The organism is Frigoribacterium sp. CFBP 8754 (genome assembly GCF_014841815.1).
Classification (GTDB): domain Bacteria; phylum Actinomycetota; class Actinomycetes; order Actinomycetales; family Microbacteriaceae; genus Frigoribacterium; species Frigoribacterium endophyticum.
On sequence record NZ_JACYUO010000001.1, the window covers coordinates 146,326 to 195,069 of the forward strand.

General features: G+C 74.5%; 39 protein-coding genes. 28 read left to right on the plus strand and 11 right to left on the minus strand.

Annotation, left to right across the window (positions count from 1 at the left end; translation table 11 throughout):
* Nucleotides 1-16: 16 nt before the first annotated feature.
* The 6 genes from IFT72_RS00710 to IFT72_RS00735 all read right to left on the minus strand — a co-directional run bounded on the left by IFT72_RS00710 (nt 17) and on the right by IFT72_RS00735 (nt 6,050).
* Entirely contained in the window at nt 17-1,546 is a 1,530-nt protein-coding gene (locus IFT72_RS00710) for a DHA2 family efflux MFS transporter permease subunit (protein WP_185231597.1), read from the minus strand.
* Between the two features lie 103 nt (nt 1,547-1,649).
* Nucleotides 1,650-2,240 (minus strand): PadR family transcriptional regulator, encoded by a 591-nt coding sequence (locus tag IFT72_RS00715; protein WP_197981053.1) that lies wholly within the window; start codon nt 2,238-2,240, stop codon nt 1,650-1,652.
* 34 nt (nt 2,241-2,274) lie between these two features.
* Entirely contained in the window at nt 2,275-2,928 is a 654-nt protein-coding gene (locus IFT72_RS00720; protein ID WP_192045304.1) for an MOSC domain-containing protein, read from the minus strand.
* A gap of 216 nt (nt 2,929-3,144) precedes the next feature.
* Nucleotides 3,145-3,609, minus strand: coding sequence for an acyl-CoA thioesterase (locus tag IFT72_RS00725; protein ID WP_371741195.1), 465 nt, complete (start codon nt 3,607-3,609; stop codon nt 3,145-3,147).
* Between the two features lie 54 nt (nt 3,610-3,663).
* On the minus strand, nt 3,664-4,749 hold the full coding sequence (locus tag IFT72_RS00730; RefSeq protein WP_185231601.1) for a type IV toxin-antitoxin system AbiEi family antitoxin domain-containing protein: 1,086 nt from the start codon (nt 4,747-4,749) through the stop codon (nt 3,664-3,666).
* A 167-nt stretch (nt 4,750-4,916) separates the two neighbouring features.
* The gene (locus IFT72_RS00735; RefSeq protein ID WP_192045305.1) at nt 4,917-6,050 is read right to left on the minus strand and encodes a LacI family DNA-binding transcriptional regulator; all 1,134 of its coding nucleotides are present in this window, start codon (nt 6,048-6,050) and stop codon (nt 4,917-4,919) included.
* 372 nt (nt 6,051-6,422) lie between these two features.
* Here IFT72_RS00735 and IFT72_RS00740 point away from each other — a divergent pair, with 372 nt between their 5' ends.
* The 9 genes from IFT72_RS00740 to IFT72_RS00780 all read left to right on the plus strand — a co-directional run bounded on the left by IFT72_RS00740 (nt 6,423) and on the right by IFT72_RS00780 (nt 16,870).
* Nucleotides 6,423-8,099: a glycoside hydrolase family 13 protein gene (locus tag IFT72_RS00740; RefSeq protein ID WP_192045306.1), complete on the plus strand. Its 1,677-nt coding sequence runs from the start codon at nt 6,423-6,425 to the stop codon at nt 8,097-8,099.
* A gap of 231 nt (nt 8,100-8,330) precedes the next feature.
* Nucleotides 8,331-9,284, plus strand: coding sequence for an NAD(P)-dependent oxidoreductase (locus IFT72_RS00745; RefSeq protein ID WP_192045307.1), 954 nt, complete (start codon nt 8,331-8,333; stop codon nt 9,282-9,284).
* A gap of 146 nt (nt 9,285-9,430) precedes the next feature.
* Nucleotides 9,431-9,865 (plus strand): hypothetical protein, encoded by a 435-nt coding sequence (locus tag IFT72_RS00750; protein WP_192045308.1) that lies wholly within the window; start codon nt 9,431-9,433, stop codon nt 9,863-9,865.
* Nucleotides 9,866-10,029: 164 nt separating this feature from the next.
* Nucleotides 10,030-10,731, plus strand: a complete 702-nt coding sequence (locus tag IFT72_RS00755) for a hypothetical protein (RefSeq protein WP_244634134.1) — start codon at nt 10,030-10,032, stop codon at nt 10,729-10,731.
* A 48-nt stretch (nt 10,732-10,779) separates the two neighbouring features.
* Nucleotides 10,780-11,337, plus strand: a complete 558-nt coding sequence (locus IFT72_RS00760) for an NAD(P)H-dependent oxidoreductase (protein WP_185231610.1) — start codon at nt 10,780-10,782, stop codon at nt 11,335-11,337.
* Between the two features lie 358 nt (nt 11,338-11,695).
* A complete protein-coding gene (locus IFT72_RS00765; protein WP_192045309.1) occupies nt 11,696-13,414 on the plus strand; it encodes an oligosaccharide flippase family protein in 1,719 nt (572 codons plus the stop codon).
* Entirely contained in the window at nt 13,411-15,015 is a 1,605-nt protein-coding gene (locus IFT72_RS00770; RefSeq protein ID WP_192045310.1) for a glycosyltransferase, read from the plus strand. Before IFT72_RS00765 ends, IFT72_RS00770 begins: the two co-directional genes overlap by 4 nt.
* A 20-nt stretch (nt 15,016-15,035) precedes the next feature.
* Nucleotides 15,036-16,139, plus strand: a complete 1,104-nt coding sequence (locus tag IFT72_RS00775) for a glycosyltransferase family 4 protein (RefSeq protein WP_192045311.1) — start codon at nt 15,036-15,038, stop codon at nt 16,137-16,139.
* A gap of 161 nt (nt 16,140-16,300) precedes the next feature.
* Nucleotides 16,301-16,870 carry a manganese efflux pump gene (locus tag IFT72_RS00780; RefSeq protein WP_192045312.1) on the plus strand — a complete coding sequence of 190 codons (570 nt, stop codon included), beginning with the start codon at nt 16,301-16,303 and terminating at the stop codon, nt 16,868-16,870.
* Nucleotides 16,871-17,210: 340 nt separating this feature from the next.
* On the opposite strand, the gene IFT72_RS16295 is transcribed toward IFT72_RS00780, so the two are convergent.
* Complete coding sequence (locus IFT72_RS16295) at nt 17,211-18,191, minus strand: glycoside hydrolase family 16 protein (protein WP_192045313.1); 981 nt, start codon at nt 18,189-18,191, stop codon at nt 17,211-17,213.
* Nucleotides 18,192-18,517: 326 nt separating this feature from the next.
* Here IFT72_RS16295 and IFT72_RS00790 point away from each other — a divergent pair, with 326 nt between their 5' ends.
* A complete protein-coding gene (locus tag IFT72_RS00790) occupies nt 18,518-20,791 on the plus strand; it encodes a hypothetical protein (protein ID WP_192045314.1) in 2,274 nt (757 codons plus the stop codon).
* On the plus strand, nt 20,784-22,742 hold the full coding sequence (locus IFT72_RS00795) for a PIG-L family deacetylase (protein WP_192045315.1): 1,959 nt from the start codon (nt 20,784-20,786) through the stop codon (nt 22,740-22,742). Before IFT72_RS00790 ends, IFT72_RS00795 begins: the two co-directional genes overlap by 8 nt.
* A 132-nt stretch (nt 22,743-22,874) precedes the next feature.
* Here the strand turns inward: IFT72_RS00795 and IFT72_RS00800 are convergent, their stop codons facing one another.
* Nucleotides 22,875-23,231 (minus strand): PRC-barrel domain-containing protein, encoded by a 357-nt coding sequence (locus IFT72_RS00800; protein WP_056052725.1) that lies wholly within the window; start codon nt 23,229-23,231, stop codon nt 22,875-22,877.
* 150 nt (nt 23,232-23,381) lie between these two features.
* On the opposite strand from IFT72_RS00800, the gene IFT72_RS00805 reads away from it, so the two are divergent.
* From IFT72_RS00805 to IFT72_RS00815, 3 genes are all read left to right on the plus strand, one after another.
* Nucleotides 23,382-24,287 (plus strand): gamma-glutamyl-gamma-aminobutyrate hydrolase family protein, encoded by a 906-nt coding sequence (locus IFT72_RS00805; protein WP_197981054.1) that lies wholly within the window; start codon nt 23,382-23,384, stop codon nt 24,285-24,287.
* 197 nt (nt 24,288-24,484) lie between these two features.
* Nucleotides 24,485-25,921 carry an MFS transporter gene (locus IFT72_RS00810; protein WP_192045316.1) on the plus strand — a complete coding sequence of 479 codons (1,437 nt, stop codon included), beginning with the start codon at nt 24,485-24,487 and terminating at the stop codon, nt 25,919-25,921.
* Nucleotides 25,922-26,071: 150 nt separating this feature from the next.
* Nucleotides 26,072-27,457 (plus strand): NtaA/DmoA family FMN-dependent monooxygenase, encoded by a 1,386-nt coding sequence (locus tag IFT72_RS00815; protein WP_371741119.1) that lies wholly within the window; start codon nt 26,072-26,074, stop codon nt 27,455-27,457.
* 65 nt (nt 27,458-27,522) lie between these two features.
* Here IFT72_RS00815 and IFT72_RS00820 read toward each other — a convergent pair whose 3' ends face one another.
* Nucleotides 27,523-27,984, minus strand: coding sequence for a hypothetical protein (locus IFT72_RS00820; protein WP_056052731.1), 462 nt, complete (start codon nt 27,982-27,984; stop codon nt 27,523-27,525).
* A gap of 205 nt (nt 27,985-28,189) precedes the next feature.
* Here IFT72_RS00820 and IFT72_RS00825 point away from each other — a divergent pair, with 205 nt between their 5' ends.
* Together IFT72_RS00825 and IFT72_RS00830 are read left to right on the plus strand one after the other, a co-directional pair.
* Nucleotides 28,190-29,449: a D-arabinono-1,4-lactone oxidase gene (locus tag IFT72_RS00825; protein WP_192045317.1), complete on the plus strand. Its 1,260-nt coding sequence runs from the start codon at nt 28,190-28,192 to the stop codon at nt 29,447-29,449.
* Nucleotides 29,442-30,407: an aldose 1-epimerase family protein gene (locus IFT72_RS00830; RefSeq protein ID WP_371741120.1), complete on the plus strand. Its 966-nt coding sequence runs from the start codon at nt 29,442-29,444 to the stop codon at nt 30,405-30,407. The genes IFT72_RS00825 and IFT72_RS00830 overlap by 8 nt, the downstream gene beginning before the upstream one ends.
* Before the next feature lie 59 nt (nt 30,408-30,466).
* On the opposite strand, the gene IFT72_RS00835 is transcribed toward IFT72_RS00830, so the two are convergent.
* Entirely contained in the window at nt 30,467-30,784 is a 318-nt protein-coding gene (locus IFT72_RS00835) for a hypothetical protein (protein WP_056052739.1), read from the minus strand.
* Nucleotides 30,785-30,985: 201 nt separating this feature from the next.
* Between IFT72_RS00835 and IFT72_RS00840 the strand changes: the two genes are divergently transcribed.
* From IFT72_RS00840 to IFT72_RS00880, 9 genes are all read left to right on the plus strand, one after another.
* On the plus strand, nt 30,986-31,138 hold the full coding sequence (locus tag IFT72_RS00840) for a hypothetical protein (protein ID WP_156369887.1): 153 nt from the start codon (nt 30,986-30,988) through the stop codon (nt 31,136-31,138).
* Between the two features lie 232 nt (nt 31,139-31,370).
* On the plus strand, nt 31,371-32,498 hold the full coding sequence (gene chvE, locus IFT72_RS00845) for a multiple monosaccharide ABC transporter substrate-binding protein (protein ID WP_056052745.1): 1,128 nt from the start codon (nt 31,371-31,373) through the stop codon (nt 32,496-32,498).
* Nucleotides 32,499-32,592: 94 nt separating this feature from the next.
* Nucleotides 32,593-34,143 (plus strand): multiple monosaccharide ABC transporter ATP-binding protein, encoded by a 1,551-nt coding sequence (gene mmsA / locus IFT72_RS00850; protein WP_156369888.1) that lies wholly within the window; start codon nt 32,593-32,595, stop codon nt 34,141-34,143.
* Nucleotides 34,130-35,398, plus strand: a complete 1,269-nt coding sequence (mmsB, locus tag IFT72_RS00855) for a multiple monosaccharide ABC transporter permease (RefSeq protein WP_082514232.1) — start codon at nt 34,130-34,132, stop codon at nt 35,396-35,398. Before mmsA ends, mmsB begins: the two co-directional genes overlap by 14 nt.
* 153 nt (nt 35,399-35,551) lie before the next feature.
* Nucleotides 35,552-36,541, plus strand: a complete 990-nt coding sequence (locus tag IFT72_RS00860; protein WP_371741121.1) for a LacI family DNA-binding transcriptional regulator — start codon at nt 35,552-35,554, stop codon at nt 36,539-36,541.
* 97 nt (nt 36,542-36,638) lie between these two features.
* Nucleotides 36,639-38,396, plus strand: coding sequence for a ribulokinase (gene araB / locus IFT72_RS00865; protein WP_056052751.1), 1,758 nt, complete (start codon nt 36,639-36,641; stop codon nt 38,394-38,396).
* A complete protein-coding gene (locus IFT72_RS00870) occupies nt 38,393-39,103 on the plus strand; it encodes an L-ribulose-5-phosphate 4-epimerase (RefSeq protein WP_056052756.1) in 711 nt (236 codons plus the stop codon). The genes araB and IFT72_RS00870 overlap by 4 nt, the downstream gene beginning before the upstream one ends.
* Nucleotides 39,100-40,638 carry an L-arabinose isomerase gene (gene araA, locus IFT72_RS00875; RefSeq protein WP_185231637.1) on the plus strand — a complete coding sequence of 513 codons (1,539 nt, stop codon included), beginning with the start codon at nt 39,100-39,102 and terminating at the stop codon, nt 40,636-40,638. Before IFT72_RS00870 ends, araA begins: the two co-directional genes overlap by 4 nt.
* Before the next feature lie 108 nt (nt 40,639-40,746).
* Nucleotides 40,747-41,754, plus strand: coding sequence for an LLM class flavin-dependent oxidoreductase (locus IFT72_RS00880; RefSeq protein WP_056052763.1), 1,008 nt, complete (start codon nt 40,747-40,749; stop codon nt 41,752-41,754).
* 84 nt (nt 41,755-41,838) lie between these two features.
* Here IFT72_RS00880 and IFT72_RS00885 read toward each other — a convergent pair whose 3' ends face one another.
* Complete coding sequence (locus IFT72_RS00885) at nt 41,839-43,077, minus strand: mannosyltransferase family protein (RefSeq protein WP_192045318.1); 1,239 nt, start codon at nt 43,075-43,077, stop codon at nt 41,839-41,841.
* A 105-nt stretch (nt 43,078-43,182) separates the two neighbouring features.
* On the opposite strand from IFT72_RS00885, the gene IFT72_RS00890 reads away from it, so the two are divergent.
* The 3 genes from IFT72_RS00890 to IFT72_RS00900 all read left to right on the plus strand — a co-directional run bounded on the left by IFT72_RS00890 (nt 43,183) and on the right by IFT72_RS00900 (nt 48,695).
* Entirely contained in the window at nt 43,183-44,280 is a 1,098-nt protein-coding gene (locus IFT72_RS00890; RefSeq protein WP_192045319.1) for a LuxR C-terminal-related transcriptional regulator, read from the plus strand.
* Between the two features lie 256 nt (nt 44,281-44,536).
* On the plus strand, nt 44,537-47,839 hold the full coding sequence (locus IFT72_RS00895) for a S8 family serine peptidase (RefSeq protein WP_192045320.1): 3,303 nt from the start codon (nt 44,537-44,539) through the stop codon (nt 47,837-47,839).
* 154 nt (nt 47,840-47,993) lie between these two features.
* Entirely contained in the window at nt 47,994-48,695 is a 702-nt protein-coding gene (locus IFT72_RS00900; RefSeq protein WP_307803270.1) for an endonuclease/exonuclease/phosphatase family protein, read from the plus strand.
* Nucleotides 48,696-48,744 lie beyond the last annotated feature (49 nt).

Here is a 48,744-nt window from a genome sequence, read left to right on the forward strand (position 1 = left end):
CCGGTCGAGCGACCCGCTAGCGCGACCCCGCCGGGCTCTTCTCCGCCCGCTCCGCGCCCGCGCCGGCCGGGGGCCGGCCGTGCGACACGCGCCGCGGCAGCGCGAACACGAGCAGGAAGGCGACGACCGCGAACGCCGCGCTCACCCCCATGGCCGCCGCGGCCGCGTCGGTGAAGCCGGTCGCCCGGCCCGCCGCCGTGGCGAGCTCACGCCCGCCGGGCAGCGACCCGAACAGCACGCTGCCGATGATGGCGATGCCCACGGCCGAGCCGATCCGCTGGATGGCCGAGATGACGGCGCTCGCCGAGCCGGCGTCCTGCGGGTCGACGGTCGCGACGATGAACTGCACGTTCGGCGCGATGAAGAACCCGTTGCCGAGCCCCGCGATCAGCAGCGGCGCGAGCAGCAGCCAGTTGGTCAGGTCGGCCGCCTCGGTGGTCATCAGCACGAGCCACATCCAGATGAGGCCGATCGCGACGAGCGCCGTGCCCAGCACCAGCACGTTGCGGCCGAGCTTCTGGGCGATCTGGTTGCTCTGCGACGACGAGATGATGCTGCCGACCGCGAACGGGATGGCGACGGCGCCCGAGGCGAGCGCGCTGTTGCCGAGGCCCGACTGCCAGAGCAGCGAGATCGTGAAGAAGATGCTGGTGAAGGCCGCGAAGTACACGAGGGCGAGCACGACGCCGCCGGTGAAGGAGGGGTGCGCGAACAGCTTCGGGGGCACGAGGGGGGTGCGGCCGCGCTTCGTGTACGCGACCTCCCAGGCGCCGAAGGCGGCGAGCAGCAGCACGCCCGCGGCGATGGTCAGGTAGGTCCAGAGCGGCCAGCCCTCGTCCTGGCCCTGGATGAGGGGGACGAGCAGCGCGACGAACGCGGCCGAGACGAGCACCAGGCCGATCCAGTCGAGGCCCTTGTCGGGGCGGGGCAGCGACTCGTCGCGCTTCGGCAGCAGGATGGCCGCGGCGATCAGCGTCGCGACGCCGAAGGGGAGGTTGACGAAGAAGACGAGGCGCCAGCCGTTCTCGTCGCCGAACGCCTGGATGATGAGCCCGCCGATGATCGGCCCGAGGGCCGACGAGACGCCGATGACGGCGCCCATGATGGCGAAGGCCTTGCCGCGCGACCGGCCGGGGAAGAGCAGCTGGATGAACGCGGTGACGGCCGGCACGAAGATGCCGCCCGCGAGGCCCTGCACGACGCGGAACACGACGAGCTGGACGTCGCTCGTCGCCACGCCGCAGGCGAGGCTGGCGAGCGTGAACAGCAGCACGCCGGTGAAGTAGACCCACTTGTGGCCGATCCGGTCGCCGATGCGGCCGGCCGGGATGAGCGTGAGCCCGAACGCCAGCGCGTAGCCCGAGATGATCCACGACAGGGTCGACTCCGAGGCGTCGAGCGAGGTGCGGATGGTGGGCAGGGCGACGTTCACGATCGTGGTGTCGAGCAGGGCGATGAACATGCCCAGCAGGAGGGCCACGAGGGCGAACCAGGCGTGACGAGGCACGGCGGGTGCGGCGCCGGGGCGGGCGGGTGCGTCGGTCATGGGGGCCTTCCGTGCCGCGGGGGCGGCGGTGAGTATGCCCGGCGCGGAGCGCGCAGCGGGCGGAGCGGGGGCGTCGTGGTCGACGGTGAGGGGGAGTCGCGGGTCAGCCCGACGAGGGCCTGCCGGTCAGTGCGTGCCTGGCCCCCGCCTCCTCGTCCGCGACGATGTCGGGCAGGGCCTCGATCAGCGTGTCGTGCCAGCTGATCTCGGCGCGGAGGCGGTGCTCACGGTGCGAGAGGGCGTGCTTCTCGGCGACGGACAGCCAGGGATCGGCGCGTCGACGGTGGTCGGCGGACTCGGCGAGCAGCCGCTCGAGCTCGGCGCGACGGCGCCGGACGGTGGCGGGCAGCTCGTCGACCCGGTCGGGGTCGACGCGGGTCAGGGCGAGGTCGAAGGGGTCGGGGCGCAGGACGATCTCGTCCTGCGCGTGTCGGCGGGACGCGTCGAGTGCGGCGCGGCCCGCGTCGGTGATGCCGTAGACCAGGCGCTCGGGGAAGGACCCCTCGCGCTCGGTGCGGACCGGGGCGAGCAGCCCCTCGGCGGCCAGCCGCTTGATGGCGCCGTAGAGGCCGCCGACCGAGACGTCCGTCCAGAAGTGCACGTGCTCCTGCTCGGCCTGCAGCCGGAGCTGGTGGCCGTGCATGTCTCCGTGGCGCGCGAACGAGTCGAGCACGAAGAGACGGATGGAGGACACGAGGCGCTACTCTCGCACGACTAGTCGCCCGCGGTCAACTTTTCTGCAGAGACTGCACCGAGTCGCGGTCGACGACCTTGGCGGCGATGCCGCGCACCACGTCGGAGAGCCGCTCGTCGGCGTCGAGGAGCGACCGCGCGGCCTCGGGCGTCAGGCCGGCGAAGCAGTCGCCGATCGTGACGCCGTGGGAGGGGCGCGACACCACGACGATCTGGTCGCCCGCCGCGGCGGGCCCCGACTTCATGACCCGCAGGTAGGCGCCCGGGCGGCCCTCGGCCTGGAAGCGCGCCACCCACCGTGGCTCGCGGAGCCGGCGCTGGAAGGTCGCGCACGGGGTGCGGGGCATGGTGACCTCGAGGAGCAGGCCGTCGCCGACGGCCCAGCGCTCGCCGAGGACGGCCCCCGTCACGTCGAGGCCCGAGGTGCGGAGGTTCTCGCCGAACAGGCCGGGCGTGACCTCGTAGCCGAGCAGGTCGCCGAAGTGGAGCGCGTCCTCGTCGGCGTAGGCGTAGACGGCCTTGTCGGGGCCGCCGTGGTGCTTGCGGCTGGCCTGGACGTCGCCCCAGACGCCGAGCGGCTTGACGGGCACGGGCACGTCGAGGGGGCGCTTGTCGATCGCGGTCACGCCGACGCTGCCGGAGTCGGGCAGGAGGCGGTCGACGCGGCAGACGGCGGTGAGGAGGGGCACGGAGCCATGGTGCCCGAACGCGGCGGAGGCGACAAGCGGTCGGGGCGGAGCGGCCGCCGCGCGCTGGTCGACCGTTCAGGTCGCGGCTGCGTCGCTCACCCGGGCGACGCCCGAGACGCGAGCGTCACCTGAACGCTCGACGCGACGGTGCCACGACGGGACGACGCGACGATGCGACGGCGCACGCGGGCGGGAGCCCGCGAGCGGCCGTGGGCCTCAGCCCTGGCTGTTGAGCGACCCGGTCGGGATCCGGTCGCGGTCGTACGTGATCTCCGCGAAGCCGTGCGCAGCGGGGGCGCCGTCGGGCCCGATGTTGACGAAGACTATCTTGTCGATCGTCAGGATGCTCTGGCGGGTGACCATGTTGCGCACCTCGGCCCGCATGGTCAGCGACGTCCGGCCGAAGGCGGTCGCGCGGAGGCCCATCTCGACGAGGTCGCCCTGTGCGGCGCTCGACACGAAGTTGATCTCGGAGATGTACTTCGTCACGACGCGACCGTTGCCCAGCTGGAGGATCGCGTAGATCGCGGCCTCCTCGTCGATCCAGCGCAGCAGGCTGCCGCCGAACAGGGTGCCGTTCGCGTTGAGGTCCTCGGGGCGGACCCACTTGCGGGTGCGGAAGTTGATCTCGTCGGTCGTCTCCGTGGGCGACGCGAGGGGGTCGGGCGCGCCGGGGGTGATGGCGTCGGTCACGATGGTCTCCTTCGGGTGGGCCGGTCGGCTCGCCCAGAGAGCCTAGGGCGACGCCGCCGTGCGCGCCCGCACCGGGTGCGTCGCGCCGGGTCGCCCCCGTGCCCCGGGTGCCGGGCTCGGAGCGGGACGCCCTGGGCTCGGCGGCCCTCCCGCGCTCGGCGGCCGACCCCGGTGAGCGGCTGCCAGCGGCGACGGGCGCCGGGGCAGGCGCCACGCCCGGCGCCCAGCTCCCCGTGCCGACGGCGGCACGGGGCGCGAGGCGTCCCGGGGCGGGCGGCGACGTCGACCGCCCCGGCGGTGGAGCGCGACGGCTGCCTCGACGGCGTCCAGCACCTGGCGCCAGTCGTACCGCACGACCGCGTAGCTGAGGTGCATCGGGATCCTGCCCGCGACGTAGCCGCGGAGGTCCTTGACCGCGTCGCGGTCGAAGCGCTGGGCGTGCCACCGACGACCGTCGGTCTCGATGCCGAGGACGCCCTCCACGACGAGGTCGGTGCGCTCGCCGAAGCCGTTCGGCACCTGCGAGGTGACGTGGAAGCCCGCCTGACGCAGGCGGACCCGCACCACGCTCTCGAGGATGCTCTCGCTCGACGCGTCGACCCAGTCGACGACGCCGCGGGCGTCCGCGGGCAGCCGGGCGGCGATGTCGCGGAGGTCGCGCGACGTGATGCGCCCTCCGTGCAGCGCCCAGTCCAGGAGCGCCACGGCGATCTCGAAGGACTCCTCGAGCACGGCCCTCACGAGGGCGTCCCGCACGTCGACCATCGCGACTCCACCGCGGCTCCTGACGTCGCCGTCGTCGTAGACCACCCGGCTCGACCTGCGGTGGCGCAGGCGCGAGGCATGGGGAGGGACCGACACCGTGACGAGCGGCGGTCGCTCCCACATCCAGGCCCCCAGCTCGAAGAGGGCGGACCCGCCCGTCAGGCGTCCTCCCACGCTGACCGCCACGACTCGTGCGTCGCCCCGGGGGAGGTTCGTGTACCAGCCGAGCCGGGGGCGGTGCAGGTCGCCCGACCTCACCGCCCGTGTGAGGTCGCGGTCGGTCGCGCCGGCTCGGCGCAGCTGCCGCCGGGTGGCGAACCCGCCGGCGGCCTCGATCACCTCGACGACGTCTGCTGTGTGCATCCGCCCACCCTGGTCGAGCTGCGCGCGACAGCGGCGGCGGGCACCGGGCGCTGGGGACGATCCGCACGCAGCGACGGTGGGGGAGGGAGCGGCGCGCGCCGTTCGGCACCCGGCACCCCGCACCCCGGCTCCTCGGCACCCGGCGGCACCCCGCACCGGTCGACGGATCAGATCGTCGTGGCGCCGGGCGGGCCCCCCGTGCCTCGAGCCGCACGCTCGTCCTGACCGCTCGACGCGTCGCCCCGCCGGCCCTCAGCGGGAGCAGCACGGGTCGTGCGCCCCAGCACCACGGTGGTCGGCAGTTCGTGCACCTCCGGCGGTGCCGTGGTCCGCGGCCCCGTCGCGAGGGCGACCGCCGCCTCCGCCGCGAGCCGGGCCAGCTCGGCGACCGGCTGCGACACGGTCGTCAGCCCGGCGTCCACGGCCCGTCGCTGCCCGTCGAACCCCACGATCGACACGTCGCCGGGCACGTCCACGCCGAGTCGCTCGAGCGACGCCAGCACGCTGAGGGCGAGGTCGTCGTCCTCGGCGAGCACCGCGACCGGCAGCGGACCAGTCAGGAGGCGCGCCGCGGCTTCGTCGCCCAGCCCCGACCCCGCCGCGAGCTCGAGGAGGCTCCGCTCCGACGCGGCGACTCCTGCGGCGTCCAGCTCCGCGGCCCATCCCGCCTCCCGCTCGTGGGCGCTCCAGCGGAAGTCGCGGTCGGGCGCGGCTCGCAGGTAGACGAAGCGCCGGTGGCCGAGGCCGAGCAGCAGCCGTGTGGCCGTCCGGCCGGCGGCGAGGTCGTCGATGCCGACGCTGGGGTGCCCGGCGACGCGCTGGCTGAGGTAGACCACGGGCATGTCGAGGGCGGTCAGCGTCGCCTGTTCGGCGTCCGACAGGGCGAAGGAGGCGACGATCACCGCGTCGGCGTTGCGTCGCGCCGGGAGGGCCGCGAAGAACGCCTCGCGCTCGGTGCGGTCGTGCACCCGGTAGAGGAGGAGGTCGAGGCCCGCGGCGCGGAGCACGTCGTAGATGCCGTCGAGGATGCTGCCGCTGAACCAGTCGGTCAGCGGCGCCCCGATCAGCACGGCGACGCGGCGCACCTTGCCCGTGGCGAGGCTCGAGGCCGTCCGCGAGACGACGAACCCGAGCCGCTCGGCAGCGTCGACCACCGCGCGGCGGGTCTCGCTCCTCACCTTCGGCGACCCCCGCAGGGCGCGCGACACCGTCGCCACCGACACGCCCGCCGCGACGGCCACGTCGTCCATGGTGGGCACCCGCGGGGACTCGGGTGCAGTGCTGCTCGTCTCGTCGGCCATGGTTCCTCCTCGGTCGGTGCAAGCGCTTGCACAGATGATCTCATCTCCGGCGGCAACTGAGGCCCGACCAGGCTCGCTACACCGTCGACTGGATGAAGGTCCGTCTTCTTGCGGGTGGAGCTGCTCGTCTTGACGACGATCCGGGGCCGTTCCTAGGCTGTGCAAGCGCGGTCACCGACGTCCGCGCACGTCGGCGGTCGTGTGCGGCGGCGCGAGCTGCGCGCCGCTCGTCACCCGCCGCCGCGTCGAGCGTTCAGGAGGCACCGGCCGCCGGGCCGCGCACCCCGGGCGGGGTGCCGCCCGCACCTGAGAGCTCGACCCGCACCACCCGCACCACCCACCACGACCACCCCGACCACCCCGAGGAGCCCCATGACCGACACGGACGCCACCCCCACCGAGGTCCCCGTGGCCGACGCCGACTGGTGGCGCCAGGCCACCGTCTACCAGGTGTACCCGCGCAGCTTCGCCGACTCCGACGGCGACGGCCTCGGCGACATCGCCGGCGTGACCTCGCGCGTGCCGTACCTGGCCCAGCTCGGGGTCGACGCGATCTGGCTGAGCCCGTTCTACCCGTCCGAGCTCGCCGACGGCGGCTACGACGTCGCCGACTACCGCGACGTCGACCCGCGGCTCGGCACCCTGGCCGACTTCGACGACATGGTCGCGGCCGCGCACGGAGCCGGCCTCAAGGTCATCGTCGACATCGTGCCGAACCACACGTCCGACCAGCACGTCTGGTTCCGCGAGGCCCTCGCGTCCGAGCCCGGCAGCCCCGCCCGCGCCCGCTACGTCTTCCGCGACGGGCTGGACGGCGGCGCCACCCCGCCGTCGACCTGGCCGTCGAACTTCGGCGGCAGCGCCTGGACGCGGCTCACCCGCCCCGACGGCACCCCCGAGCAGTGGTACCTGCACCTGTTCGCGCCCGAGCAGCCCGACCTCGACTGGAGCAACCCCGAGGTCCGCGACGACTTCAAGGCCACCCTGCGATTCTGGTCCGACCGGGGCGTGGACGGCTTCCGCGTCGACGTCGCGCACGGGCTCGCCAAGGACCTCGTCGAGCCCCTCCGCGACGCCAACCCGAAGGACTTCGGCCTGCCCACCGACGGCAGCGACCCCCTGTACGACCGCGACGAGGTCCACGAGATCTTCCAGGAGTGGCGCGAGGTGCTCGACGAGTACGACCCGCCCCGCACCGCGGTCGCCGAGGCCTGGGTCGCCCGCGAGCGCGTCTCGCTCTACGCGCGGCCGACCGAGCTCGGCCAGGCCTTCAACTTCGAGCTGACCCGGGCCGAGTTCGACCCCGCCGAGTTCCGGACCATCATCGAGTCGAACCTCGAGCTCGCGGCCGAGAGCGGCGCCTCCAGCACCTGGGTCCTGTCGAACCACGACGTGGTGCGCCACGCGACGCGCTACGGCCTGCCGGCGACGACCGACGGCGACGCCTTCCTCCTGTCGGGCGGCACCTCGCCCGAGCTCGACCGCGCCACGGGCCTGCGTCGCGCCCGCGCCGCCTCGATGCTCATGCTCGCCCTGCCCGGCTCGGCCTACGTCTACCAGGGCGAGGAGCTCGGCCTGTTCGAGGTCGCCGACATCCCCGACGACCAGCTGCAGGACCCGGTCTGGATCCGCACCGAGCACGGCCTCAAAGGCCGCGACGGCTGCCGCGTCCCGCTCCCGTGGGACACCTCGTCGCCCGCGTTCGGCTTCGGCACGCACGAGCCGCACCTGCCCCAGCCGGCCTGGTTCGCCGACTCGGCCGTCTCGGTCGAGGAGGGCGACGCCGACTCGACCCTGTCGCTCTACCGTCGTGCCCTGGCGCTCCGTCACCAGCTGCAGCGCGGCGAGGACCTCACCTGGGTCGACGACGACCCCGCGGTCGTGCACTTCGCGCGGCACGACGGCTGGCACTCGGTGACGAACTTCTCGACGGAGGCGGCGGCCCTGCCCGAGGGCGAGGTCCTGCTGTCGAGCGGTCCGGTCGAGACGCCGGCCGGAGGCGCGGCGCAGCTCCCGGGGGAGACCACGGTCTGGCTCCGCGTCCGCTGAGCACCACGACGGCCCCGACGACAACTGTCGTCGGGGCCGTCGTGCGCCCGGGTCCGTCGCCCTCGCCGGGCGCGGCAGGGCCGCGTGGCCCGCTGCCGTGGTGAGAGGAGACGCGGATCGCCGTTGACCCGCGCCCCGTGCCGCCGGAGGCGCGGCCCCCTGCGACGACGGACACTCTGCCACCGCGGGCACCCCCCGGACGGGGTCGTGACCTGATCGATAGATTGACGCATGACCAGCGTCGCGGTGACCGTCCTGCCCGCCGCCTCGACCGGGGCCGACGCCTGGGGCGCCGAGCCCGCCCGGCGGGCCCTCGAGGAGTCGGGGGCCCGGGAGGTGCCGCTCGGCGACGACACCCGGATGATCGTCGTCGCGGGCTCGATCGACCAGGGCGAGCTGCGCCGGGCGATCGACGAGCACCCCGGCGTCGCCGTCGTGCAGCTGCCGAGCGCGGGGGTGGACGTCCACGTCGAGACGATGCGGGCGACCCGGCGGGAGGGGCTCGTCTTCACGAGCGCCAAGGGCGCCTACAGCGCCCCGGTCGCGGAGCACGCGTTGGCCCTGGTGCTGGCGACGCTGCGCTCCCTGCAGATCAGGGCCCGCGCCTCCTCGTGGGAGTCCGAGCAGCGCGGCGTCTCGCTGAACGGGGCGCACGTCGTCATCGTCGGCGCGGGCGGCATCGGCACGGAGCTGCTGCGGCTGCTGCAGCCCTTCGACGTCGGGGTGACGATGGTGGTGCGCACCGCACGCGAGGTGGAGGGAGCGGAGCGCACGGTGACGACCGACCAGCTCGACGACGTGCTGCCCGACGCGGACGTGGTGGTCGTCGCGGCCGCCCTCACCGAGGGGACGACGCGCCTGGTCGGCCGACGACAGCTCGAGCTGATGCGCGACACGGCCGTGCTGGTCAACATCGCCCGGGGAGCGCTCGTCGACACCGACGCGCTCGTGGAGGCGCTCGCCGAGGGCCGGATCGGCGGCGCGGGGCTCGACGTGGTCGACCCGGAGCCGCTGCCGGACGGGCACCCGTTGTGGAGCGAGCCGCGGGCGCTGGTCACGCCGCACCAGGCCAACACGGAGGAGATGACCGCCCCGCTGTTCCAGGCGCGGGTGCGGGCGAACGTCGAGGCGCTCGCGAGCGGCGGCGCCCCGGAGGGGGTCGTCGACGTCGACGCCGGGTACTGAGCGGCGAGGCGCGCAGTCGTCGGCCCGGGCGGCTCGCGTCGAGGGATCAGGAGCGAGGGGCTGATCCGGGGGAGGATCGTCGTGGAGGAGCGTGCCGCTCCTGATCGCTCGACACCTCGACGAGCCGGCCGACAGGGAGGACGCCCGTGCCCCACGACCCCGACGTCGATCTGCTGATCGAGGCGGTCGCGGCCGTGCACCGCGAGCTCGCCGCCCTGCCCGTGGTGCGCGGGCTGCTCGCGACGCGGCTGGTCGACGCCGGCACGTCGCCCGTCAGGGTCGCGGCCCGCGTCGGCGTGCGCCGGGTGGTCGTGCGGTCGTGGCTCGCCGCCTGGGCGGGGTCGACCGAGGGGCAGCGCCGCGACGCGGACGCGTTCCCCGTCGTGCTGACGGCGGGGGAGGAGGTCGAGCAGCTGCGGGAGCTGCAGGGGGCGACGCGACGGCTGACGGCCGAGCGGGCCGGGCTGGCGCTCGCCGCCGTGGAGGACGGCGCGACGGTCGCCGACCTCGCGGGGGCGACGGGCGCGACGGAGGGGCAGGTCGGTCGATGGCTCAGGGGCGAGCCGACGCGCGGGCGCTGAGCCGGGACGGGCCGACGCTGCTTCCTGAACGGTCGACGCCGTGCGGCGGCCGGGCGGCCCGGCGGCGGGGCCCGGGGGCCCGGCGGCCCGACCCGGACGCTGCCGCACCAGGACGAGGCCGCACGCTCAGCAGTCCGCAGCCGCGGCGGCGTACCGTCGCCGCCATGCCCCGCACAGACGACCGCTTCACCGGCCGCATCGCCGGCATCGGCACGACCTCCGGCACGCGCGTCGTGGTCGGCATGTGGCAGAGCTCCCCGCTCGGGCGCTTCAGCGACGTGATGGTGGAGTCGCCCGACGGCCACCGGACGCTGCTGGCCCCGACCGAGGTGATCGCCGAGTACGTGTCGTCGACGTACACGTTCGACGAGGTGCGGGTGGTGCCCGTCGCCGTCCACCGCGTCGACGGCGGCCTGCGGATCACCGCGGGCGACCTCGACGTGCGTCTCACCGTCGGCGGCGTCTCGGCGCTCGGCATGCTGCTCCGGCTCGTCCCGCGGGGGCTGGCCACGCGGCCGGCGTGGCTCCGCCTCGTCGACCCGGTGGCCCGGCTGCTCGTGCGGGGAGCCCGGACGGCCGGCACCGCGGGCGGCGGCCGCCGCGAGTTCTACGGCGTCACCGTGGCCCGCCACGTGACGGCGGCCGAGGTCCGCGACGGCGACCGCCACCTGGGCACCCTGGCGCCCTTGTCGCCGCCGGTGCGCTTCGGCTTCGGCTCGGCTCCGGCTCAGCCCAGCCTCGTCGACGTGGTCAGCACGATCCGCCACGCCCGACCCCGGCCGCCGACCCGGCCGCCGACCCCGGCGACCCGCCGACCACGGCTGCCTCGCCAGCCCGCGGGAATGCCCCCCGCCCCCGCCGGGTAGTACCTCGGTGACGCGTCACCGTCCGCAGCCCCCACCCAAGGAGAACCCATGACCACCGTCCTCGTCCTCGTCGGCAGCCTGCGCTCCGGCTCCACGAACGCCCAGCTCGCCGAGGCCGCCGCGCAGGTCGCGCCCGCCGGTGCGACCCTGACCGTCTTCGACGGCATCGCCCAGCTCCCCTTCTACAACGAGGACGTCGACGTGCCCGGGTCCGTGCCGGAGGCGGCGGTCGCCTTCCGCTCCGCCCTCACCGAGGCGGACGCCCTGCTGGTCGTCACCCCCGAGTACAACGGCACCATCCCCGCGGTTCTCAAGAACGCCATCGACTGGGCCTCGCGCCCCTACGGTGAGAGCGCCCTGGCCGGCAAGCCGACCGCGGTCATCGGCAGCGCGTTCGGTCAGTTCGGCGGCGTCTGGGCCCAGGACGAGGCGCGCAAGTCGCTCGGCATCGCCGGTGCCCGCGTGCTCGACGACGTCACGCTGAGCATCCCCGGCTCGATCGAGCGCTTCGCGGAGGTCCACCCCTCCGACGACGCCGAGGTCGCCCAGCAGCTGACCGCGGTCGTCGCCGCGGTCGTCGCCTCGACGGAGCCCGCCGCGGCCTAGCCCCCCGACGGGCCGGCCCGGGGACGTCCTCGCGGTCGGCCCGCCGTCTCGGCGCCGTCCCCCGGTCGGCCCCGCCGGGGGACACCAGTGCTGACGCCGAGGAGCGGACACCGAGGAGGCGCGGGCTCGGGTCCCCGGCAGGGGCCCCGTCCGGGGCGTTGTGGCTCAGGGGGCCATGGGATAGCGTCGGCTCGTCGCTCGACCCGGACGCCGACCCCTCGTCCTGGCCTCGTGACGCACTCTCACCCCGTGCGTCGACGTCGGGCGCGCCCACCCGAACCCCGACAGGACCCGACCCATGCAGGCCCTCCCGCCTGACCGTCACCGGCGCCCCGAACGCCCGACGGCTGCCTCGCCCGTGCCCGAGCACCGGCCCGCGATCGCCGCGCCCGCGATCGCCGAGCCCGCGCCCGCGACCCGCGCGCCCCGAGCGCCGCGCCACCTCGCGACCGAGCCCGCCGGTGCCGAGCCCCCCGCCGCGCCCGTAGCGCCCGCGCCCGTCCCCACCCCCGCGTCCCCCGAGCCCCCCGCCGAGTCCCGTCTCTTCGGCCGCGGCCTCCTCTACGTCGTCGTCTGGTCGCTGCAGCTCGTCGCCGGCACCGTCGTGTCGCCCGTGCTCGCGCACCTGCTCGGCGTCTCCGACTTCGGGGCGCTCGCCTCGGCGCAGGCGATCTTCCAGGTCGTCAGCGTGCTGGCCCTGCTCGGCCTCGACCAGGCCCTCGTCCTGCAGCACGCCGAGGACGGCGACGCCCGCGCCGCCCGCGGCCTCGTCGCCGTCGGCCTGGTGGTGTCGTTCGTCGCGACCGGAGCCGCCCTCGTCTCCGTGCCCCTGTGGGCCGGGGCGGCCGGGTTCGGCCCCGACCACGACCTCCTCCTCGTCGTCCTGCTGTGGACGGCGCCGTCCGCCGCCGTCCAGGTCATGCTCGCCCTCCTCCTCGCCGAGGACCGCTTCCGCGCCTTCGCGACGACGAGCATCGTCTCGGCCGTCGGCGGCCAGGTCATCGGCCTGACCCTGCTTCTGACGCTCGGGGGCGGCGCGCTCACCTACGCCTGGGGCAGCGTCATCAGCCAGACGCTCGCGATGCTGCTCGGCCTCGTCCTGACGCGCCCGCGCCTCCGGGGCCTGGTCGACCGCGGAGTGACCCGGCGTGCGATCGCCTTCGGCGTGCCGCTCGCCCTCGCGAGCCTCGCCTACTTCGTGCTCAACGCCGGCGACCGGATCGTGCTGCAGCGCCTGCTCGGCCCCGACGCCGTCGGCCGGTACCAGGTGGCCTACGTGGTGGGCTCGTCGGTGATCCTGATGCTGTCGTTCACGTCGAACGCCTGGGCGCCGCACTTCGCCCGCATGCGCGACGCCGTCGAGCGGACGGCCCTCGCCGTCCGGTCGCGCGACGAGATCTACCGGCTGCTGAACCCCGTGGTGCTCGCGATCACGCTGGTCACCCCGTTCGCGATGCCGATCCTCGTGCCGGCCAGCTTCGACCCGACGAGCCTCGTCGTGGTCGTCTGGGTGGTGGCCCTGACCGCCTACCCGGCGACGGCCGGCGGAGCCAGCGGCCGCCTCCTCACGATCGAGCGCAAGGCGGGCACGATCGGCGTCATCACGGCCGTCGCGGCGGCGGTCAACGTCGGCCTGAACTTCGTGCTGGTGCCGCTGCTCGGCATCCTCGGCGCGGCGGTCGCGACCGTGATCGCCTACTCGGTGCTGTCGGCGCTGCAGCTCCGCGTGCTGCCCACGCGGGCGAGCTGGCGCGGAGCCCCCGCTCCGCTGCTGTGGTCCGTGCTCGCCACGGTCGTCGTCGCCGGCGCCTCGACCCTGCTGCCCCAGACCCTCGAGTGGAACCTCGGCCGCGTGGTCGTCGCGCTCGCCTGCCTGCCCTGGTTCTTCCGCCGCCTGTCCGCGGCCCGCCGAGGTCCCCAGCCCGAGGGCCCCGAGGAGTCGCGGGTCGAGCCCGCCGACGAGGGCACCGGGGAGTCGCGGGTCGAGTCGGCCATCAGCTCCGCCCCCGCGCCGCAGCCCGCCCCGAGCACCGCCCCGCACCCCGCCCCGCACCCCGCCCCCGAGGAGACCCCGTGACCCGCGCCCCGCACCCCGCCGACCCGGCGCCCCGGCGGGTGGTGCTCGTCGATCTCTCCCGGCCCCTGCCCGACCTCGTGGCCGACGACCGGCACGCGACCGCCCTCGTGGTGGCGACCTGGCACGGCCGACCCGTGGGGTCGCTCGAGCTCGCGCTCGACGCCGATCCGGAGGCGACGCGGGCACGGCTCGCGCCGCTGCTCGCGCTCGTGCCCGCGGCGCGCGCCGCGGAGGAGGCGCGACCTCCCCGCCTGGGCGACGACCGCCTCCCGAGCGTCACCGTGGTGGTGTCGACCATCGTCGCGCGTCGGGAGGACCTCGAGCTGATACTCGACGGCTTCGCGCGGGTCGACCACCCCGACGTGGAGTTCCTGATCGTCGACAACCGGCCCGTGCTGCCGGCCGACGACGTGCTGCCCGGCCTCGTCGCCGGGCGCGACCGGGTGCGGGTCGTCCACGAGCCCCGTCGGGGCATCTCGGCCGGGCGGAACGCCGGGGTCGCCGAGGCCCGGGGCGAGATCGTCGTCTTCACCGACGACGACGTGCGGGTCGAGCCCGACTGGCTCCGCGAGCTGACGCGGCCCTACGTCGACGACCCGTCGATCGACGCCGTGACCGGGCTCATCCTGCCCGCCGAGCTCGACACCCCGGCGCAGATCTGGTTCGAGCGGTACTACGGCGGGTTCAGCGGCGAGCGCACCTGGCAGCCGCTCGTGCTCACCCCGGAGCGGGCCGCGGGCGGGCTGCTCACCGGAGCACGCGTCCGCGTCGAGGCCGACGGCGAGCTCGTGCGGCGCTTCGCCGTCTACGGCGTCGGCGCCTTCGGGGCCGGCGCGAACATGTCGTTCCGGCGGAGCGCCCTGCACCGCATCGGCGGCTTCGACCTGGCCCTCGGCACCGGCACGCCGGCCCGCGGCGGCGAGGACCTCGCGGCCCTCGTGGGCGTGCTCTGGACGGGCGGGCGCATCGCCTACGAGCCGGGCGCCGTCGTCCACCACCGGCACCGCCGCGGCACCGACGAGCTGCTGCACCAGCTGCGCGGCAACGGCCTCGGCTTCACGGCGATGCTCACCGGGCTCGTGCTGCGCGACCCGCGGCACCTGCTCGGCCTCGCCTGGCAGCTGCCCCTGGCCGTGCGGTCGATGGCCGTCCAGAGCGTGCGCCGCATCGGGGGAGGCGCGGGGCCGGTCGTCGAGGACGCCCCGGCCGGTGCGCCGGGCGCGGCTCGTGCTGACCTCGCCGACGGTGGCGCCGGTGGCGACGGTGCCGACGGTGCCGACGGTGCCGACGGTCCGGACGGTGCCGACGGCGCGGCCGGCGCCGACGGCGCGGCCGGCGACGCCGGCCACGGCTACCCGCGGTCGCTCGTGCTCGCCGAGCTGCGCGGCTACCCGTCCGGGCCCCGCGCCTACCTGGTGAGTCGTCGCGCCGCGCGGCGGAGCTCGTGGGTCGCGCCGCTCGACGAGCCGAGCTGGCCCGTGCGCGGCCGAGCTGGTCGGGCAGACCGCCCCAGACCGGCCGCGGGCGGCACGGCGACCGCGCCGGCGACCGTGGGCGGTGCCGGCGACCCGGCCCGCGACTCCCTCGTGCCCCGGCCGTGAGCGAGGGGCGGCCCCTGCGGGTGCTGACGACCGTCGAGACCCTCGCGCCGGTCGGCGGCGTCGAGGTCTGCACCCTGCAGGACGTCACGGGGCTGGCGGCCCGGGGGCACGACACGACGGTGCTCTGGCACGTCGACGGCGAGCACCGGGCGGCCTACGAGGCCGTCGGGGCGACGCTGCGCGGGCCGTTCCGGTTCGACGCGGCCCCGCGGAGCGCTCTCCGCGACCTGGCGGCCTTCGGCCCGTCGGTGGCGGAGGCCCGACGGGCCCGCGCCGACGTGCTGTGGCTGAACCGCCCCGAGCAGATCGTCTGGGCGCAGGTGGCGAGGCGTGCCGCGGGCCTGCCCGTGGTGGCGCACCTGCACCACCTGCCGAACTACGAGCGGACCCGCCTCGTGATGTCCGGGGTCGCCCACTTCGTGGCCGTCTCGCACCACATGGCGGCGGTCTGGGTGGCCGCGGGCCTCGAGCCCGAGCGCGTCACCGTCGTGCACAACGCGGTCGACCCGGGCGACTACCCCCTCGGCGGGCCGGCCGAGGCGGAGGCCGCGCGTCGAGCGCTCGGGCTCGACCTCGCGCCCGGCGCCCGCGTCGCGCTCGCCTACGGCCGGCTGACCGTCGGCAAGGGCGTCGACGCGCTCGTGAGGGCGTGGGGGAGGCTCGCGCTCGATGCGCGCGGGGCCGTGCTCGTGCTCGCCGGCCCCGAGCCCGACGCGGCCGTCGCCGAGGCCCTCGACGCGCTGCCGCCGGGCAGCTGGCGGCGGCTCGGGCTGCAGGTCGACGTCGTGCCGCTGCTGCACGCCGCGGACGTCGTCGTGATGCCGTCGGCCGAGCCGGAGGCCTTCGGCCGCGTGCTGGTCGAGGCGATGTCGACCGGGCGACCCGCGGTCGCGACGGCGGTCGGTGCCGCGCCCGAGGTGCTGACCGGCGAGTTCGCGCGCTTCCTCGTGCCGCCGCGCGACGAGGCGGCGCTGGCCGCGACGGTCGGCGCGGCCCTCGGGTGGCGCGAGGTCGACCCGGGGCTGGGCGAGCGGGCGCGCGAGCACGTCGCGACGGCCTTCCCGCACGGTCGGCACCTCGACGAGCTCGAGGCCGTCCTGCGGCGGCACATCCGCGCGCGCTGAGAGGTGCGGCGGCGCGGTGCGGCTGCGCCAACCCAGGATTTCGTCTCGTCGAACATGCCTGACCAGCCCTTTCCGTGCAGTCGAGCTCCCGGGGCCGTGCCAGGATCGTCGAGTTCCGCCGGGCGACGACGCCTCGTGCTCGTCTCCTCGAAAGGTCGTCCGTGAGCGTCTGGGCCCTCCTCCTCATCGCCGTCGGCGTCTCCGCCGACGCCTTCGCCGTCGCCCTCGGCAAGGGCCTCCACCTGCGGGCGCGGGCGCTGCGCAACGCCGTCGTCATCGCCCTGGCCTTCGGGGCCGCCCAGGCCCTGATGCCGCTCATCGGCTGGCTGCTGGGAACGGCGTTCGCCCCGGTGATCTCCGGCGTCGACCACTGGATCGCCTTCGGCCTGCTCGCGCTGGTCGGCGGCAAGATGATCTGGGAGGCCGCGCGGGCCCACCCCGACGACGACGTCGACGCCGACCGGGTGCCGCTGCGCGAGCTCGTCGTGCTGTCGGTGGCGACGAGCATCGACGCGTTAGCGGTGGGCGTGACGCTGGCGTTCCTGCCGGTGTCGATCGGCGCGTCGGTCGGGCTGATCGGCGTCACGACGGCGGTGCTGACGTTCGTCGGCGTGCTCGTCGGGGCGAAGGTGGGGGCGGCGCTGGGCCGCCCGGCCGAGATCGCGGGCGGCGTCGTGCTCGTGCTGATCGGGACGAGCATCCTGCTCGAGCACCTCGGCGTGCTCGCCTAGGGCGCGCGGCGCCGCGCGGCCCGGCCCGGCGTCGAGCGTTCAGGGGCGGGCCGCGCCGCGGGGCTGCTGCCGGCCCGGGCGGCCGCTGCTCCCTGAACCGTCGACGCGCGTCTGCCGCGGCGCCGCAGCGCGGCCTGACGTCGAGCGTTCAGGGGCGGGCCGCGCCGCGGGGCCGCTGTCGGCCCGGGCAGGCGCTGCGCCCTGAACCGTCGACGCGCGTCTGCCGCGGCGACGCAGCGCGGCCTGACGTCGAGCGTTCAGGGGCGGGCCGCGCCGCGGGGCCGCTGTCGGCCCGGGCGGCCGCTGCGCCCTGAACCGTCGACGCGCGCCGCGCCCCGGCTCAGCCGTCGTACCGGTCGATCGTCGCCCAGTCGATCTCGACGTGCCCTGCGCCGTCCGGCGGCGTCTCGCCGGCCGCCTCGACCTGCATCACCCAGTGCATCGACGCCGTCGGCAGCGCCTCGCTCGTGGTCGCCCACACGCGGTCGTCGACGAGGTAGTCGATCCGGTCGGGTCGCCACTCGATCGTGTACGTGTGCCAGCCGTCGAACGAGATGCCGGTGTCGCCGACGAACGAGTTCACCGACGGGTCGCCCGGCGTGTGGTTGTAGCCGCGCACCGTGCCGTCGAGGCGCCCCTCGGGGAAGTCGACCTCGCCGTCGTCCCAGTCGTTGTCGTCGCTCCACAGCAGGAAGGCCGCGTAGAACCCGGGCACCGCGTCGGCCCGCATCCGTACGCTGAACCGCCCGTGCACCTGCCCGCCCCACTCGCCGCCGACGAGCGGCACCACGGCGGCGCTCGTGACGGCGCCGTCGCCGGCCGACACCGCGAGGTCGAGCACGCCGTCGCGCACCGACACCGCGTCGGCCCGGTAGTCGCCGATGCCCGACGTGTCGGTGAAGCCGTCGTAGGCGACCCAGCTGTCGTCGTACCGACCGGGGAAGCGCCCGGCCGCGACCGGGTGCGCGAAGTCGTCCGAGAAGGTGCGCGTCCAGCCGGGCCCCGAGCTGGTCGGCATCGCCTGGCCGCTGCCGTTCGGGGCCACGCCGGCCCCGGCCCCCGTCCCGTCCGCCCCCGTCGACGGCGCAGGCTCGGCCGCGGCCGAGCTCGTCGGCTCCGGGCTCGGCGTGCTGGAGGGGCGGTCGGTCACGTCGGGGTGCCTCCCGGGCGTCGAGGTCGAGGTCGAGGTGGGGCCGCCCGCGTCGTCCGCCTGCCGCGCCGTGCTCGTCGACACGGTGGCCGCGACGGCCACGGCGACGGCGGCGACGAGCAGCCCGACGGCCGCGACGACGCGCCTCGGGCGCGGGGGTCTGCGGGGCACGTCTCAGCTCTCCGGCCGTCCGCGTCGGGGTCGCCGCGAGCAGCTCGCGGCCGGGAGGGCCGTCGACAGCCTCGCCGCCGGGGGCTCCGTGGTCAAGCCGAGCGGCCGTCCTGCCCGCAGAAACGCCCTGATGCCACCCGTTCGAGGGTCGCGGGGCCTCCGGGGTGCCGAGCTACACTCACAGGACCGGCAGGCTACCCGCGCCCGCCGTACCCGAACGACGCCGGCCTCGACCGTGCGTGCCCGCGACCCCTCCGCCCCGCCCCACCCAGGCTCGGCGGGCGAGCACGTCCCTCCCCGCCGACGGCAACCCCTGGAGATCGCTCGTGCCCCGAGTCGTCCCCGTCACCGTGAGCACGCGCCCCGACGGCGTGCACCCCGAGCTCCCGCGCGACGGAACCCCCCTGCCCGTCCCGACGATGGGCCCTGCGTCGCGCCTCGCGGCCGCCGCGCTCGTCGCGCTCACCCTGCTCGGCCTCGCGGTCGCGCTCGTCGCCGACCTCGTCGTGCTGCGCCAGGCGACCGCCACGGTCTTCCTGCTGCTCGAGCTCGGCGTCGCGCCGGCGCTCCTCGCGCGCCCGCTGCGAGCCTCCCGCTTCGCCCTGGTGGCCCTGGTCGGCGGTCTCGTCGCCGCGGTGCTGACCGGCATCACGATGGCGACCCTGCACGTCTGGGTGCCCGTCCCCGCAGCCGTCGTCGCCGCGGCCGCCACCGTCGTGATGCTGGTGGTCGCGGTGCGACGTGACCTTCGGGCACTCCGCGACGGGCGCCTCCCGCAGGCCCTGGCCGCCGAGCAGCCCCGACCGGACCAGGCCGCGGATCACGGGGCCCTGGAGCCCGAGGCCTCCGCGGAGGCGCGGGCCGCGTCGACCGCCCGCCTCCCGCTGGTGCCCCTCGCCACCGTCGCCGGGGTCGCCCTCGTGGTCGTGGCGTCGCTGCTCGTCCGGGGCGACCCGCCCCCCGGCGGCCTGCTCTCGATCGAGGGCCCGCTGTGGTGGGCCGGCCTCGTGCTGCTCGTGGCGGCCGCGGTCGTCGCCGTCGTGTCGCGACGCAGCCCGGCGCTGCCCCTGATGAGCCTGAGCGGCGTCGCTGTGCTGTCGCAGGCGATCGCCTACGGCACCCCGACGATGGTCTCGGCGGCGCGGCACGTCGGCGTGGTCGAGTCGATCCGGGCGAACGGCGGCACGTCGACCGGCGTCGACATCTTCCAGTCGTGGTCGGGGCTGTTCGCGGCCGTGGCCTGGGCCGCCGACGTCGCGGGCCTCCGCGACGTGATGGTGGTCGCGACCTGGTGGCCGGTGATGATCAGCCCGCTGATCACCCTCGCGGCGACCGTCCTCGCGGCGAGGTTCCTGACCGACGACGGCCGCGCCTGGATCGCCGGCGGGCTGTTCGGCCTGACGCTCACGCTCAACACGCTGTACTTCTCGCCCCAGTCGCTCGGCGTCGTGCTCTCGCTGTCGGTCTTCGCGCTGGCCCTCAGCGGTCGCCCGCCGATCTCGGGCGCGCGACGTCGGTCGCGCCCCGCGTCGGTCGCGCCGTGGCGCCTCGCCGCCGTGCTGGTGCTGGGCTGTGCCCTCGCCGTGACGCACCAGATCTCGCCGTACCTCACCACGGCGGCGCTGGTCGTGTTCGTCGCGTTCCGGCTGATCCGCCCGTGGTGGCTGCCGGCGCTGGTGCTGGTGCCCGCCGTGCTGTGGGCGCTGTCGAACGCGTCGGTGCTCGGGGCCTTCCTGCTGCCGACCGCCTTCGGCGACGTGGTGTCGAACGCCGCGCCGCCCGCGCACTCGGCCGCGACCCTGCCCGTGCCGGTCGTCAAGACCCTCGCCTTCGCGCTGCCCGCGGCCGTGCTGGTGCTGCTCGGCCTCGTCGCGCTCGTGACGGTCGTGCTGCGACGGGGCGACCGCCGCGCCTGGGCGCTCGCCGTCGCCGCGGTCAGCCCGGTCAGCCTGGTGGTCGCCACGAACTACGGCGCCGAGGGGATCTTCCGCGTCACGCTGTTCGCCGCGCCGTGGCTGAGCGTGCTCGCGGCGTCGCTGCCCTGGCACCGGCTGCTGCCGCGGCTGGCCCGGTCGTCCGCCCGTGCCCGACGGCGGGCCGCGGTGGTCGTGACCTCGGTCGCCCTCGTCGTCGTGGTCGGCGTGAACGTCTTCGGCGCGACCGCCCTCGACTGGAACCGGGTCGCGAGCGCCGACACGACGCGGGTCACCGCCCGCTACGAGGAGACCGCGGCCGCCGGCGCCGCGCTGCTCGTGCCCGGCACCGGCAACGCCACCCCCGGGGCCCGCACCGCCCGCTACGACCAGGTGCAGTACCTCACCCGTGAGGCGCTCGGCGGCTGGCCCGACACGTCGTCGTACGACGCGGCCGCCGACGAGGCGCGCCTCACCTCGGGCCTCGAGGCGTGGGACGCGACCGAGCGGTGGGTCCTCGTCTCCGACGTGGTCGGCGCCTACGACGACCGCTACGGCTTCCAGTCGTACGACGACTACACCGAGCTCGCCGCGGCGTTCGCGGCCGACGACCGCTGGGAGGCCGTCATGACGGCGCCCACCGCCACCCTCTACCGACTGAGCACGACAGGAGCCGGCGATGAGTGAGCCGACCAGCACGACGGCCCCGAGCCGGGGGGAGTCGCGGGTCGGCACCCGCAGGACGCCCCGGCGCCCGTCCCCCCGCGCCCTCCGCCTCGTGGCGGTCGCCGTCGCCGCGCTGGCCCTCGCGCCGCTGATGGTCGGGCCGCTGGCCGCGCCGGCCGAGGCCGCGACCACCGGCACCGCCGCCCTGCCCGCCGCCCCGTCGCTGCGGCAGTCCGGCTGCGCGGCCGGCACCACGCTGTCGGTCGTCGCGCACCAGGACGACGACCTGCTCTTCCAGAGCACGGCCCTCGGCGCCGACCTCCGTGCCGGGCGCTGCGTCACCACGGTCTACGTCACCGCGGGCGACGCGGGGCGTGCGTCGACCTACTGGCGCGGCCGCGAGGCCGGGGTCCGGGCGGCCTACGCGCAGACGCTCGGCGTGGCCGACACGTGGTCGTCGACGACCGTCTCGCTCGGCGGCCGAGCTGTCGGCCTCTCCCGCCTCGGCGGGTCGTCGAAGGTCCAGATGGTCTTCCTGCACCTCCCCGACGGCGGCCTCGACGGGAAGGGCTTCGCGGCCACCGGCCGGCAGAGCCTGCCCCAGCTGTGGGCGGGCACGCAGTCGCGCCTCAGCACCGTCGACGGGCTCACGAGCTACTCGCTGGGCGAGCTCCGCGCGCAGCTCGTCACGATCATGAAGGGCGTGGCCCCGACCAACGTCGACACCCTCGACCACGTCGGAGCGATCGACGACGGCGACCACCCCGACCACCACGTCGTCGCCTACCTCACCGACGCGGCGCGGCGGCAGCTCACCACCGCTCCCGGCTTCGCCGGCTGGCGGGGCTACGGCCTCTCGCAGGTCCCGGTGAACCTCACCGACGACCAGGTGCGGGCCAAGTCGCTGGCGTTCTTCCGGTACGCGGCCTCCGACGACGGCACCTGCGCGAGCTGGGACGCCTGCTGGGGCCGCCCGGAGTACTCCTGGCTGTCGCGCGAGCAGACGGTCGGCACGCCGACCACGACCGCCCCGGGCGGAGGGCCCGTCACCACGACGCCCGCCCCGACGACGCCGACCCCGACCGACCCGGCGACCGACGTGACCGCCGGCGCGGTCGCGACCGCCAGCTCGGAGAACGGCGCCGACGGCCAGACCGCCGCCGCTGCGATCGACGGCGTCGCCGACGGCTACCCGGGCGTCGCCACCGCCGAGTGGGCGACGGTCGGCGGCCGCGCCGGCTCGTGGCTCCAGCTCACCTGGGCCGCGGCCCGCAGGGTCGACCGCCTGGTGCTGAGCGACCGTCCGAACGCCGATGACCAGGTGACGGGCGCGACCCTGACGTTCTCTGACGGCTCGACCGTCACGGTGCCCGCGCTGGCGAACGGGGGAGGCGCCACCACGGTCTCGTTCCCGGCCCGCTCCGTCTCGTCGGTGCGCGTCACGGTGACGGCCGTGTCGTCGACCACCCGGAACGTCGGCCTGGCCGAGGTGCGGGTGCAGTCGACCGCCGCGGCGACCACGACGCCCGCCCCGGCCCCCGCCCCGACCCGTGTCGACGTCACGGCCGGCGCCGTCGCGACGGCGGCGTGGGACGACCCGTCGACGGGCCAGACCGCCGACAAGGCGATCGACGGCGTGGCCGACGGCTACCCGACCGCGCCGACCGCCGAGTGGGTCGCCCCCTGGGGGCGCACCGGCGTCACCCTGACGCTGACCTGGCCCACGGCGGTGACGACCGACCAGGTCGTGCTGCACGACCGGCCCAACGGCTCCGACCAGGTGACCGCCGGCACCCTGACCTTCTCCGACGGGTCGACCGTCGACGTGCCCGCCCTGGCCGACGACGGCTCGGCCACCACCGTGTCGTTCCCGAGCCGCAGCACCACGTCGGTGCGCTTCACCGTCACCGGGGTCAGCGCCAGCACGGGAAACGTGGGCCTGGCCGAGATCCGGGTGCGGGGCACGCGCTAGCCGAGCCGCGGGTGGCGCGGCCGGCCGGCCGCCCGCCCGCCTGCCCGCATTCCTGCCCGCCTGCACGACGAGAGGCGCGGTGCCGACCGGCACCGCGCCTCCTCGCTGCTCCCGTCGACCGACGGGCGCCGCCTAGCGGCGGCCGAGCCGCCGCTCGCCGCCCGTGCCGAGCGTGTAGGGCAGGCTGTAGTAGGCGAACAGCTCCTGCTCGCGCTGGGCCTCGAGCTCGCCGTCGGTCTCGATCGACGGCGCCTCCTTCGCGAGCTTCTTGTCGAACTGCACCTTGAGGTGCTTCGGCGCGACGAGCGCACCGTCGAGCGGCACGAAGACGAGGCGGGTGCGGCCGAGGATGCCGACCTGGACGGCGGCGAACGACGGCACGTCGCTCGACGTGTCGAAGTAGATGCTCTCGAGCGTGCCGATCTTGTCGCCGGTGGGGTCGACGACCGCGAGGCCGACCCAGTCTCGGAGGTTCTCCGGTTCGAACATGGCGTGACCTCTCTGCCGCCCCGGCGTGGTCCGGGGTCGTGCGCCTCCGACGGTACCGGCCCGGCCCGTCGTGCGCCCTGCCGCGCGGCGGGTCACGTCGAGCTCTCAGGAGACGGCGTGGCGGCGTCCCCCGGGTGGCACGATGGGCGCATGTCGCTCCTGAGCCCTCGACACGACGACGCCCGCCCCGACGAGGCCTTCACCGCCGACGCCCGCCCCGACGAGGCCAGCACCGCCGACGCCCGCCCCGACGAGGCCAGCCCCGCCGACGCCCGCCCCGCCGACGCCCACGGCGCCCGGCGCCTGCTCGTCGTCGACGTGGCCGACGGCGGCCGCGACGACCCCGCGTTCGAGGCCGAGCTGCAGCGGCTCACCGCCTCCGTCGTCGCCGCCGCCGAGGCGCTCGGCCTCGTGGTCGACCGCGTGGCCGCCGCGCAGGCCGGCGACGACGAGCTGGGGCGCCGGCTGGCCGCGGCCGACGCCGTCGTGCTCACCGGCGGCGAGGACGTCGACCCGTCGACCTACGGCGGCGACGTCGCCGAGCCGCACGGCGGCCAGACCTTCCCCGACGCCGACCGGGCGCAGATCGCCCTGGTGCGCGCGGCCGTGGCGGCGCGCACGCCGCTGGTCGGCATCTGCCGCGGCATGCAGCTCGTGAACGTCGCCCTCGGCGGCGACCTCGTGCAGCACCTCGACGGCCACGTCGCCGCCGACGTCGACGACAGCATGGTCGACCACGCCGTGAGCGTCGCCGACGACAGCAGCCTCGCCGGCGTGCTCGGGGCGACGACCCTCGACGTGCGCAGCTCGCACCACCAGGCCGTCGCCCGGCCCGGGCGGGGCCTCCGCGTGGTCGCCTGGGCCGCCGACGGCACGGCCGAGGCGATGGAGCACGAGGAGGCACCCCTCTGGTGCGTGCAGTGGCACCCGGAGGACGCGGGGTCGCGCGGCACCGTCCTCACCGACCTGCTCGTCGCGGCGCGCGACGCCGCCGGGGCCCGCGTCGACCCGGGGCGCGCGCCGGGGGCCCCGCCGGTGCGTGCGCCCAGGGCGTAGCCCGGCCCGCTCGGGGGCCTTGCGGGCGGGGGAGGGGGCCGTGTCACACTGGACGGACAGCGCCCTCGTCGTGGAGCGGCAACACCCCCACACCCGTCAGACCTGACCCGCGACGAGTGCGCAGCGCCCCGGCCCCGGCGCCGGCGCGTCCCGACGCTCGTCGTCGTGCGCCTCCGTGCGGGAGAACGGAGGCCCTCGTGACCGACACCACCACCCGCCCCGCCGACCGGCCCGAGACCGAGCCCGTCCGCGTGCCCTCGACCTACACGGGCTCGATGCGCGTCAGCGACGTCGGCACCGCCGACCGCGCCGCCGAGGCCGCTGCCGCCCGCGGCACCGTCCACGTGCTGACCCCGTCGGCCGTGGTCGGCATCGCCGTGCTCGGCCTGTCGACCTTCCTCGCCATCACCACCGAGCTCATGCCGGTCGGCCTGCTGTCGACGATGAGCGTCGACCTCGGCGTCTCCGAGTCGCGCATGGGCGTCGTCGTCACGGTCTACGCGCTCGCCGTCGCCCTGCTCGCCCTGCCGCTCACCTGGGCCACGGCCCGCGTGCCGCGCAAGGCCGTGCTCGTGACCACGCTCGTCGGCTACACGGCGTCGAACCTCATCGTGGCGCTGGCTCCCTCCTTCGCCGTGGTGTGCGCCGGCCGGGTCGTCGGCGGCGTCGCGCACGCCCTCTTCTTCTCCGTCGCGTCGGCCTACGCGACGCGCATCGTTCCTCCCCGGCTGGCCGGCCGCGCGATCGCGTTCGTCTACTCGGGCAGCTCGCTCGGCTTCGTCATCGGCGTGCCGCTCGCGACGACGGTCGGCGACCACCTCGGCTGGCGGGCCGCCGTCGGGGCCGTGGCCGCCGCCTCCGCGCTGCTCGCCGTCGTCGCGGTGGCGTTCCTGCCCGCGGTGCGGGGCGAGTCGTACCCGCACGTCGGCTCGGTCCGGTCGTGGGCCCGCACCGGGCTGCTGGCCGTGGTCGTCGCCGACCTGCTGCTCTTCGCGGGGCACTACGTGGTCTACACGTACGTCGGGCCGTACCTCGTGACCGCGGGGCTCGGCGACGACGCGGTCGGCACGGCGCTGCTGGTGCTCGGCGCGACCGGGGTGGTCGGGCTGCTGACGGCGGGCGCCTTCGTCGACCGCGCCCCGCGGCAGACGCTGCTCGTCGCCGTGGCGACGATGGCCGTCGCCCTCGCGGCGCTGCCGCTGGTGCACGGCTCGCTCGTCGGCACCTTCGTCGTCGCGGGCGTGTGGGTCGCCGCGAACGGCACGACCGGCACGCTCTTCATGGCGGCGGCGATCCGCACGGGCGGCGTCAGCCCCGACATCGCGGGCGCGCTGATCAACGCGGGCTCGAACGTCGGCATCGCCGGCGGCGCGGCGCTCGGCGCGCAGCTGACCGGGGTCACCGGACTCGGTGCGCTGCCGTTCTCGGCGGCCGTGGTCGTCGCCGCGAGCTTCGTCGTCGTGGCGCTGGCCCGCCGCGGATTCCCGCTCCACGGTCACGCGCAGGAGCAGCTGTCGACGTCGAACCTCCGCACCATCACCTCGTCGGTCGCGGCCGTGACCGGGTCGGTGGCGGTGGTCCGCGGGCCGGCGACGGGCTCCGGCCCGGCCGTCACGGGCGGCCGCCGCCGCTGAGCCCGGGCCCGACCCGACCCGACCCGACCCGACCCGGCCCGGCCCGGCCCGACCCGGCCCGACCCAGCGCAGAGCGACCCCGCCCCGCCCCCGCCGCAACGCGGCGCAACGCGCCCCCGGCCGGAGGCGCGGTGTGGCATCGTCGTCGACGTGACCGACACCGAGACCCGCCCCAAGCAGCTCATCCTCAACCTGTTCGAGATGAACTGCGTCGGGCACATCACGCACGGCCTCTGGCGCCTGCCCGGCAACCACCGGCGCGAGTACACCGACATGGCGTACTGGATCGAGCTGGCCCGCCTCGCCGAGAGCGGCGGCTTCGACGCCGTCTTCCTCGCCGACGTGCTGGGCACCTACGACGTGTACGGCGACAGCCCCGCCCCGGCGCTGCTCGAGGGCATCCAGGCGCCGGCGAACGACCCGATGCTGGTCGTGCCCGTCATGGCCGCCGTCACCGAGCACCTCGGCTTCGGCGTCACGGCGTCGACGAGCTACGAGCCGCCGTTCGCGTTCGCCCGCCGCATGTCGACCCTCGACCACCTCACCAAGGGGCGGGTCGGCTGGAACGTCGTCACCTCGTACCTGCCGAGCGCCGCCCGCAACTTCGGCCTCGACGACCAGATCCCCAAGGAAGAGAGGTACGCCCGCGCCGCGGAGTACCTCGAGGTGCTCTACGCCCTGTGGGAGGGCTCGTGGGAGGACGACGCCGTCGTCGCCGACCCCGCGGCCGACGGCCTGGCTCCCGGCTCGGGCGTCTACACCGACCCGTCGAAGGTGCACGCGATCGACCACGTGGGCCGGTTCTTCCGGGTCGCCGGCCCGCACCTCAGCGAGCCGTCGCCGCAGCGGACCCCGGTGCTCTTCCTCGCGACGGCGTCGCCCACCGGCGTCGCGCAGGCCGCGCAGCACGCCGAGGTGGTGTTCACCGGCGGCCGGGCCGTGCGTCAGGTGGCCGAGGCGACGCGCGCCGCGGCCGTCGACGCCGGCCGGTCGGCGGACGACGTGTCGTTCATCGTGCAGGCCGGCGTCATCACGGCCGAGACCGAGGAGGCGGTGGCCGAGAAGCTGGCCCTCTACCGGTCGTTCGCGAGCGAGCAGGGCGCGCTCGTGCACCGCAGCGTCCCGTTCGACGCCCCGTCGCACCCGCGCGACCGCACGGTGCGCGAGGCCCTCGAGGCGGAGGGGCGGCTCGACCACCCCGGGGCGGCGACCCTGCCGCTCGACATCACCGTCGGCCAGCTGGTCGACAGCGTCGACGAGGCCTGGGGCGGCGCGTTCTTCGTGGCCGGCACCCCGACGGTCGTCGCCGACGAGATCGAGCGCTGGCTCGACGAGGAGGGCATCGACGGCATCAACCTCCGCCAGTACCACTCCTTCGACACGCTGCGCGACTTCGTCGAGCTCGTCGTGCCCGAGCTGCGGCGTCGAGGCAGGGTGCGTGAAGCGTACGTGCCGGGGCAGACCCTGCGTGAGCGGTACACCGGGGGCGGCCCGCGCCTCCCCGACTCCCACCCCGCGGCGTCGCACCGCCGCTGACGGGGCCGTGCAGGAGGCGGTGGTCGCGCCCCGGGGGAGGGCTCGACCCAGCGGGCGGGCGCGACCTAGCGGGCGGTACCGGCCCGGTACCGCGCCGGGGTCGGCGGCACGCGCAGCCAGGCGGTGCGGGTGACGCCGTCGCGCGAGACCCACTCGACGAAGACGGTGCCGAGCGCGGCCAGCTCGTCGAGCTCGCCGGGCGTGGCGATGCCGACGGAGGCGCCGCGGCGGAGGGACGACGCGGTGCGGACGACGTCGTGCGGCAGCTCGACCGACACGCGGCGCGGCGTCTGGCCGCCGATCGCACGGAGCACGAGGCAGGTGCCGAGGGGCACCGCGGGGTCGCTGCCGTCGTTCGGCGACTGCAGGTACGTCAGGTAGAAGCGGGGGGCGCTGCGGCGGCGGAGGGCGACGACGCGCTCGGGCCGGACGGAGGCGGGGTCGACGCGGGGGCGGGTCCGGCCGCGGGCGCCGAGGCGCGCGCCGGTCGCGGTGACGCCGTCGGCGTCGGAGCTGGTGGTGCTCATGCTGGAGGGTCCCCTGGTCGTGGTGGTGCGGCGCCGTCCTGTCGGCGCATGCCAAGGCAACCGCACGGCCGGTGTCCGCGCAACGGAGGACACGGGCCCAGTTGGGGGGACACCTCGGCCCCAGAGAAGGGGGACCGGCCGCCTCGGGCGCTCGGAGTGAGCGCTCACGTAGACTGGTCACCGCCATCCGAGCCGAAGGAGTCTCATGCACAACTGGGCCGCCAACGTCGAGTACTCGACGACCGACCTCCGCCGTCCGGCCACCGTCGACGAGCTGCGCGACGTCGTCGCCTCCAGCCGCCGCGTCAAGGCCCTCGGCTCGCGCCACTCGTTCAGCCGCATCGCCGACACCGACGGCGTGCTCGTCTCGACCGAGGCGCTGGGCGTGCCGATCGAGCTCGACGCCGACCGCGACGTCGTCCGCGTCGGCGCGGCCGCCACGCACGCCGTGCTGGCCCGCGAGCTGCAGCGCCACGGCCGGGCCCTGCCCAACCTGGCCTCGCTGCCGCACATCTCCGTCGCCGGCGCCGTCCAGACCGGCACCCACGGCTCGGGCGTCGGCAACCCCGCCCTCTCGGCCTCGGTCAGCGCGGTCGAGATCGTCCGCGCCGACGGCTCGCTCGACGTCGTCCGCCGCGGCGACGAGGCCTTCGAGGCGACGGTCGTGGGCCTCGGCGCCCTCGGCGTCGTGACGGCCCTCGAGCTCGACACCGTGCCGACGTTCGACGTCGTGCAGACCGTCCACCAGGGGCTGCCCTGGGCCGCCGCGCTCGAGCAGCTCGACGCCGTGCTCGCCCACGCCTACAGCGTCAGCCTGTTCACCCGCTACACCGGCGACGACGTCGAGCAGGTCTGGAGCAAGGCCCGGGTCGACGGCGTCGGCTCGTCGGGCCTCGACCTCCGCGAGCTCGGCGGACGCCCGGCCGAGGCCGCGCTGCACATGCTGCCCGACACGGCGGCCGACGCGGTGACGCCCCAGCTCGGCGAGCCCGGGCCGTGGCTCGACCGGCTGCCGCACTTCCGCGCCGAGTTCACGCCGAGCGCGGGCGAGGAGATCCAGAGCGAGTACCTGGTGCCCGCCGAGCACGCGGCCGCGGCCGTCGAGGCGCTCCGGGCGATCGGCGACCGGCTCGCCGAGGTCATCTTCGTCAGCGAGATCCGCACCGTGGCGCCCGACGCGGCGTGGCTGAGCCCGAGCGGCGGCCGGCAGAGCGTCGCCTTCCACTTCACCTGGCGGCGTCAGGCGGAGGCGGTGCTGGCGGTGCTGCCGCTGGTCGAGGAGGCGCTGGCCGGCTTCGACGCACGACCGCACTGGGGCAAGGTGGCGACCCTCGACCACGAGACGCTGCGCGCCCGCTACCCTCGCCTCGACGACTTCGCGGCGCACGCCGCCGCCGTCGACCCGGAGGGTCGCTTCCGCAACGCCCACCTCGACACCGTCGCCCTCGGAGGACACCGTGCCTGACGTCACCACGACCACCCCCACCACGACCGGCCCCGCCGGCCCGCTGCCCGTCAGCGGCGCGCCCGTCTCGCTCGAGCACGGCCCGTACCGGGCCGAGCTCGCGGCCGTCGGCGCGACCCTCCGCAGCCTCACACACGACGGCCGCGACCTCGTCGTCCCGTTCGCGGCCGACGTGGTCCGCCCGCTCTACCGCGGGGCGCTGCTCGCGCCGTGGCCGAACCGCATCGTCGACGGCGCCTACGACGAGGCGGGCGAGACCCTGCAGCTGCCGCTCAACGAGGTCGAGCGGGGGCACGCCCTGCACGGGCTGGTCGGCTGGGCCGAGTGGCGCGTGGAGTCGAGCGAGCCGCACCGCGCCTCCCTCGTGACGGAGCTCGCCCCGAGCGACGGCTACCCCTGGCGGCTGGCGCTCCGTGCGACCTACGAGCTCGGCGACGCCGGCCTCACCACGACCGTCGAGGCCACCAACGTCGGCGACGGCGAGGCGCCCTACGGCGTCGCGCCGCACCCGTACCTCGTCGCCGGCGAGGGCCGGGTCGACGACTGGGCCCTCACCCTGCCGGCCGACAGCTACCTCGAGGTGACCGACGACCGCCTCGTGCCGACCGGCGTGCACGGGGTGACCGAGCGCGAGGGCTTCGACTTCCGCGAGGGGCGCGTCGTGGGCGAGACCTTCGTCGACCACGCCTTCACCGAGCTCGCCCGCACCGGCGAGGGCCAGGTCGCGACGGCACGGCTGACGGCGGCCGACGGCCGGGGCGTCGAGATGACCTGGGGCCCCGAGCTGCCCTGGGTGCAGGTGCACACGGCCGACCGTCCGGAGCGCGAGAACGACCGCGTCGGCCTCGCCGTCGAGCCGATGACCTGCCCGCCCGACGCCTTCACGAGCGGCATCGACCTGGTGCGCCTCGCTCCGGGCGAGAGCCACGTCGCGAGCTGGACGATCACCGCGATCTGACGCCGACGGCGCGGGCGCCCGGGCAGCCGGGTGCCTGCGCCTGCGCCCGCGCCTGCCCCCTAGGCGCTGAGCGCCTCGTGGCCGAGCGGCTCCGACTGCCAGGTGACGGCCGACACCGTCCCGGTCGACAGCCGCAGCAGGGCCGCCTCGAGCGCGCGGCGGGTGCGTCGCCCGGCCAGCTCGTCGCGCACCACGACGTCGAAGCGGAGCAGGTCGGGCAGCTCCGTGAGCAGCACCGTGCCGGCGTCGGCGAGCTGCACGAGGTACTGCCCCTCGTCGACGCGGGCGGCCGCGTGCTCGGCCAGCAGGCGGCGTGACAGCCAGAACAGGCCGGCGCTGTCGTGCGCGGTGTGGACGGTGGCGGTCACGGCGAGCATGCAGTCATGGTGCCTCGTCATCCGCTCAGGGTCGTGAACGCCGTGTTGCGAACGTGTGAACCATGCCGGATGCGCGGACGACTTGACATCGGACGGATGCTCATTCAGTATTGCCCCGAACCACCCGATGTGAGCGCTCACATGACAGTGATCGAGCACGACGGTTCACTCCGAGACACGTTCTCTGACGAAGAGGTCACCGTGAACACCAGCACCCCTGACGGCTCGCGCGCCACCCCCGCGTCGACCGTCCGCCCCCGCCGCTCGCCCGCGGCGACCGCGCCCGACGCGTCCGCGTCGCCGACCCGCGGCACGGCTCGCCGCGCCTCCGTCACGGCGCTCGACGCCGTCTGACCCCCGACCCCCGACGGGCGCTCACGCACCCCGTCGGCCCGTCCCCGACGCGGCCCCGCCGCCGACCAGGACGCGCTCCACCGGCCAGCCCGGCACGCCCTCCCGCGTGCCTCCCCGGCCGTCCGCACCACCGAGCACCACGCACGAGCACCACCCTTCAGCACCACCTCCACAGCATCACCATCCGTCATCGACGACGCCGTCGAGATGACACGGACACGAAGGAATCACCGTGAAGAACAAGAAGCTCATCGTCGGCATCGTCGCCGCCGGTCTGGCAGTCTCCCTGGCCGGCTGCTCCGGCGGAGCGGGCGGCCGCGGCGCCGACAGCGGCAGCAGCGGCGGCGACACCTCCGGCGCCCTCGTCGGCGTCGCGATGCCGACCAAGGTCTCCGAGCGCTGGATCAAGGACGGCGACGCTGTCAAGAGCGCCCTCGAGGACAAGGGCTACAAGGTCGACCTCGAGTACGCCGACAACAAGATCCCGCAGCAGGTCCAGCAGGTCAGCAACATGATCACCAAGGGCGCCAAGGTGCTCATCGTCGCCTCGATCGACGGCGGCTCGCTGAGCGACCAGCTCGACTCGGCCGCCAAGGCCGGCATCAAGGTCATCTCGTACGACCGTCTGCTGACCGGCAACGAGAACGTCGACTACTACGTCTCGTTCGACAACTACAAGGTCGGCGTCGACCAGGGCACCAGCCTCCTCACGGGCCTCGGCCTCGCCGACGCCGACGGCAAGAAGGTCGACGGCGCCGAGCCCAAGACCATCGAGGTGTTCGCCGGCAGCTCCGACGACAACAACGCCACGTTCTTCTTCAACGGCGCCATGGACACCCTCAAGCCCTACATCGAGGACGGCTCGCTGACCATCGGCTCCGGCCAGGACCAGTTCACCCAGGCCGCCACGCAGCAGTGGGACCCGGCGACCGCCAAGGCCCGCATGCAGAACCTGATCGCGTCGACCTACTCGGGCGGCACCAAGCTCGACGGCGTGCTCTCGCCCTACGACGGCATCTCGATCGGCATCATCTCGGCCCTCGAGGGCGCCGGCTACAGCGACTCCGACCTGCCGATCGTGACCGGCCAGGACGCCGAGGCCGCCTCGGTCAAGTCGATCATCGCCGGCCAGCAGTACTCGACCATCTACAAGGACACCCGTCAGCTCGCTGACCAGTCCGTCACGATGGCCGACGACCTGCTCAAGGGCGACACGCCCGAGACCAACGACGACAAGACGTACGACAACGGCGAGAAGGTCGTCCCGACCTACCTCTTCCAGCCCGTCACCGTCACCAAGGACAACTACAAGGAAGTCCTCGTCGACAGCGGCTACTACACCGAGGCCGACCTCAAGTAGGTCCCTCACCGGAGCGGGGGAGGCGCGGTGCAGCCGCGCCGTGCCTCCCCCGCTCCACAGCCCTGCCCCACCCCATGCACGAAAGAAGGAACACGTGGCGAACACGATCCTCGAGATGCGCGGCATCACGAAGACGTTCCCCGGCGTCAAGGCGCTGCAGGACGTCACGCTGGAGGTCGAGCGCGGCCAGGTCCACGCGATCTGCGGCGAGAACGGCGCCGGCAAGTCGACGCTGATGAAGGTGCTGTCGGGCGTCTACCCGACGGGCTCCTTCGAGGGCCAGATCCTCCTCGACGGCCAGCCCGTCGAGTTCAAGAACATCAACGACTCCGAGGCCGCGGGCGTCGTCATCATCCACCAGGAGCTCGCCCTGAGCCCCTTCCTGTCGATCGCCGAGAACATCTTCCTCGGCAACGAGCAGTCCAAGGGCGGCTTCATCGACTGGAACAAGACCAACCTCGACGCCGCCGGGCTGCTCGCCCGGGTCGGCCTCCGTGACAACCCCATCACGAAGGTCACCGACATCGGCGTCGGCAAGCAGCAGCTCGTCGAGATCGCGAAGGCCCTCTCGAAGAAGGTCAAGCTGCTCATCCTGGACGAGCCCACGGCCGCCCTCAACGACGACGACTCCGCCCACCTGCTCGACCTCATCAAGAGCCTGCAGGGCCAGGGCATCACGTCGATCATCATCAGCCACAAGCTCAACGAGATCAAGGAGATCGCCGACAAGGTCACGATCATCCGCGACGGCAAGACGATCGAGACCCTCGACATGCACGCCGGCGAGGTCTCGGAGGACCGCATCATCAAGGGCATGGTCGGTCGCGACCTCGAGAGCCGCTACCCGGCGCACGAGTCGTCCATCGGCGAGGAGCTCCTCCGCATCGAGGACTGGACGGTGCACCACCCGCTCGACGCGTCGCGCGAGATCATCCACCAGGCGAACCTGAACGTCCGTGCGGGCGAGATCGTCGGCATCGCCGGCCTCATGGGCGCCGGGCGCACCGAGCTCGCGATGAGCGTCTTCGGCAGGAGCTACGGCACCGGCATCTCCGGCACGGTCTACAAGCGGGGCCAGAAGATCGACACGAGCACCGTGACCAAGGCCATCGCGGCCGGCATCGCCTACGCCACCGAGGACCGCAAGAAGTACGGCCTCAACCTGATCGACGACATCACCCGCAACGTCTCGGGGTCGGCCCTGCGCAAGCTCGCCACCGCCGGCTTCGTGAACAGCTCGGAAGAGAGCACCGTCGCCGAGGGGTACCGCAAGAGCATGAACATCAAGGCGCCGAGCGTGGCCGCCCTGACGGGCAAGCTCTCCGGCGGCAATCAGCAGAAGGTCGTGCTGTCGAAGTGGATGTACACCGACCCCGACGTGCTCATCCTCGACGAGCCCACCCGCGGCATCGACGTCGGTGCGAAGTACGAGATCTACTCGATCATCAACCAGCTCGCCGACTCCGGCAAGGGCGTGATCGTCATCTCGAGCGAGCTGCCCGAGCTGCTCGGCATCTGCGACCGCGTCTACACCCTCTCGGAGGGCCGCATCACGGCCGACGTGCCGATCGCCGAGGCGACCCCCGAGTTCCTCCTGAAGTACATGACCCTCGAACGAGAGAGCCCCGTCCATGAGCGCGCCTAGCCCCACCCAGGCCACCGACCCGAAGCCCACGGGCGGGTCGCCCTCCTCCCGTCAGCCGCAGTCCGGCTCCGGCGGCAACCCCCTCGTCGGTGCGGTCTCGTACCTCGGCGGGCAGCTGCGCCAGATCGGCCTGTTCATCGCGCTGATCGTGATCGTGCTGTTCTTCCAGATCACGACCAACGGCATCACCCTCGCGCCGATCAACGTCTCGAACCTGGTCGTCCAGAACAGCTACATCCTGATCCTCGCCATCGGCATGGTGATGGTGATCATCGCCGGCCACATCGACCTGTCGGTCGGCTCCATCGTCGCCTTCACGGGCGCCATGGCCGGGGTCATGATCACGCAGTGGGGCCTGCCCTGGCCCGTCGCCGTGGTGCTCTGCCTCGTGCTCGGCGCCCTCGTCGGCGCCTGGCAGGGCTTCTGGATCGCCTACTTCGGCATCCCGGCCTTCATCGTCACGCTGGCGGGCATGCTCGCCTTCCGCGGCGCGGCGCAGATCGCCCTGCAGACCAAGCAGATCTCGCCCTTCCCCCAGGGGTTCCGCGATATCGGCTCGGGCTTCCTGCCGGCCTTCGGCACGACGGGCTACGAGCCCCTGACGCTGATCCTCGGCGCCATCGCCGCCGTCGCCCTGATCGGCACGGGCCTCCGCGGTCGTGCCACGCGTCGCAAGTACCAGCTCGAGGACGAGCCCTTCCTGTGGTTCGTCACGAAGATGGTCTTCACCGTCGCCCTCGTCATGTACATCGGGTTCCTCCTCGCCAGCTACTCGGGCACCCCGATCGTGCTGGTCGTGCTCGCCGTCCTGGTCGTCGTCTACTCGACGGTGATGAAGAACTCGGTCTTCGGCCGCCACGTCTACGCCATCGGAGGCAACCTCCACGCCGCCGAGCTGTCGGGCGTCAAGACCAAGCGCGTCACCTTCCTGCTGTTCGTCAACATGGGCGTCATCTCGGCCCTCGCCGGCCTGGTCTTCACGGGCCAGCTCAACCTCGCCAGCGGCAACGCGGGCAACGGGTTCGAGCTCGACGCCATCGCGGCCGTCTTCATCGGCGGCGCGGCGGTCACGGGCGGCATCGGCACGGTCACCGGCGCCATCGTCGGCGGCCTGATCATCGGCATCCTGAACAACGGCATGTCGATCCTCGGCGTCGGCAGCGAGTACCAGTCGCTCATCAAGGGCCTGGTGCTGCTCGCCGCGGTCGCGTTCGACGTCTTCAACAAGCGTCGCGCCGCGTCCTCCCGCAAGTAGGAGGCGAGACGTCGACCGGTCGGTCGGTCGACGACACGAGGAGGCGCGGGTCGAGGTCGACCCGCGCCTCCGGCGTCCCCCCAGGGGTCGCCTCCCCGCAGCACGGCCGGGCACCCGCCCGGCTCCCGGCCCTCGTTCCCTAGGATCGTCCCCGTGCCCACCCTCTTCGACGTCGCCAAGGCCGCCGGCGTCTCGCACCAGACGGTGTCCCGCGTCGTCAACGGCGACCCCACCGTCCGCCCCGTCACGAAGGCCAAGGTCGACGCCGCCGTCGACGCCCTCGGCTACCGGCCGAGCCTCGCCGCCCGGGCCCTCGCCAGCCGCAAGACGCGCTCGATCGGGCTGATCAGCACGGGGTTCCCGTTCTACGGGCCGTCCAGCACGATGCACGGCTTCAACGGCGCCGCGCGGCGCGCCGGCTACCAGGTGTCGATGGCGACGCTCGACAGCGACGACGCCGACGGGGTCCGCCAGGCGGTCGACGCGCTCGTGGGCCAGGCCGTCGCCGCGGTGGTGCTGATCGCCCCCGACGCCGAGGCGCTCGACGTGCTGCGCTCGGCCGACGTGACGGTGCCGCTCGTCACGGCCGACAGCGTCGCCGACGACGGCCACCACCCGGTCTCGATCGACCAGGCGGCCGGCGCCGAGCGGGCGGTCGAGCACCTCGCGTCGCTCGGCCACCGCGCGGTCGCCCACGTCGCCGGGCCCGACGCCTGGATGGACGGCCGCGACCGCGAGCGCGGCTGGCGCGACGCCTGCGCGCGGCTCGGCCTCGACGCGTCGGTGCTGCTCCGCGGCGACTGGACCCCCGCCTCCGGCCACGCCCTGGGGCGAGAGCTCGCCCGGCGCGACGACGTCACCGCGGTGTTCTGCGCCAACGACCAGATGGCGCTCGGCGTGGTGCACGCGCTCACCGAGGCCGGCGTCCGCGTGCCCGACGACGTGAGCATCGTCGGCTTCGACGACATCCCCGAGGCGGAGCACTTCCTCCCGCCGCTGACCACCGTCCGCCAGGACTTCGAGGCCCTCGGCCGCCGCATCATGGACACGGTCGAGGCCGTGCTCGGCGGCGACGAGACGCCCGTCGCCCCGATGGCCCCCGAGCTCGTCGTGCGGCTCTCGACCGCGCCTCCCCGGCACTAGCCGACCCGCGCCTCCGACCGGGGGCGCGATTGCACGCGTGAGCGCTCACGTGGCACAATGTGAGCGCTCACTTTCACCACCATGACAAGGATGTTCCATGGCAGCGACCCCTGACCACGCCGACTCCCACGTCGTCGGCGTCGACTTCGGCACCCTGAGCGGACGGGCCGTCGTCGTACGGGTCTCCGACGGCGCCGAGCTCGGCAGCGCGACGTTCGAGTACCCCCACGCGGTCGTCGACCGCACCCTGCCCGGCACCGGCGAGCGCCTGCCCGCCGAGTGGGCCCTGCAGGTGCCGAGCGACTACGTCGACGTGCTGAAGAACGCCGTCCCGGAGGCCCTCGCCGCCTCGGGCGTCGACCCGGCCAGCGTCGTCGGCATCGGCACCGACTTCACCGCCTGCACGATGGTGCCGACCACCGCCGACGGCACCCCGCTCAACGAGCTGCCCGAGTTCGCCGGCCGCCCGCACGCCTACGTCAAGCTGTGGCGCCACCACGCCGCGCAGGGCCAGGCCGACCGCATCAACGAGCTCGCCCGCGAGCGCGGCGAGTCGTGGCTGCCCCGCTACGGCGGGCTCATCTCGAGCGAGTGGGAGTTCGCCAAGGGCCTCCAGCTGCTCGAGGAGGACCCGGAGGTCTACGCCGCGACCGAGCACTGGGTGGAGGCCGCCGACTGGATCATCTGGCAGCTCAGCGGGCGCTACGTCCGCAACGCCTGCACCGCCGGCTACAAGGGCATCCTCCAGGACGGCGAGTACCCGAGCCGCGAGTTCCTCGCCGCGCTGAACCCCGACTTCGCCGACTTCGCCGAGTCGAAGGTCGCCCACGAGATCGGGGCGCTCGGCTCCGCGGCCGGCACGCTGACGGCCGAGGCCGCCGGCTGGACGGGCCTGCCCGAGGGCATCGCCGTCGCGGTCGGCAACGTCGACGCGCACGTCACGGCCCCCGCCGCCAAGGCGACGCAGCCCGGCCAGATGGTCGCCATCATGGGCACGAGCACCTGCCACGTCATGAACGGCTCCGAGCTCGCCGAGGTCCCCGGCATGTGCGGCGTCGTGGACGGCGGCATCACCGAGGGCTTCTACGGCTACGAGGCCGGCCAGTCGGGCGTGGGAGACATCTTCGCCTGGTACGTCCGCAACCAGGTGCCGCAGTCGGCCGTGGACGCGGCCGAGGCCGCCGGCAAGAGCGTGCACCAGCACCTCACCGACCTCGCCTACGAGCAGCCCGTCGGGGCGCACGGCCTCGTCGCCCTCGACTGGCACAGCGGCAACCGCTCGGTGCTCGTCGACCACGAGCTCTCCGGCGTCATCGTCGGCCAGACGCTCAGCACCACGCCGGAGGAGGGCTACCGCGCCCTGCTCGAGGCCACGGCCTACGGCACGCGTCGCATCGTAGAGGCGTTCAACGACTCCGGCGTGCCCGTCACCGAGTTCATCGCCGCGGGCGGCCTGCTGAAGAACCGCCACCTGATGCAGACCTACAGCGACGTGCTCCGCCTGCCGATCTCGACCATCCGCAGCGAGCAGGGCCCCGCGCTCGGCTCCGCCATCCACGCCGCCGTCGCGGCCGGGGCCTACCCCGACACGCGCGTCGCCGGCGAGGCCATGGGCAGCGTCGACCGGGCCACCTACACGCCCGACCCCGACGCGGCCGACGCGTACGACGCGCTGTACGCGGAGTACCTGCTGCTGCACGACTGGTTCGGGCGCGGCGGCAACGACGTCATGCACCGTCTCAAGGCGATCCGCCGCGACGCGCTCGGCTCGGGCCGGGCGGCGACCGACGCCGTCGACCCGGCCCGCGCCTCCGGCGAGTCCGAGGCCCCGGCCGTCGAGGGGGCGAGCGCATGACCTTCATCGACCGCGCCACCGAGTCGGCCATCGACGAGACCCGCCGGGCCGTCTGCGACCTGCACGCCGAGCTGACCCGCTACGGCCTCGTCGTCTGGACGGGCGGCAACGTGTCGCAGCGCGTGCCCGGCACGAACCTCTTCGTCATCAAGCCGAGCGGGGTCGACTACGACGACCTCACGCCCGAGAACCAGATCCTCTGCCACCTCGACGGCACCGTCGTCGCCGGCAGCCCGGGCAGCGACCGCAGCCCGTCGAGCGACACCGCGGCGCACGCCTACGTGTACCGCCACATGCCGAAGGTCGGGGGAGTGGTGCACACGCACTCCACCTACGCCACGGCCTGGGCGGCCCGCGGCGAGGCGATCCCGTGCGTCATCACGGCGATGGCCGACGAGTTCGGCGGCGAGATCCCGATCGGGCCGTTCGCGATCATCGGCGACGAGTCGATCGGCGAGGGCATCGTGCAGACGCTCGAGGGCCACCGCAGCCGCGCGGTGCTGATGCAGAACCACGGCGTCTTCACCATCGGCAAGGACGCCCGCGACGCCGTCAAGGCCGCCGTCATGACGGAGGACGTCGCCCGCACCATCCACCTCTCGCGCCAGCTCGGCGCACCCCTGCCCATCCCGGCCGAGAGCATCGACGCTCTCTTCGACCGGTACCAGAACGTGTACGGCCAGAAGCCCTCAGGAGACCTGTCATGACCAGCCCCACCCCGAACACCGTCGACCCCGTCGCCTTCCTCGCCTCGAAGCAGGTCTGGTTCCTCACCGGCAGCCAGGGCCTCTACGGAGAAGACACGCTCCGCCAGGTCGCCGAGCAGTCGAGGGCCATCGCCGACGAGCTCGCCGCCGCCTCCGACGTGCCCGTCGAGCTGGTCTGGAAGCCCGTGCTCACCGACGCCGAGTCGATCAAGCGCACGATGCTCGAGGCCAACCTCGACGACAGCGTCATCGGCGTCACCACCTGGATGCACACCTTCAGCCCGGCCAAGATGTGGATCGGCGGCCTCGACGCCCTCCGCAAGCCGCTGCTGCACCTCCACACGCAGGCGAACGTCGAGCTGCCCTGGGGCGAGATCGACTTCGACTTCATGAACCTCAACCAGGCCGCGCACGGCGACCGCGAGTTCGGCTACGTGCAGACCCGCCTCGGCGTCGCCCGCAAGACCGTGGTCGGCCACGTCAGCGACCCCCGCGTGCAGCACCAGGTGGGCACGTGGATGCGCGCCGCGGCCGGGGCCGCCGCGATGCGCTCGCTCAAGCTGGCGCGCTTCGGCGACAACATGCGCTTCGTCGCCGTCACCGAGGGCGACAAGACCGAGGCCGAGCTGGCGTTCGGCGTGCAGGTCAACACCTGGGGCGTCAACGAGCTGGCCGAGGCCGTCGCGGCCGCCCCGGAGCAGGCCGTCGACGACCTCGTCGCCCTGTACGAGCGCGACTACGACGTCGCCCCCGAGCTGCGCGCCGACGGCGCCCGCCACCAGTCGCTGCGCGACGGCGCCGCCATCGAGCTGGGGCTGCGCTCCTTCCTCGAGGCCGGCGGCTTCAGCGCCTTCACGACCAACTTCGAGGACCTCGGCGCGCTGAAGCAGCTCCCGGGCCTCGCGGTGCAGCGCCTCATGGCCGAGGGCTACGGCTTCGGCGCCGAGGGCGACTGGAAGACCGCGGTGCTCGTGCGCGCCGCCGCCGTGATGGGCGCCGGCCTGCCGGGCGGCGCCTCCCTCATGGAGGACTACACGTACCACCTCGTGCCCGGTGCCGAGAAGATCCTCGGCGCCCACATGCTCGAGGTGAGCCCGACGCTCACCGCGGGCCGCGCCTCCCTCGAGGTGCACGAGCTCGGCATCGGCGGCAAGGACGACCCGGTGCGCCTGGTCTTCACGGCCGACCCGGGCGAGGCCGTCGTCGTCGCCATGAGCGACGTCCGCGACCGGTTCCGCCTGACGGTCAACGTGGTCGACGTGGTCGCCCCCGACGCCGACCTGCCGAACCTGCCCGTCGGCCGCGCCGTGTGGGAGCCCCGCCCGTCGTTCGCCGTGTCGGCCGAGGCCTGGCTGACCGCCGGCGCCGCCCACCACACGGTGATGTCGACGGCCGTCGGCCTGGAGGCGTTCGAGGACCTCGCGCGCATCCTCGAGACCGAGCTGCTGATCATCGACGAGCACACCACGATGCGCGAGTTCAGCCGCGAGGTGCGCTGGAACGCCGCGTACCACCGCCTGGCGCGCGGGCTCTAGGCGCCCCCGGGCCGGAGGCGGTCCGCACCTCCCTGAACGGGGTGCGGGCCGCCTCCTCGGCGTCCGGGCGTCGGGAACACGACCCGCGCCTCCGTGGTTGAGCCCACCATGACCGTTCCCCTCTCGATCCTCGACCTCGCTCCGATCGCCCCCGGCGAGACCGCCCGCGACAGCTTCGCCGCCTCGGTCGCCCTCGCCCAGCAGGCCGAGGCGAGCGGGTACCGACGCGTCTGGTACGCCGAGCACCACAACATGTCGTCGATCGCGTCGAGCGCGACGTCCGTCCTGATCGCCCACGTGGCGAGCCAGACCTCGACCATCCGTCTCGGGTCGGGCGGGGTCATGCTGCCGAACCACTCGCCCCTCACCATCGCCGAGCAGTTCGGCACGCTCGAGACCCTGCACCCGGGGCGCATCGACCTCGGGCTCGGCCGGGCCCCCGGCAGCGACCAGGCCACGTTCCGCGCGCTGCGCCGCGACCCCGCGTCGTCCGAGCGCTTCCCCCAGGACGTCCTCGAGCTGCAGGCGTTCCTCGCGGGGGAGTCCCGCGTGCCCGGCGTCAGCGCGACGCCCGGGGCCGGCACGGCGGTGCCGCTCTACATCCTCGGCTCGTCGCTCTTCGGCGCCCAGCTGGCCGCGGCGCTGGGCCTGCCCTACGCGTTCGCGTCGCACTTCGCCCCCGATGCCCTGCACCAGGCGGTCGCGACCTACCGCCGGGAGTTCCAGCCGTCGGACCAGCTCGACCAGCCGTACGTGCTCGCCGGCGTCAACGCCATCGCCTCCGACGACGCCGACGACGCCCAGCGCCAGTTCGCCGAGATGAAGCGGGCCCGCCTGATGATGCTGCTCCGCCAGAGCGGCCAGGTCACCGTCGACCGCACCTTCAGCGACGACGAGCTCGACCACCTGCTCCGCACGCCGGCCGGTGGCCACGTCGCGAGCATGACGACCTACACGGGCGTCGGCACCGGCGACGAGGTGGCCGACTACGTGAGCCGGTTCGCGCACAGTGCCGACGCCGACGAGGTCATCGTGGCGCACGCGTCGCTCCGCACCTCCGACCGGCTGCGCTCGGTCGCTCTGCTCGCCGAGTCGACGGCGCGGGTCCCCGCCTAGACGGTCGCGCCGCGGGGCCCGCTCAGGCGGTCGCCCCGCGCGTGCCCGCCCCGGCGGCGGCGCCGCGGGCGCCCGCCCCGGCGGTCAGGGCGCGACGTACAGCCAGAGCAGCACCGCGGCGACCGGCTGCAGCACGAGGCTGGTGCCGAGCAGGCTCCGGCGCAGCCAGGGCCGTTCGCCGATCGCGCGAGTGCCGAGCAGCGGCGTCAGCGGCATGAGCAGGCGGAACAGGCTCTGCTGCGGCAGGAACACCGCGAGCAGGTAGAGGCCGAAGCTCACGACGAAGCCGTGCACCTCGTGGCCGAGCTGTGCCGTCGACCGTCGGCTGAGCCACCAGGCCGCGAGGGCGATGATGAGCAGCACCAGGGCGATGCCGGCGACCCCGAGCCAGCGCCCCGCGAGCAGGAACCACGGCGTGAGCGGCACGAAGTCGGGGCGCCCGACGTAGTCGACCCACCAGGCCATCTCGGTCTGCAGGTAGGCGTCCGGCTCGCCCGTGGCGAGGTGGGCCACGACCGGCCAGGCGAGCCCGGCCGCGGCGACGACGAGCCCTGCGACGACGATGCGCGTCAGCTCCCGCCGGTCGAGCGACGCGCGCTCGGTGCGCCAGCGCACGACGAGGTGGATCGCGAGGGCGAGCGCGAGCGCGAGCGCCCCCGGCCGGGTGAACGCCGCGACCACGCCGCAGAGCAGCACGAGCTGGTACTGGCGGCGCTGCAGCGCGAGCACGCCGGAGAAGAGCAGGAAGAGCGACAGGCTCTCGGCGTAGCCGACGCTGAGCACGTACGACAGCGGGCCGAAGCAGAAGAGCAGCACGGCCCAGAACGCGCTCCGGTGACCGACGCGGGGCTCGAGGAGTCGGTGCAGCACGAGGACGGCACCGGCGCCGGCGGCCGTGGCGATCAGCACCGAGGCGACCGCGAAGCTCATCCCGGTGGCGACCATCAGCAGGTGGCACAGGGTCGGGAAGACGGGCAGGAAGGCCCACTCGTTGGGCAGCACCTCGCCCGCCGCGTCGGTGGGCAGCGTGCCCGGGTAGCCGTGCAGGGCGATGGTGCGGTACCGGTCGCTGTCCCACGAGACGGTGAAGTCCAGGAACGACCGCTCGCTGCCGGGCGTGACGAAGGTCGCCCCGGTCAGGGTCGCGACCTCGTAGACGACGAACAGGATCGTCGTCGAGAAGACGCGCGACACGAGGTACAGGGCCAGCAGCCCGGGCCAGCGGCCGGAGAAGCGGCCCGCCAGGTCGAGGGCCGGCCAGCGGAGCGACCGGCGCCGGAGGTCGACGGAGGTGCCGGAGGCGGTGGTCGCCTCGCCGCTCATCGCGCGCTCCGTCGGGGGGTCATCCCGACGACGCTACCAAGAGGGAGGCGCGAACGCCTGGTCCCGATGTCGTCACGGAGCCCGACGACCGTGCACCATGGGACGATGCCCCTGCCCTCGCTCGCCGCCCTCGGCATCGATGCCGTCACCGCCGACGTCTACGAGTTCGTGCTGTCGAGCGGCGACACGGTCGACGTCGACACGATCTCGGCCGTCCGCGCGCTCGACGTGGCGACCGTGGTCACGGCCCTCGAGCAGCTGCGCAACCTCGGCCTCGTGCACCGGACGGCCGACGGCACGGTCGCGCCCGACGGCACGAGCACCGCCGGCTACGGGGCCGTCGACCCCCGCGTCGCCGTCTCGGCGCTCGTCGCGGCGCGCGACGAGCAGCTCGCCGACGCCCGCACCGCGGTGGCCGACCTCGGGGCGCTCTTCGACGACGGCCGCCGCCAGGCCGACCCGTCGGGCTCGACCACCGTCCTGACCGGGCACGCCGCCGTGGGCGACTGGTACTCGCGCCTCCAGCACCGGGCGCGCCACGAGTTCCTGGCCTTCGACCGCCCGCCCTACGTCGTCGCGACGAACGAGTCCGTCGAGCGGGGCGCCCTCGGCCGCGGCGTCCGCTGGCGGGCCATCTACACGGTGGCCAGCTTCACGGGCGACGGCAGCCTCCAGGGCATCCACCGGCTCGGCGCCCACGGCGAGGAGGCGCGGGTCACCCACGACCTGCCGGTCAAGCTGGCGGTGGCCGACCGGGCCGTCGCCCTCGTGTCGGTGGGCCCCCTCGACGACCCGACCGCGCCTCCCGAGGCCCTCGTCACGGAGTCGCCGGCCCTGATCGCGGCGCTCTGCGACCTGTTCGAGTCGCGCTGGCGCACCGCGCTGCCCGTGCCCGCCCTGCCCTCGGCCTCGATCGACGGCTCGCCCGACTGGGCCGAGGTCGCCGCCCGGCTCGCGGCCGCGACGAGCGGCGACGAAGGCGCGGTGCCCGAGGGCGTCCCGACGTCGTCACGCCCGCCGACCGTCGACGAGCGAGACCTGCTCGCGCTCGTCGCCGCGGGCGCGACCGACGAGGTCATCGCCGCGCAGCTCGGGGTCTCGCCGCGCACCCTGCGGCGCCGCCTCCGTGACCTCTTCGACGAGCTCGGCGCGAGCAACAGGTTCCACGCCGGCGTCGAGGCGGCACGGCGCGGCTGGGTCTGACGAGGCTCGGATGGTACGCCCCGCCCCGCCCCGACAGCCCTCGTCCAGCCTCCTCCCCGGGCTCGCCCAGCAGCGTCGCCAGGGGGTCACGAGGCGGACACCGGGCGTACCCCGTCCCGTTGCGCGGAGGTAAACATCGTGGCCGAGTGAGGTCACTGGCCTGCTCCGGCCAGGTCCCCCCGTAGTGGGGTCGGCGCATTCTCAGGTAACTCTTACGGGAGACCGCGGCACGGGCCGCGGCATGCGAAAGGCACCCGTGATCAGATCGTCCGGCCGTCGACGGCCGTTGTACCCCACCGCCCTGCTCGTGACCGGCCTCGTCGCCGCCGGGGCGATCGCGCTCCCGGCGACCGCCGCGTCCGCCGCCGACGGGCCCGTCGTCGTGAGCGACTCGGAGTTCACCGACGGCAGCTACGTCGTCACGCTCCGCGACCCGGCGGTCACCGCCTACGACGGCGGGAAGTCCGGCTTCGCCGCGACGGCGACGCCCGACGAGGGGGGCGACCTCGCCGACCCGGCGACGTCGAAGTACGTCGAGCACCTGCAGAGCGAGCAGGAGGCGGTGGCCGGCTCGGTCGGCGTCACCCCCGTCGCGACGTACCAGGTCACCACCAACGGCTTCGCGGCCGACCTCACGGCGGCCCAGGCGAAGCAGCTCGTCGGGTCGTCGAAGGTCGCCGCCGTCGTCAAGAACGAGATCCTGCACACGACGGCCGTTCCGTCGACCGACTACCTCGGCCTCTCCGGCGCCGACGGCGTCTGGGGCACGCAGGGCACCGGCGAGGGCGTCGTCGTCGGCGTCATCGACACCGGCATCGCCCCCGAGAACCCCTCCTTCGCCGGCGACGCGCTGACCGCGACGCCGAGCGACACCGTGCCCTACACGACCGCGGCGGGCATCTCGTACGAGAAGTCCGACGGCGGCACCTTCACCGGCGTCTGCCAGCGCGGTCAGCAGTTCGACGAGACCGACTGCAGCACGAAGATCGTCGGGGCGCGCTACTTCCTCGCCGGCTTCGGCGAGGACCGCATCGAGACCGCCCAGAACGGCGAGTACGTCTCGCCCCGCGACGGCGACAGCCACGGCTCGCACACGGCCAGCACGGCCGCCGGCAACGCCGACGTGCCCGTGACGATCAACGGCCGCGACTTCGGCGACATCTCCGGCGTCGCCCCCGACGCCAAGGTCGCCGCCTACAAGGTCTGCTGGACGGGCAAGGTCTCGGCGGAGGTCGCCGACGGCTGCGCCACGGCCGACCTGCTGAGCGCCATCGACGCGGCCACCGCCGACAACGTCGACGTCATCAACTACTCGATCGGCGGCGGCAGCGCCACGTCGACCAACTCGCTCACCGACCAGGCGTTCTACAACGCGGCCGCGGCGGGCATCTTCGTGGCGGCCTCGGCCGGCAACTCGGGCCCCGGCGCGTCGACCCTCGACAACGCCGCCCCGTGGATCACCACGGTCGCCGCCAGCACCATCCCGAGCTACGACGCCACCGCGTCGGTGACCGGGCCCGACGGCGTCGTCACGAACTACCTCGGCGGCTCGACCTCGCTGTCGACCGACCCGGCCGGCGTGACCGGCCGCTTCGTCGACGCGCTGTCGTCCGGCCTGCCCGGCGTCGACCGGACCGCCCTGTCGTACTGCACCGGCGGCACCCTCGACCCGGCGCTCGTCACGGGCACCATCGTGCTCTGCGACCGCGGCGTCACCGACCGCACGGCCAAGTCGGCCGAGGTGCAGCGCGCCGGCGGCATCGGCATGGTGCTGGTCAACAAGACCCCGAGCTCGGTCGACGTCGACGCCCACGTCGTCCCGACCGTGCACGTCGACGCCGGCGCCGGCAACGTGAACTACACCGCGCTGCACGCCGCCGCCGCCCCCGGCACCTCGACCGTCACGCTCCTCGACGGCAACCCGACCGGCCAGCCCGAGCCCGCCACCCCGCAGGTCGCCGGCTTCTCGTCGCGCGGCCCGGTCGAGGCCGACGGCGGCAACGTGCTGAAGCCCGACGTGGCCGCCCCCGGCGTCGCCATCCTCGCCGCCGGCGCGAACGCGGAGGGCGCCGCGGCGACCTACGAGTTCCTCTCCGGCACGTCGATGTCGTCGCCCCACGTGGCCGGCCTCGCGGCGCTCTACCTCTCGGTGACGCCCACCGCGACTCCCATGGAGGTGAAGTCGGCCATGATGACCACCGCCGGCGACACCGTCGACACCACGGGCGCGCCCTCGCAGGACGTCTTCGCCCAGGGCGCCGGCCAGGTGCAGCCCGCCGACATGTTCGACGCCGGCCTGCTCTACCTGAGCGGCGTGGCCGAGTGGGACAGCTACATCGCCACCCTCGGCAGCGCCGAGGGCTCGCAGCTCAACCAGGCCTCCATCGCCGTCGGTGCGCTGCTCAACTCCACGACGGTGACCCGCACCGTGACGTCGACCGGGGCGGGCACGTACACCGCCCAGCCCGTGTCGCTGCCCGGCGTGGCCACCACCGTCTCGCCCTCGACCCTGTCGTTCACGGGTGCCGGCCAGACCGCCTCGTACGAGGTGACCTTCTCCCGCACCACCGCCGCGTACGACCAGTACACGACGGGCTACCTGACCTGGACGGACGGAGGCGCCCACACGGTGCGCAGCCCGCTCGCGGTCCGCCCCGTGGCCGTCGACGTGCCGAGCGATATCACCGGCACCGGCGTCACCGGCAGCGCGGAGGCGCCCATCACCTCGGGCGGCGACCAGACCCTGGCCCTGTCGGCCGAGGGCCTGGTGAAGGGCGAGCGGACGAGCGGCAGCGGCACGGTCGGCGACTTCGACTACGTCGACGTCACCATCCCGGCCGACACGCAGTTCGTGCGCTACGAGCTGACGGCCGGCGGAGCGGACGCCCCCGCGGTCGACGAGCCCGTCGACTTCGACCTGACGCTCTACGAGCTCGACGCGACGGGCACCCCCGTGGCGATCACCGCGACCTCCGCGACCTCGGCCGCGGACGAGCAGATCGACATCACGGAGCCCGAGGCCGGCAGCTACCTGCTCGAGGTCGCGTACTACTCGGGCGGCGAGACGATGACCTACGACCTCGACGCCTACACGCTGATCCCGTCGGCGTACACCGGGTCGTTCGCGGTCTCGCCGACCACCCTGACGCTGGCCTCGAACCAGGAGGCCGTCGTCACGGCGTCGTGGACGGGCCTCGAGCCGGAGTCGCAGTACCTCGGCCGCATCGTCTACGGGGCCACCGGGCGCGTCACCTACGTGACGGTCGACTCCGGCCCCGCGGTCACCGCGCCCGTCGACCCGGGCACGCCCTCCCCGGCGCCCGGCGACCCCGGTGCCGGCGCCCCCGGCACGGGTGCTCCCGGCGCCGGCGGAGCGGGCGGCACGGGCGGCGGGAACGCCGCGCCGGCCGCGAGCGACCTCGCCTTCACCGGCCAGGACGTCGCCCCGATGATCGCCGCGGGCGTGGCCCTGCTGCTCGCCGGCCTCGCCGCCGCCGTGATCGGACGACGCCGCCTGCGCAGCGTCGCCGTGACGACGGAGCGCACGCCGGAGGCGTAGCGGCCTGACGGCTCCACGGCCGACGCGACCGGAGGCGGTCCGCAGCTCCCTGGGGGAGGTGCGGGCCGCCTCCGTCGTGTGTCGGGTCGACCACGCTGTCCTCCGCGCGCAGCCTGCGACTGATCGAAACATCGAGGGACTAGGTTCGTCACTCGTGGACGACGAGACCGGCAACACGATGCGCGTGGTGAGCTACAACCTGCGCGAGCACACCGCCAAGCACGAGATCCAGGCCCTCGCGGAGGACCACACGGCCGACGTGCTGTGCCTCCAGGAAGCAGACACGAACGACATCCCCGAGTCGTTCGGCGCGTACACGCTCGCCGCGTCGACGCGCAACAACCGGCTGGGGCTCGCGGCCTACTACCGCGCCGAGCGCTTCGAGCTGCTCGGCACCAACGTCTACGCGCTGAAGAAGTCGATGCACGACCGCGTCATGTCGCCCGCGCACGAGCGCCTGCTGGCCATGCACCTGCACGACCGCCTGTCGGGGCAGGACGTCCTGATCGGTTCGTTCCACGCGGCGCCGCTCACCGCGACGAACGGCCTCCGCAAGAAGCAGGTCGAGTCGGCGCACCAGCTGATGCGGGCGCTCGCCCCCGGCGTGCCGATGCTGATGGTCGGCGACTTCAACTACCCGTGGTTCCACGGCGGGCTGAAGAAGCGCATCGAGCGCGACGGCTTCACGCTGACCCGCAGCAGCACGCCGACGTACCTGGGCTACCGCTACGTGAAGGGCCACTTCGACTTCGCGACGAGCTACGACCTCACGATCGAGGACGTCGTGACGCTGCCGGCCGGGGTCAGCGACCACCGGCCGATCCTCGTGCGCGCGCGGGGGCTGGCGACCGCCTGACCCGCCGCGCCCGCACGCACGACGCCGCCCGCCCCGATCTCGTCGGGGC

Coding starts and splice junctions, on each gene's coding strand:
- IFT72_RS00710 (WP_185231597.1), bottom strand. CDS start 1,546: ATGACCGACGCACCCGCCCGCCCCGGCGCCGCACCCGCCGTGCCTCGT.
- IFT72_RS00730 (WP_185231601.1), bottom strand. CDS start 4,749: ATGCACACAGCAGACGTCGTCGAGGTGATCGAGGCCGCCGGCGGGTTC.
- IFT72_RS00735 (WP_192045305.1), bottom strand. CDS start 6,050: ATGGCCGACGAGACGAGCAGCACTGCACCCGAGTCCCCGCGGGTGCCC.
- IFT72_RS00740 (WP_192045306.1), top strand. CDS start 6,423: ATGACCGACACGGACGCCACCCCCACCGAGGTCCCCGTGGCCGACGCC.
- IFT72_RS00745 (WP_192045307.1), top strand. CDS start 8,331: ATGACCAGCGTCGCGGTGACCGTCCTGCCCGCCGCCTCGACCGGGGCC.
- IFT72_RS00755 (WP_244634134.1), top strand. CDS start 10,030: ATGCCCCGCACAGACGACCGCTTCACCGGCCGCATCGCCGGCATCGGC.
- IFT72_RS00760 (WP_185231610.1), top strand. CDS start 10,780: ATGACCACCGTCCTCGTCCTCGTCGGCAGCCTGCGCTCCGGCTCCACG.
- IFT72_RS00795 (WP_192045315.1), top strand. CDS start 20,784: ATGAGTGAGCCGACCAGCACGACGGCCCCGAGCCGGGGGGAGTCGCGG.
- IFT72_RS00800 (WP_056052725.1), bottom strand. CDS start 23,231: ATGTTCGAACCGGAGAACCTCCGAGACTGGGTCGGCCTCGCGGTCGTC.
- IFT72_RS00805 (WP_197981054.1), top strand. CDS start 23,382: ATGTCGCTCCTGAGCCCTCGACACGACGACGCCCGCCCCGACGAGGCC.
- IFT72_RS00820 (WP_056052731.1), bottom strand. CDS start 27,984: ATGAGCACCACCAGCTCCGACGCCGACGGCGTCACCGCGACCGGCGCG.
- IFT72_RS00825 (WP_192045317.1), top strand. CDS start 28,190: ATGCACAACTGGGCCGCCAACGTCGAGTACTCGACGACCGACCTCCGC.
- IFT72_RS00835 (WP_056052739.1), bottom strand. CDS start 30,784: ATGCTCGCCGTGACCGCCACCGTCCACACCGCGCACGACAGCGCCGGC.
- mmsB (WP_082514232.1), top strand. CDS start 34,130: ATGAGCGCGCCTAGCCCCACCCAGGCCACCGACCCGAAGCCCACGGGC.
- araB (WP_056052751.1), top strand. CDS start 36,639: ATGGCAGCGACCCCTGACCACGCCGACTCCCACGTCGTCGGCGTCGAC.
- IFT72_RS00870 (WP_056052756.1), top strand. CDS start 38,393: ATGACCTTCATCGACCGCGCCACCGAGTCGGCCATCGACGAGACCCGC.
- araA (WP_185231637.1), top strand. CDS start 39,100: ATGACCAGCCCCACCCCGAACACCGTCGACCCCGTCGCCTTCCTCGCC.
- IFT72_RS00880 (WP_056052763.1), top strand. CDS start 40,747: ATGACCGTTCCCCTCTCGATCCTCGACCTCGCTCCGATCGCCCCCGGC.
- IFT72_RS00885 (WP_192045318.1), bottom strand. CDS start 43,077: ATGAGCGGCGAGGCGACCACCGCCTCCGGCACCTCCGTCGACCTCCGG.
- IFT72_RS00890 (WP_192045319.1), top strand. CDS start 43,183: ATGCCCCTGCCCTCGCTCGCCGCCCTCGGCATCGATGCCGTCACCGCC.